This is a genomic window from Rhizobium jaguaris (genome assembly GCF_003627755.1).
GTDB lineage: Bacteria > Pseudomonadota > Alphaproteobacteria > Rhizobiales > Rhizobiaceae > Rhizobium > Rhizobium jaguaris.
The window spans coordinates 288,091-344,427 of the sequence record NZ_CP032695.1 but is presented as its reverse complement, the minus strand read 5'-3'; the positions used below and the strand labels follow the sequence as shown (position 1 = coordinate 344,427).

Sequence of the window (56,337 nt, the reverse complement as noted above, 5' to 3'; positions counted from 1 at the left end):
CATGGCTGACATTGCGATGGATGGTACGCCTGAGGTCGAGGCGATACCCCTTGCGGCGGGCCACATCCCGGCGGGTCAAACGGACGCGCATGGCGGCGGCAAGCCGGGCGGCGATCATATGTGCTTTTTCTATAGCGTCCGGATCGGACAGTTTGCGGAAATCCGTCTGTTGAAGGCTTTCGACCCGCGATGCACCCTCCATACGGCCTTCGCTCCCGCCTGCCCGATCGTCCGTCTCATCCGATTTCGGCAATTGATCGCCAAGGGCCGGCCCACTCCTGGCATCATCGGCTGCGGCTTGAGCTTGTGAACTGCCGGACGGCTTGGATGCATCCGAGACGATCGCACGGGAGCGCAGATGCTTGCCGAGCCAGAAGGCGTCGAATACCCCGTCGAATCGGTCCCAATCGGCCTTGCGGGCACAAAAGAGATGCTTGAAAGCCGAACGCAGCAAGTCGGGTCTGGTCGCCATCTCCGTCTGCATCAGCGACGCGGCGTCCTGACCTTCCTTCAATCCGACGGCGAATGCATTATCCCGAAGCGTGCGCAGGAAAGCGGCGAGCCTCTTCGCAACCAGGCGCGAAAATTCGTTCATGTCGTCCGCAGTCAGAAGCGTATCGCAGCAGCTCATGCGACCCTCCCAAGCAGGCGCTCCGTCACCTCGCGACTGATCCGCACGCGATCCTCCCGCGTCTTCAAAAGACACATCAGCGTCTCATGGACGGTCTCGGGCTCCGCATGCAGGTCGACAATATCAAGGCCGACGAGTACGGCTGCCCAATCGAGCGTTTCCGCCACGCCGGGCACCTTCCGCAGATCCTCTTTGCGGATCTTTTCGACCAAACGAGCAACCTGCAGCGCCAATGATGCACCGGCGCCGGCTACCCGAGCCATGATGATGCGCGCCTCGCGGTCGACATCCGGATAGTCGACATAGTGATACAGGCAGCGTCGGCGCAGCGCATCGGAGAGCTCGCGTGTCCCGTTCGAGGTCAGGACCACATGCGGTATGGACGTGGCTCGCACCGTCCCGAGCTCAGGAATGGATATCTGAAAATCTGACAGCAATTCCAACAGGAAAGCTTCGAACTCCTCGTCGGCGCGATCAATCTCGTCGACAAGCAGGACAGGCGGACGCGGGCGTCGGATCGCCGCCAACAGCGGTCTTTCAAGAAGATAGTCCTCGGAAAATATCCCACGCTCGATCTCGGCGGCGTCCATGCCCTGCCGCGCCTGGATGGCCAGCAATTGCCGCTGATAGTTCCATTCATAAAGCGCCGCGGACTGGTCGAGGCCTTCATAACATTGCAGCCGGATTAGTTCCGTCTCATGCGCGATCGCGAGCGCCTTGGCCACTTCCGTCTTGCCGACGCCGGCCTCTCCCTCCAGCAGTAAAGGCCGGCCGAGCATCTGCATGAGGGCGATGGCGGTCGCAAGATTACGATCAGCGATATAGCCGGCCGCAACAAGCCGCTCAGTGATCACCTGGCGTGGTAGAACCTCGCCCCGTTTCGCCCCCTCTCCGTTTCCGGAGAGGAGGCCGTTTTTATCGTGGGAATCAGATCGTGTGGAGGACATGAGACGCGGTTCCGGTCAGGCGATCGCCCCGAGACGTTTCGCCGCCTGCCAGTTGCGCCAGAAGTCATGCGGCATCTGGATGTGCGTCGAGCCGAGAAACGAGAAGGCATCGTTGACAGCATTGGAAAAGGCGGGAACACCGCCGACGTTCGGGCTTTCTCCGACACCCTTGGCGCCGATCGGGTGATGGGGCGAAGGCGTCACGGTAAAATCCGTTTCCCAATGGGGCGTTTCGACCGCCGTCGGCATGAAGAAGTCCATGAAAGAGCCGGTTACGACGTTGCCGTCATTATCGTAACGGATCTCCTGGCCCATAGCGATCGCAAAGGCTTCGGTCAGCCCGCCATGCACTTGTCCTTCAATGATCATCGGATTGATGCGGGTGCCGCAATCGTCCAGTGCATAGAAGCGGCGCACCTTGTAGACACCGGTATCGACATCAATATCCATGACGCAGAGATAGGCGCCGAAAGGATAGGTCATATTCGGCGGGTCGTAATAGCTGACCGCCTCCAGCCCAGGCTCCAATCCTGGCGGCGGCGCGTTGTAAGCGGCCCAGCAAATATCCTTCATCGACTTGAACTTCTCCGGCAGGCCCTTCACCCGGAAGCCGTCGATATCCCATTCGAGATCGTCCTCATGGATCTCGAGCATATAGGCGGCAATCATCTGCGCCTTGGCCCTGATCTTGCGCGCCGCCATGGCGATCGCCGCCCCTGCAACGGGGGTCGAGCGGGAACCATAGGTGCCGAGGCCGTAGGGCGCGGTATCGGTATTGCCTTCCTCGACCGTAATATCGTCGGCCGGGATGCCGAGTTCCGTGGCGATGATCTGCGCCCAGGTCGTCTCATGGCCCTGGCCCTGGCTCTTCGTTCCCATGCGGGCAATGCCGGAGCCGGTTGGATGCAGGCGGATTTCGCAACTGTCGAACATAGCGATGCCGAGAATATCGCAATTCTTTGACGGTCCGGCGCCAACGATTTCGGTGAAGAAGGAAACGCCGAGCCCCATGATCTCGCGAGTTTCGCCGCGCTTGAAGGCGTCGCGTTTTTCGGCCTGCTCACGACGGAGGCCGGCGTAATCGACCGTCTCCATCATTTTCTTCATAGCGGTGTGGTAATCGCCGGAGTCATATTCCCATCCGAGCGCCGAATGATACGGAAACTGTTCGGGCCGAATGAAGTTCTTCAACCTAAGTTCCACCGGATCCATGCCAAGCTTCTGGGCAAGGATGTCCATCGCCCGCTCGATGCAATAGGCCGCCTCGGTCACCCGGAAAGAGCAGCGATAAGCGACGCCACCGGGCGCCTTGTTGGTATAGACACCGTCGACCGCCAGATGCGCCGTCGGAAAGTCATAGGAGCCGGTGACGATGTTGAAGAAGCCGGCCGGCCATTTGGACGGATCGGCGCAGGCGTCGAAGGCGCCGTGATCGGCAAGCACATGCACACGCAGGCCGGTGACCTTCCCTTCCTTCGTCGCGGCGATTTCGGCGGTCATGTGATAATCGCGGGCAAAGGAGGTACTGGTCAGGTTCTCGATCCGGTCCTCGACCCATTTCACCGGCTTGCCGGTGACGATCGATGCGACGGCGGAGCAGATATAGCCCGGATACGCGCCGACCTTGTTGCCGAAGCCCCCGCCGATATCCGGGGAGATCACATGGATCTTGTGTTCCGGGATCTTGGAGATCAACGCAACAACCGTACGGATGACATGCGGCGCCTGGAATGTGCCCCAAATCGTCAGCTCACCTTTGACCTTATCGAAGGAGCAAAGGCATTGGCAGGTTTCGAGCGGCGACGGATGCGTGCGGTGATAGGAGATCAGCTCCTTGATCGTCACCTCCGCTTTGCGGAAAGCCGCGTCTGTCAGGTCCTTGTCGCCGACCGTCCATTCGAAGATGTGGTTGGGATGCTTGCGCGGCCCGTGCGCCCCGTCTTTCTTGTCCTTGATGTCTTCGCGCAGAACAGGTGCATCCGGGTCCATCGAATGGAAGGGATCGATCAGAACCGGCAATGCCTCATATTCGACTTCGACAGCATTGATGCCATCGTCTGCGGCGTAGCGGTCGGTTGCGACGACGAACGCGACTTCCTGGTTCTGAAACAGCACCTTGCCATCGGCAAGCACCATCTGGACGTCGCCGGCCAGCGTCGGCATCCAGGCGAGATTGACGCCCTTGAGGTCTTCCGCCGTCAGCACGGCGAGAACGCCCGGCACCTTCAGCGCCTTGTCCTTGTCGATCGATTTGATGCGAGCGTGCGGATACGGCGAGCGGACGAAATCCCCGTGCAGCATACCGGGCAGCTTGACGTCATCGACGTAATTGCCCTTGCCCTGGGTGAAGCGAATGTCCTCCACCCGCTTGCGTTTGCAGCCCATGCCCTCAAGCTTCGCTTCGCGCTGCTCGCGCGTGACGGTCATCTCGTTCATTCTGCCGCCTCCTTGAATTCAACGCCGTTGATTTTTGCGGCGGCATATTGGATGGCCTTGACGATGTTCTGGTAACCCGTGCAGCGACACAGATTGCCAGCGATGCCAAAGCGGATTTCTTCCTCGGTGGGGTTCGGATTTTCCTGCAGCAGCCTGTGGGCGCGCACGATCATGCCCGGCGTGCAGAAGCCGCATTGCAGGCCGTGCATCTGGCGAAAGCCTTCCTGAAGAGCCGACAACGTGCCATCGGGATTGGCGATTCCTTCGATCGTGGTGATCTGCGATCCCTGCGCCTGCACCGCAAAGACGGTGCAGCTCTTGACCGACATGCCGTCGAGATCGACGGTGCAAGCACCGCAATGGGTGGTCTCGCAGCCGATATGGGTGCCGGTCAGGGCCAAGTTTTCGCGGATGAAATGAACGAGCAGCATTCGCGGCTCGACAAGGCCCTCCACCTCGGCACCGTTCACCGTCATTGTCACATGAGTTTTCGCCATTGTTGCCTCCTCACACGGCGCGGTCCGCGGCGCGCTTCAACGCCCGCATGACCATGATGCCGCCCACATGCTTGCGGTATTCGACAGGTCCTCGCCCATCCGTTGCCGGCTGCATGATCTGCCGCGCGAGCTCGCCGGCCTTCTGCAGGGTTGCCTCGTCGAGGCTCGTCCCGATCACGGCGGCGGCGGCGTCTTCGGCAAGCAACGCCGTTTCCGACAGATTGGTCAGGCCGATGCGACAGGTTTCGACCTTGCCGCCCGAGAGGGTGAGCATCACGGCCGCAGCCGCGGTCGCATAGTCCCCGACCTTGCGCTTCAGCTTCTCGTAGGCATAGCCGTGACCTTGTACCGGTTGCGGAATGACGATCTCGGTCAGCAACTCTCCGGGCTCCAGAGCGGTGAAATAGGCGCCCTGATAGAAGTCGGTCGCGGGGACATCGCGCACGCCGCCAGGCCCTTCGAGGCGGTAGTGCGCATTGAGGGTCAGCATCAGCGCCGGCATGTCGTTGCCGGGATCGCCGTTTGCGACATTGCCGCCGATCGTGCCGCGATAGCGCACCTGCGGATCGGCGATCAGCAGCGCCGTCTCCCTAAGGATAGGCAGAAGGGTTGTGATTTCCGGCGAGACCACAAGGTCGTGCTGCGTTGTCATCGCACCGATGATGATGTCGCCGCCCTTGTGCTTGATACCTCTGAGGCTCGCAATACCGTGAAGGTCGATGAGATGCTCGGGCGAAGCAAGCCTCAGCTTCATCATCGGGATGAGGCTATGCCCTCCCGCAAGCGGCCTGGCTTCATCGCCAAGCGTGGAAAGAAGTCTGATCGCATCGGCGACTGTTTCCGGCCGATGGAAATCGAATGCGCCCGGTATCATGATCTTCCTCCCGTTCGATCGGAACACGACGCTTTAGGGGAGGATTTGCCCGGTCATCGGCGCTGGGCAAGCTGACCGGCGGAGATCAATCACCAAGGGCGGATTTTCGCACGAAAGGCGGTTTTCGGCGCACGATTTGCGTCAACCTGGCTGACTTATCTGGCTGCTCTCGCAGTCTCGCCCTTCGCAAGTCCGAGGCGGGCTTTCAGCTCTGCGATCTTCGCGCGACTCACCGGCACCAAATGAGGAGCGGGGCCATCCAACTCCACAACGGCGCCGTCGCCTTCCCTGCGCATGAAGGTTATATGCGGGACCGCCACGATATGGCTGCGGTGAACGCGCATGAAGATGTCAGGAGCAAGCTGCGATTCCGCCTCCGAAATCGGCCAGGAGCACATGCGCTCGCGCTGGCCATCGTGGACGAGCGTATAGTGAGCATCGGCACGAATACTGCGGATCTCCGCCACATCGATGAACTGCATTCCGTTTGCCGCTTCGAGCGGCACGCGTGTCGCCACCGATCGTGGTACTGGCTGACCAAGACCCGCGAGCGGAGCAGCCTTCGTCCGCGCCCGGACGGCGACCGCCGCACCCTGCCGTTCTGACCCGGTCCCGCTGTCGTGAAGATCGGCGGTTGGGTCCAAGACGGCCACATTCGGACGCTGGCGTGCTTCCGGGACGAGAAACAGCAAAAAGCCGACCGCGATCAAGAAACACAGCAAAGCGACGATCAACGCCAGCACCTGTGGCGAGGCGGCAAGCCCATCCATCGCCATGATCTGATCCATGCCTTCCACGGCCCGAAAATGCATGCCGTACATGGCCGTATAATGCATACCAGAAACCGCGATACCAAAGGCAACCGCACTGAAAGCAAGCCGAAAGCCGCCATGGCGTGCTAGATAGATCCGAAGCCCGCCATAGGCAGTAACGACAGCGATGACGACGGAGAGCAGAACCATGCCAGGATCATGCTCGATACTAAAATGACCGGCGAGGCCGTGAATGCCGACATAGTGCATCGAGGCAACGCCGAGCCCAAGCAGCAGTGCCGAAGCCAGGATGCGCAAGCTGGATCGTTCGCCGATGCTGACAAAGAACAGTGAAATACCTACCACCAGTGCACAAATCAGAAACGACACGACGGTCGGAAACATGAGGTAGACGGCGTCAGGCGGAATCGGCGCCGCAAGCACACCGATAAAATGCATGGTCCAGATGCTGATGGCGAGAAATGCCGCCGCACCGGCAAGCAGCAGCCGGGGGCTGGCCTCCGGCGAACTGCGGATGCGGGCGGCCAGACCGAAGCCGGTGTAGCCACCCATGATCGCAACCGCCACTGAGAGCGTCACGAGAAATGGATCGTGCCCAGCGAACATGAACGTCTATGGTCGCGTCCTTTCCTCCACGGGCGCGGCCTCTCCTCAAATGAAGGTTATATCCGCGATCGCTGTATTGACAAGCAAGGATCACAATAAGGTCCGAGCCGACAAATTTGCAGACCATTGCCGGCAGCAATGCCGTCAACGAGAATACAGAGAGTGCATCGGTCTACGATGCCGTAACCGTTGTCACCCCACCTGTTAAATCCCGCCAGACTTGTTACTCCCACTCCTATCTGGCCTGATCCTAGTCTTCTGGCGATCATCAGAGAACCTTCTGATGGCGTAGTCAGCCTTATAGGAGCACGTCTTGAATATCGAAAACAAAACGGTCCTGATCACCGGAGCCAACCGCGGCATCGGCCGAGCCCTCGTCGATGAGATGTTGAGGCGCGGCGCAAAACGCATCTATGCCGGAACACGTAGCGATCAGCATCATGATGACGAACGCGTCATCTTCATCAGACTGGATGTCACAAACGAAGGCGACATTCGGCAGGCGGCCGAGAAAATTGAAGGCCTCGACATCCTGATCAACAATGCGGGGATCTTCGCGCCAGATGATTTTAGCGATTTCGAGATCATCAACCGCCATCTGGCTGTCAACTGCTTCGGCATGCTGAGGGTAACTCAGGCATTTTTGCCTAAACTGGTGCGGTCGAAAGGCGTCATCGTCAACAATCTCTCTTTGTCGGCGCTCGTTTCGGTCGCCTCGACGCCGGCTTACTCGATTTCGAAAGCTGCGGCACACAATGCCGCACAGGCTCTCAGAGCCCTTCTGGCAGCTCGCGGCGTCAAAGTGCACACCTGCTTCACGGGGCCGGTCGACACCGACATGACACGCGGTTTCGACGTTCCGAAATCGGAGGTTGGCCTGGTGGCAGCGGGAATCCTCGACGGCTTGGAAAGAGGCGAGGAGGACATCTTTCCCGATCCTTTCTCCGAACAGATTGCCGATGGTTGGCGGGCCGGTGTTGTAAAGGCGCTCGAGCAGCAATTCGCCGCTTTCGTGCCACCAACCGCTATGGACGAAGGCGGGTGTTGCCACCATTGACGTCTGGCATTGCAGGCGAATGGCTAGGCAACGCCGTTCGCCGTCAGGCGACCGTCCAATTGGCGAGCTAAAGGATCGTCCCTGGCCGCCCGTCACCGATGCGAAAGCATCCTCGGGTATGATCGCATATCATTTCGAGCATTGAGCTTCCGGGCCCGTCGGCGCACCAATAGGTCTATCGACCGCATTGGGAGGAAGACATGCGAAACGTTACAGTCGACAACATCTCAGACGTGGTTATCTCCGCACTTGCGGAGGAAATCTCGCCGCGCCGCCGTGAAATCCTGACGAGCCTCATCCATCATGCCCATAACTTCTGCAAGGAAGTGAAGATCACGCATGCAGAGTGGCTGGAAGCCTGCGAGTTCCTACGCCGGGCCGGCGACATCTCCGACGACAATCGCAACGAATTCATTCTTATCAGCGATATCCTCGGGATCGAGGTCCTGGTCGACATGATCGATCATCCGGTCACCGATGGCGAAAGCCGTTCAACCGTGCTCGGGCCCTTTTATCGGGAAAATCCGCCCGTCCTGCCAAATGGCGCTTCGATCATCCAGAAGGATTTTCCGGATCAGGAGACAGTCCTCGTCCAAGGACGCATTCACGGGACTGACGGTGCCCCGCTTGCCGGAGCCGTCATCGACGTCTGGGAGGACGCACCCAACGGCCTCTACGAGCAACAAGATCCCGACCAGCCGGATTATAATCTGCGCGGTCGCTTTCACACGGACGTCAACGGCCATTATTCGTTCGTCGGCATCCGTCCGGTGCCCTATCCAATCCCCTATGACGGGGCTGCGGGTGAACTGCTGAATTACATGGGGCATCACCCATGGCGGCCCGGCCATATTCACTTCATGATCAGCAAGGAAGGCTATCGCCCTCTCATCTCACAGATATTCGATTCCGAGACCAAGTATCTCGACAATGATTCCGTCTTCGCCGTGAAGACGGATCTGATTGGCGAACTGAAAAAGGCCCCTGCCGGCTCGAAAACAGATTTCGTCATGGAGTTCGACTTTGTCCTGAAACCTGCAGCCTTAGTGATGGCCGCGGAATAAGAACTCTGCCGCGCCATGGGTGCGGCTTCCTCCCCCGATGTTGGAGTGAAATTGGGTATGTCCCTTGCAGAACCAATCGCCCTGCTTGATGAGACCGCGTCCTGGCGCGATCTCGCCATCCGCAGTGTGACCTCATCGATCATCGATGCCCCCACGCTGCGCAGGCATAAGCTCTCAAACACCGAGATCTCGTGCCAGAATTTCGTTCTGGTGCGTGTAATGCTCGAAAACGGTGTCGAGGGCTATGGCGAGGCGTCAACCTTGGGGGGCCCGCGCTGGGCCGAAGAGAGCGTCGAGTCGATCAAGTCGGTGATCGACGCCTATCTCGCCCCCGCCCTGGTCGGCCGTCCGGCATCCTGTTTCGAAGACAATGCGATCCGCCTAAGCAAGGCTGCAAGCAGAAACAATGCCGCCAAAGCGGCGATCGAGGCGGCAACCTTCGACGCGGTCGGCAAATCGCTCGGATTACCCGCCACGGCACTTCTCGGGGGCTCGGTGCGGACAAGCTTTTCAGTGATCTGGGCGCTGGCATCTGGAGACGCGGATCAGGAGATCGTGGAAGCCAAGGCTAAACTCGAGCGTGCGGAACACCGCCGCTTCAAGATCAAGATGGGCTTTGCCGACCCTAGAATGGACATAGAGCGTCTTCGGAAGATCCGAAGCGCGCTCGGGGCCGATGTCGAGATCATCGTTGACGTCAACCAAGCCTGGAGCGAGGCGACCGCCATACGTTGGTTGCCGGCATTGGAGGAGCTCGATGTCAGCCTCATCGAGCAGCCGCTTCCGGCCGCACAGATGGAGCAGTTGGCGCGCATCGCCGCCCGTACCCCGATCCCCGTCATGGTCGATGAAGCGGTGTTTACAACAGCCGATATCGCGCGAGCGGGATCTTTCGGAGCTGGAAGCGTGATTTCGCTGAAGCTCGTCAAGAGCGGCGGCCTGCTGGAACTCAAGCGCGCCGCTGCGGTCGCGAGCGCTTTTGGCATGGAGCTTTATGGCGGCTGCTTGCTCGAAAGCGGCATTGGCGCTGCCGCGCACCTCGCGGTCTTCTCGACATTGCCGAAAATGGAGTGGGGCACGGAGCATTTCGGTCCGAAAATCCTTGTCAATGACCTGGTGCTGTCAGGTCCGACATATCGCAATTTCGAAGTTCACCTGCCGGAAGGTCCCGGTCTGGGTCTCATTCTCGATGAGGACCGGATCAAACATTTGACGCGAACTGGAGCCTGAACCGTGGAAAGTGCGGCGCATTACCTTGCCAAAATGGAACACATCGCAAAGCGGCTCGAAAGCAAGCCGCACCTTCTGCGCATGGGCTGCCTATTAAGCGAAACGGTACTCATCGAAATCGGCGAGGAGTGCTTTTACCTGACCTTCCATCGGGGCCATATCGAAAAGATCGCGCAGGGCCGCAATCGCAAGATACCATGGCGCTTCGCGATCCGCATGGACGCCGATGCGCTCGAGCGCTTCTGGCAGAAACTGCCGGCGCCGGGTTTCCATGACATTTTCGGCCTGGTCAAGCTTGGGCGCGCGCGTATTGACGGGGATATTCTGAACCTTGTGAAAAACCTGCGTTTCTTCAAGGAAATCCTGGCTATTCCGCGGGAGGAGCAGACAGCATGACCGCTACCATAGATCCCATCGTCGGGCGCTATCTCAACATTGAAATCGGCGGCCGGGCTCATCGCATCTATTTCGAGGAGTGCGGGCGCGGGCAGCCCGTCGTCTGCCTGCACACAGCGGGCGCCGACACGCGTCAATGGCGACACATCCTCGCCGACCCGCAATTTGGCGAGAACTACCGCTTCATTGCCTTCGATATGCCCTGGCACGGCAAATCGCTGCCGCCCGAGGGTTTCGAGACCGAGGAATATCTCCTGACCACGGATCACTATATCGAAACCGTGCTTGGTGTGATCGAAGGGCTTGGACTTGAAGACCTGATCCTGGTCGGCTGCTCCATGGGCGGGCGCATTGCGCTGCAGCTTGCAGCACTCCATCCCTCGCACTTTAAAGGCTTCGTGGCGATCGAAGCCTCTGATTTTCAGCCGGCGTGGTACGATATCGACTGGTTCCACCGCCCTGACGCCCATGGCGGTGAAATGGGGGCAGCGCTCGTTTCCGCCAACATCGCACCACATGCTCCAAGCGCCGAACGCTGGAATACGCTCTGGATGTTCATGCAATCCGGCCCGGGCGTCTTCCGCGGTGATCTCAGCTTTTATACCAAGGACGATAGCCTTATCGCCAATATCGGCAGGATCGATACGCGCCAAACACCCGTTCACATACTGTGCGGCGAATACGACCTCACCTGCACGCCCGAGGATGCGACGCGAACGCACAAGGCGATCCCCGGCTCCACTCTTGAGATTATGAGTGAACTCGGCCATTTTCCGATGAGCGAAAATCCGGCCCGCTTTCGCCCCTATTTTGAGCGGGCGCTGGACATCGTCATGAGAGGAAAATCCGCCGTTGGAACTGAAGCGGCTTAGATATTTCATTGCAGTCGCCGAAGAACTTCATTTCGGCAGGGCGGCGGCTCGCCTCGATATGGCCCAGCCGCCGCTCAGCCGCCAAATCAGCCAGCTTGAAAAGGAAATCGGCGCCCTCCTCTTCGACCGCAGCCGCAGCCAGATTCGGTTGACACAAGCCGGCCAGCTGTTGTTGGAGCGCACTCGCGAGGTCTTCGCGAACCTGGATAGCATTTTCTCGGAGGTCCGCCGCATCGGCAGCGGCAGCGAGGGGCGCCTTCGTATCGCCTTTGTGGGATCGTCTACGCACGGAATACTGCCGAACCTGATCAAATCGTACCGCTCTCACTATGCTGACGTTGATCTGGTGTTGTCGGCCATGAACAACGCCGAACTCAAGCGTGCGCTGATTCAGCGCGAAATCGATATCGCCATCGCTCGACCGTCCATCAAGGATGATGAGGTCAAGTCGGAGTTTCTCCACCAGGAACCTCTGATATTGGCTCTGCCGGACAATTCGCCATTCAACGCTCAAGCGGTGCCGAAGCTTGCCGATCTCAGCAACGAGACGTTCATACTCTATCCACACAACCCACGGCCGAGCTTCGCCGACTATGTACTGAAGATCTGCGATGAAGCTGGTCTTGACGCCGTAAGAACGGTCATGGCCATGGATTATCAGACAGCGATAGGTCTAGTTTCCGTCGGCGTCGGCGTATCGCTGGTGCCGGAATCGGTATCGACGACGCAGCGCGCCGGCGTCAGCTATCGGAAATATTCCGGTCCCAATCCAGGCACCACGCTCTCGGTGAATTACCGGCTGGACAATCGCTCGCCGCAGCTTCGCAATTTCCTGGACATCGCGCGCCGCTATGCGCGCGCGAGCGCGATCAAGCGCAGGGAGCCATGAGGATCGTCTGACCCAAAGCGGTCAGCACTCGCGTGATAAGAAAGTAACGTCGAACTTGACGACTTGATGCCCGAGCACATGTTTCCGGTAAGTGATCCCTTCGCACTCTTTCCATTTACCTGAACCGCATCGATCAAGAGCGCCACCGGCCGCCGGAACGGCGGGCCCTACCAGAAAGCCAAGCCATGTCATCTTCGATCTTCGTTCCCGAGCCGCTGAAATCGCTCCGTGTCACGCCGCTCTTCGCCGTCGAAATGAACATCGCAGCCGCCCAAAAAGTGGGAGCTGAAGCTGGCCCCAGCGTGGTCGGTATTGTGGGCGGCGGGCGTTTTGAGGGAAAACAGCTGAAGGGCCGGGTCCTCGAAGGAGGCAGCGACTGGCAGCAGGTCCTCGCCGACGGAACCGTGCGGCTGGATTGCCGCGTCGTGTTGGAAACGGATGACGGAGCTCTCATTGGCATGACGTACCAGGGAGTCCGGGCTGGACCGGCAGAAGTGCTCGCACGTCTTGCGCAAGGCGCGCCGGTGGAGGCGGACGAATATTATTTTCGCATCAATCCGATCTTCCAGACGGGCTCAGACGAATACGGTTGGTTGAACCGCATTGTGGCTGTTGGCACTGGCTATCGACCGCCGAGCGGGCCGATCTACAATATCTTCCAAGTCCTTTGACTGGCGAGCACAAGGAAACAAAGTCGACCGAACACAGCCATGGTACCTCGCGAACAAGCGCCCCAAGTTGGCGGCAGACGACCGTCCTGAAACTGACGACCACATCGAGCGGGGGTGACAAACCCATACAACTTTCCATTGCTCTCGAAGGATTTGCCCGAGGGCTCGAACGAATAAACACACTTTCTGCAAAGTAACGTCCAAGCTCGATGTCTTCGCTGGCGGACCTCAATGAAAGCGGGACGCGATCGCCTCGGTCGGCGTAGCCACGCGAACCGAGGCCAGGCCACTCCTGCGTCGCTATCGCCGGATACGCTTCCGCTCTAGGCTTCGGGGATGCGGGCCGCATGCCGGAGCACCAGCTGCCACCGACCATCCTTACGCACCCAGCCGAGCACGACTTGCACATGCAGGGTCGTGTTCATATCGACCTCGCCGCTCATCAGGGCGAAATCGTCGAAGAGCCGGATGATGCCGCCGGGGCGCGGCACGATACTTTCATAGCGATAGCGATTGGCTGCCACGCTGGCGAGATAGGTTGGACAACCCTCCACCAGCGCCGTCGAATGGACGAAGATAAGGTCGTCATGGAGCATGGTCTCCAGGGCCGCGGTATCCTTGCGGACCATCGCGGCGTAGAGCGCTCGTTCGGCCTCGCGGAGTTCCGATTCAACTGTCATGGGATAGGGAAACCTCATTTCACGTGGATGTCTTGTTTGGCGGCGATCTGCTTCCACTGATCGACCTCGTGCTGCATCAGATCCGTCGTCTCTTTGGGCGATGTCACCCAGGGCACGAAGCCGGCGCTGTTGCTGACTTGGGCATATTCCGGCGAATTGACCACGGCCTTCGTGTCGTCGGCAATCTTCTGGATGACCTCCGGCGACGTTCCGGCGCGAACGGCAATGCCGGTAAAGGCGCGAACCACGAGGCCGGGGACGATCTCGGAGGCCGCCGCAACATTGGGATATTGCTTGGCCCGGGCGGCGCCGAGGACGGAGATCAGCTTGAGCTGGCCGTTGTCGACATATTGTGTCAACCCGGTCAGCGGCGTGATGAACAGCGGCACGCGGCCGGACAGAACGTCGGGAAGTGCCGTGGCGCTGCCGGTATAGGCGACATGCTGCAGCTTGATGCCGGTCAGCGATTGCAGAAGAGCGCCGCCCATGTGGCCGGCGCTGGCAACGCCCGGCGAGGCGAATAGGATCGGCTGATCGGGATGCTTCTTCGCCTCAGCGATCAGTTCCTCAAGCGAGCTTGCCGGAAATTTCGGATTGGCGAAGATCGCCATCGGCGCGTCCATGAACATCGCCGCATAGGAGAAGTCCTTCATCGTATCGAAGGGCATGGATGAGCGGACGCCGGGATTGATCGAATGCGTCGTCGGAAAGACATCGAGCGTATAGCCGTCGGCTGGCTGGCCCAGCACATATTGCGCGGCGATGATGGTCGAGCCGCCCGTGCGGTTCTCCACCACGACCGGCTGTTTCCAGCGTGCCGACAGGCCTTGCGCGAGTGCGCGGGCGGCGATGTCGGACGATCCGCCGGCGGCGAGCGGCACGATGAGCTTCACCGGCCCTGTCGGCCAGCCGGCCGCCTGCGCTTCGGCGGCAACGGCCGCGAAAGCCAGCGCCGCCGCGCAGATTGCGCTCCATAGACTAGGTTTTTTCATGCTCCTCCTCCTTCTTCATCTATGCTCCTGCCGACCGTCGGCAACCCCGTTCAGACAGGAAAATCGGCATCCACCGCCACCTGATGCCACGCTTCCAGCTCGCGCAGCTGTGCCTTCAGCTCGTCCCGCAGCCGCCGGCTGGCATCGGCGCCGAGCACCAGGCGGAAGGGCGGCGCCTCCGCCAGCACTGCCTGGATGATGGCCTCGGCGGCACGGACGGGATCGCCAGGCTGATTGCCATCGATTCTGCTGTTTTCCCGGCGACGCAGGCCGGAGGTGGTCGCATAGTCGGCTATGGGCTCCTTGGACTGGCGCAGCGAGCGACCGGCGAAATCGGTGCGGAAGCCACCCGGCTCCACCAACATCACACCGATGCCGAGCGGCTGCAGCTCCTTGCGCAGCGCATCGGAAATGCCCTCGACGGCGAACTTGGTTCCGGCATAGAAGCCCGAGCCCGGCTGGGCGATACGGCCGGCAATTGATGAGAGATTGACGATGTGGCCGCGGCGGCGCGCGCGCATATGGGGCAGCACCGCCTGGGTGACGAAGGTCAAGCCAAAGACATTGGTCTCGAAGACGGTGCGGATCTCCTCCTCCTCGCCCTCCTCCACGGCGGAGCGATATCCATAGCCGGCATTGTTGACCAGGACGTCGATGCTGCCGAAGCGATCGATTGCCGCTGCGACCGCGCTGTCGATCGAACGCCTGTCCTTGACGTCCAGGGGCAACGCCAGGCATCGATCCGGGCTGATGGCGGCGATATCGGCAACGTCGGCCGGATTGCGCGCGGTGACGACGGCCTGCCAGCCGCGCGAGAGAATTTTGAGAGCGATCTCGCGGCCGAAGCCGGTGGAGCAACCCGTGATGAACCAAGTCGGCATGTCACACCTTTCGTTTTGATGCGGGGCCTTGAGGCTCCGGCAAGAGGACGTTTGGCCAAACCGCTATTCGGCCTCGACGAGGGAACTGTTAGGGGTGGCAGCGGTATCGCCCGCGCGCAAGCGCCGCAGCCAGAAGACGATCTGCAGAACCACCAGCAGGACGCAGAGACCGAGAATGACGGCGCTGATCGGGCTCAGGAATATCTTCGGATCGCCGTAGGAGACCAGCATCGCCCGCCGGAAATTCTCCTCGAAGCGCGGCCCCAACACGAAACCCAGCAGGATCGGCGCCGGATGGAAGCCGAGAAACAGGAGCAGGTAACCGGCAAGCCCGATGACCAGGGTCTCTCCGACCTGGAAGAGATCGTTATTGGCGCTGTAGACGCCGATGCAGATGAAGAAGAGCGCACAGGGATAGAGCAGCCGGTAGGGAATGGAGAGCAGCTTCACCCAGACGCCGATCAGCGGCACGTTCAGGATCACCAGCAGAATATTGCCGATCCAGAAGCTGGCGATCAGGCCCCAGAAAATATCGGGATGTTCGCTGACGAGCTGCGGCCCCGGGGTGATGCCGGCCATGATGAGTGCACCAAGCAACAAGGCCATGACGCCGTCGCCGGGAATCCCGAGGCTCATGGTCGGGATGAAATCGCCTTGGACGGAGGAGTGCGTTGAAGCCTCCGGGCAGGCAACGCCCTCGATGGCGCCATGGCCGAAGCGCTCCGGCGTGCGCGAGACCTTTTTCTCCAGCGCGTAGGAGACGAAGGAGGCGATGGTCGGACCGGTTCCCGGGATCAGCGAGCAGAGGCTGCCAATCAGTGTACCGCGGACCATCGGGAAAAATGCCTTCCTGAAATCGGCGCGCGACGGCTTCATATCGCGCATCCGGACGTTCGTGTAGCGGGTGTTGACTGGCGCCATGCGGTTGACGCTCTTGATGAACTCAGCGATGCCGAACAGACCAAGCGCGAGGGCGACGAGTTCGATGCCGTTATCGAGCGGCAGCAAGCCGAAATCGAAGCGGGCAATGCCGCTGTTGACGTCGGTGCCGACCATGCCGAGCAGCAGGCCTAACGTGGTCATGGCGATGCCCTTCAGCGCCGAGCCCTTGGCGAGCGTCGAGCCGGCAATCAGTCCGAGCAGCATGAGCGAACAGATCTCCGCCGGACCGAAATTCAGCGCGGCCCGCACCAGCATCGGCGCCAGGAATATCATTTCGGTAATGCCGAAGGAGGCGCCGACGAAGGAGGCGATGATGGTGACGCCGAGCGCAACTCCGCCCTTGCCCTGCTGGGTCATCGGAAAACCGTCGAGACAGGTGACGGCGTGAGGTGGATGGCAGGGCAGGTTCAAGAGGATCGAGCAGATCGCGCCACCATATTGGGCACCATAATAGATGCCGGCCAACATCAGGATCGTCGCCACCGGACTCATGCCGAAGGTGAGCGGCAGCAGGATCGAGATCGCAGCCATGACGCCCATTCCCGGCAGGACGCCGACGATGTTGCCGAGCAGGATGCCGAGGAAGCACATCAGCAGATTGTAGGGCTGCAATGCGACCACGAATCCCTGGCCGAGATCTGTCAGCGCCGTCATCATCACCGGAAACTCCGAAGCAGAGGAAGCCGGATCTGCAGGCCATAGTAAAAAACGGCAACGCCGAAGACGGTGACCCAGGCCGAGAGCAGCAGCGCATCCCGCAGCCGGTTGTTCCTGTCGCCCAGGGCCGAGATGAAGACGACTGCGAAGGTGGCGACGATCAGCCCGCCCTTCTCGGCCAGCATGACGAAGGCGACGATCGCGAGAACGATGGCAGCCAAGCCGCGCCAGTCCGGCCAATGGATGGTCTCAAGGGGGCCGCCAGAATGGTGTAGCTCTTCACCGAGCTGCGGAACCGCTCCATCCTTTTGCTTTGCCGCAATTCCGGGGGGTATTTTCCCCGTATTCGCTCCAGCGACGATAAAACCGAGGCCGTTAACGAGGATGAGCAATCCAAGGAGGACCAGAATACCGCCGAGGGCCACGGGCATGAAACCCGGTCCCATCTGGCTAAGGGTGCCGACATCGTAGGCCCAGCCGAAATAGGAAAAGGCGGATCCGACGACCATCATCAGAAGACCGCCGGCGACGTCACGACTGAACATGCCTGCCTCCTCCGGCTATTGCAAATCCGACTCCCGATGGCAGGCAAGGCTACTGAAATCCGAAAGGCGGTCTAATACCGATTTGGAACGGCAGCGATAGCTTCACGGTATCGTCATCGAGATTTCCGATGCGGGCCGACCCGGGCTCCAGCAGCCGGCGAGGCGACGTTCTGAAGCGATAGCAGCCAAGCCGCTGAGTTTACGGAGGAATTATGCCGTTGCGGGCGCGATCCATTTATAAAAACTACTGATCGGAACAGAAATCGGTATTGGACGCTATCGAACTTAACTGGTCTTCCTTTGTGTCACTGGCGCTGTCATGCGCTTGGCATTCATGGGAGATTCTTATGGCCGCGAACGAGCGACACAAGGGTAATGCGGGTTTTCTGTCCGACGACCGCATCGGCACCACGCCGAAGAAGATCGACACGTCGATCATCGAGCGGTTCCGCAAGCTGAACGACATTACCGGCACGATTTCCGACTATCTCGACGAGAAGGGCGTCCGCGGCGTGGTCGGCGCCTCCCTGCTCAAACCAACGATCGGCGACCGGACCATCGTCGGCCGTGCCGTGACGGTGCGCAACACGCCGCAACCCTTGGACGCGTACCGCTCCGTCAGCGAAAATGACAATCTGATGAGCGAAGTCGAGGCCATGCATCAAGCTGAACCCGGCGACGTGCTGGTGATCCAGGGCCTCTCGGATGTCTCCAACATGGGCGGCATCATGGCGACCGTCGCATCGCGGCAGGGAATTGTCGGCGCTGTTGTCGACGGCGGCGTTCGCGACGTCGGGCATTCCCGCAAGCTCAATTTCCCGATTTGGTCGAAAGACCTTACACCGATCACCGGCAAATGGCGCTGCGCCACGCAGGAGATCAACGGCGTCGTCAATATTATGGGTGTATCGGTTACACCGGGCGATCTCATCGTCGCCGATGAAACCGGCGTCTGCTTCGTGCCGCAGGATCTGATCCTCCCGGTTCTGGAGCTGTGCGAAGCCGCCGACGCCAAGGAGGCGAACTGGGTGAAACACCTCGATGAGGGGATGAGCATCCCCGACCTGGTGCAGAAGCTCTACCAGAATTTCCCGCACCAGAAGAACCAGCGGCAGGGCTGAGCGCCCCGCTGTAATCCGGGCTCCGATCAAAAAAGGAGAGAGCGGGATGCCGTCGCAAAACCGCAAGCGTTTTTCGACATCCCGCTCCAGGACGGCCAAGCAAATGACTTCCCTCAGCCGGCACAATGACATAGCATCATTGCTTACGCTTGGTCCCCTGCGTACGGGTTCGCATCGAATGGCAAATGGGAAGCCGCCGCATCCGCGGGATGCGGCATCGGACGACGAAGCACTGCTGGACGCCTTGGCGCTTCTTCCCGCCGAAGCAGCGCGCGACCCGAAACGTGACCGGATTGCGGGCCAGCGGCTGAATCTGACCCGGCTGCGCTATTTCGTGGCGGTCGCCGAGGATCTGCATTTCGGCCGCGCCGCGCAACGTCTCGGCATCTCGCAGCCGCCGCTCAGCCTGCATATCAAGGCCCGGGAGGAGCAGATCGGTGTCGAGCTCTTCACCCGCGTCAACCGCAAAGTCTTCCTGACGGCGCCCGGCCGCATACTGCATCAGCAGGCCGCCCGGCTGCTCGACCACGTACAGCGGGTCGACCACATCATGCAGGGCGTGGGCGCCGGCGAATACGGTGAACTCTTCGTCGGCTGCGTTCCGTCGGCCATGTACGACATCCTGCCGAAGATCATGCGGCACTATCGCAGCCTCTATCCCAAGGTCCATCTGGTCCTGAAGGAAGGGCACACGATGGACATCACCGAGGAGGTGGTGGAAGGCAGGCTCGACATCGGCCTCGTCTGGCGCAACGTCTCCGATCCGTCGCTCGGCATCCAGCCCATTGTACGGCAGCAATTCTCGGCGCTGGTTCCCGCCGACCACCGGCTTGCCGGCAAGGCGGAGCTATCGCTTCGCGAACTCGCCGAGGAACCGCTGATCCTGCCGCCGCGCCGCGTGTCGCCCTATCACTACGACCACATCATCTCCGCCTTCGGCAAGCAGGGGCTCAGCCCGCGTATCGAATATGAAGTACCGACGATCCTGTCGCAGATCGGCTTCGTCGCCTCCAGCTTCGGGGTGGCGATCTCGCCGAGCGTCGCCCGCCGCTTCGCCACGGACGGCGTGTGCGTCATTCCGATCGCCGAGGAAATGCCGCCGGTGATCCTTTCGATCGTCTGGAACAAGGAGCGCGATTCGCGTGCCGGCGAACAGTTTCGAGAGGCCGTGATCGGGCTCTTCAGTTCCGAAAGCTAAACAAGCGAAACACTGAAAGCTGCGGTTCGGCGGGGGGAGGCGTGCCGCGTCGATGCCGATGGCTTTCATCTTAGGGAGGTAGCGATGTTCATCACAGATAGCCAGATCCACCTTTTCCTGCCGGACACACCGGACCATCCTTGGCCCGCGGAAACGCGCGGCCTGGCACACGGCCAGCTGCAATATCTGCCGGAAGACATACTGCCGCAGATGGACGGCGCCGGCGTGCAGCGCGCCGTGCTGGTGCCGCCTAGCTGGTCGGGTGACGACAACGGACCCTGCCTTTCCTGGGCGGCACAATATCCGGGCCGTTTCGCGGTGATGGGGCGGTTCGACCTGCTCAATCCCGATCGCGGCCGGATCGAGACCTGGCTACAGCAGCCGCATATGCTCGGCGTGCGCTTCGCCGGTGCCCTCCATCGCGGCGAATGGCTCGACCTCGAACAGTTCGGCTGGTTCTGGGAAGCGATCGAACGCCTGCGCATCCCCGTCATGCTGCTGGCCGCCGGCGAGCGGATCGGACTCGTCAAGAAGATGCTGGAGAGATATCCCGACGCCATCGTCATCATGGACCATTTCGGCACGACGATCGGTGACCTCAACGAGATAGATCCCTGGGCCCATCAGGATCATGTTCTTGAGCTGGCTAAATTCCCGCATGTCTACGGCAAGCTGTCCGCCCTGCCCCTGAACACGCTGGAGGCCTATCCCTTCCCGTCGCAGACGAAATTCATCCGCAAAGCCTACGACGTCTTTGGCCCGAAGCGCCTCGCCTGGGGCACCGACGCCAGTCGCTTTCGCCGCTCGACCTACAGGCAAGCTGTCGACCACATGCTGCATACGATCGATTTCCTGACCGAGGGGGACAAGGAATGGATCATGAGCAAGACGATCGCTTCCGTCCTCAACTGGCCGGCCGCCGACGGCCGCTCAAGCTAAAGACCAATCAGACCGAATCCAGGGAGGATTATCATGGTCGCACAAGCTCTATCCATTGAAGACCGTCTGGCAATCAACGACTTGTTCATCCGCTACGCGACGTCGATGGACAATGGCGACGTCGAAGGCGTGGTCGGCTGTTATACGGAGGACGCGGTGCTGCTGGGATCCGCCACCGGTGACCATCGCGGTCACCAGGCCATCCGCGCTTTCGCCACTCGTTATGCCAATTTCCATGCCAGCGGCGCGCAACTGCGTCATTTCATCACCAATATCATCGTGACGCCCGAAGAGGGCGGCGCCAAAGTCACGGCCTATCTGCTGACGGGCTATACGCAAGACGGCCAGCACGAACGGCTGCGGCCGGGCCATTACATCTGCCACGTGGTGAAGACCGAAGGCGAATGGCTGTTCAAGAGCCGCTTCGTGGCGCAGGACAGCCCGATGGGGCTGAATGTGAAATAGGCGAATTTTCAATGACCTAGTGATAATGGAGGCCCCGAACCACGAGAGTGGTTCGGGGCCTCTTTGGCTGCGCTATCGCTTCTGCTCTCCATCAGGAAAGACCGCGATCAACAATAATGGCTTGAACGGCCAACCGAGACGATCAGCCCTCACGGTGAGGTGCGCAGCCAAGGAGCGGAGGCTCGAACCAGGAGGGCGGATGCCTATCTCCGCGCGAATCTCCTCACGCCGCGATGCGCAATATGGCTTGCACCTCGGCCAAGCCGATATCCTGCGATTCCTCCAGTGTCGTCTGCTTGGCGCGTTCGAGATGAGAGACGATCTCATCCGCCTCGATGACGATCGGCGCAACATCGGAGAGCCTTACGGGGCAACCCATGCGGCGGAAGAAGTCTTCGGTACGCCGGATCGCTTCTTCTCCCGCCCGTTTCGGGTCTGCCTCGGCGATATCCCAGACGAATTTGGCGTAGCGCTGCAGCATCCCCGCCTTGGCCTCGCTGCGGAAACGCAATAGCGACGGCATGACCATCGAGAGCGTGCGGGCATGATCGATGTCGTAAAGCGCGGTGATGGCGTGGCCGATCATATGAGTCGACCAATCCTGCGGGATACCGGCGCCGATCAACCCGTTCAGCGCCTGGTTGGCCGCCCACATCACCGTCTCGCGCGCCTCCGGATCATTGCGCTCGACGAGCCGCGGTCCCCATTCGACAAGAGTGCGCATCAGCACCTCGCTGAAGCCATGCTGCACCGGCGCGTTGATTGGCAGCGTCAGATATTGCTCGATCACATGGGTGAAAGCATCGACGACCCCGTTCTGGAGCTGCCTGATATCGAGGCTCGCCATGGTGTCGGGATCGAGGACAGCGAAGCGCGGGCGGGCGCGCTGTTCGGCAAAGGGGATCTTCAGCCGGCGGCCGTGATGGGAAATGACCGACACCGGATTGCTTTCCGAGCCGGTGGCCGGCAGTGTCAGCACGGCGCCGACCGGCAGGACCGTGTCGACCTGCCCCTGCCCCGCCAGTTGATCCCAAGGATCGTCGACCTGAAGGGGCGCCACCGTCGCCAGGAATTTCGCGGCATCGACCACAGAACCACCGCCGACGCCGAGAATGAGCTCGATACCCTTCTGTCGCGTCACCGCAGCCGCCTTCATGATCGTTTCATAGACCGGATTGACTTCGATGCCGCCGAATTCGGTTACCTCGCAGGCGCTCAAAGCCGCCTTGACCTTGTCATAGATGCCATTGCGCTTGATGCTCCCGCCGCCGTAGAGCAGCAGCACCCTCGTGCCCGGACGGACCAGATCCGCAAGCGCGGAAATCTGGCCCGAGCCGAAGACGATTTCGGTCGGATTGCAAAGACGGAACTTCATCATCGCTTACTCCTCTAAGATCGTATCAAGGGCGAGACGGAACGCCGCCCGTTGTGGCGGACTATCATCAACTCTGCAGGGCGCGCATCCAGACCAGCACGGCACTGGCGCCGGCATCCGGCGCGCCGAGCGCACGGTCGCCCAAATAAGCGGCACGGCCGAGCCTCGGACGCATGTTGATGGTCGATTCCGCCCCTGCCTCGGCTGCCGCGACCGCCTTGCCCCAGGCGCTTGCCAAACCCTCTCCCTGCTCCACACCGGCGGCAAAAGTGTCCGCGGCTGGCTGAAGTGCATCGAGCATGGTCCGATCGCCGACCTTGGCGCCGCCGAGCTCGCCGATCGATGTCACGGCTTTGCTGAAGGCGCGGCTCCAAGCCGCAGCGTCGGGCACCGGCGCTATCAGTTCCCGGGCCGCGCGCAGCAACGCCACGGCGTAGAACGGGCCGGAGCTGCCGGCGATCGCGCGGCGCAAGGCGCCGCTGAGAGCGATCAGCGCGCTTTCCGGCGTCGCCCAATCTCCTTCCGGCAGAGCCCGGATCGCCGCAGCGCCGCGTACCATGCTGGCGCCGAGATCGCCGTCTCCGGCACGGCTGTCGAGATCGGCAAGATGGGCTTCATTGTGCTCCAATGCCTCGGCGACGCCGAGTGCCAGAGCGCGCAGAGCAGTCGCCAGCGGCCCCGGGGCCGGCGTCGCCGCCGTCGGCGTTGCCTGGGCAGCCGCGACGGCCTTACGTGGTGCCGCCTGGCCGCGTCCCGGCCAGGCGGGCGCGTCGGTGACAGCATCGAGATATTCCAGCCGCTTGGCATCGACCGGCAGCAGCGTCAGAGAGCAACCGGGCATGTCGAGAGCGGTCATGAAATTCCCGCTCCACACGCGGTCGATGATCAGGCCTTGGGCACGCAGAGTAGAGAGGGCATGACGGGCGACGACCGCAAGTTCCATCGGCGGCGTGGCGCCGAGCCCATTGACGAGTAGCGCCCAATGAGTGCCCGGCTCGGGCGATTTCTCGGTCAGTAGCACCTCGATGATGGCATCGACGATCGCATCGGCCGGCAACAGCGGGCCGCGGCGCACGCCCGGCTCGCCATGAATGCCGAGACCGAGTTCCATCTCGTTCTCGCCGAGCGAGAAGGTCGGCTTGCCGACGGAGGGCACAGTGCAGGCGCCAAGTGCCACGCCCATTGTGGCCAGCGCCGCCGCGGCTGCCTGTGCTTCAGCTGTCACCTCATCCAGCGTCGCGCCGGCAGCGGCGGCGGCTCCGGCGATCTTGTGAACCAGCACGGTGCCGGCGATGCCGCGCCGGAACTGCGGCGCGACCGTGTTGCGCAGCGCCACGTCGTCGGCAACGATGACCACGCGGGTCGGAATGCCCTCGGTGGTGGCAAGTTCGGCGGCGAGGCCAAAATTCAGCCGGTCGCCGGTATAATTCTTGACGATAAGAACCGCGCCGCGCGGCCCGGCGGCCGCGCGGATTGCCGAAAGCACGGCGTCGACGCTCGGCGAGGTGAAGACATCGCCGGCGATCGCAGCCGTCAGCATGCCGTCGCCGACATAGCCGGCATGGGCTGGTTCGTGTCCGCTGCCGCCGCCCGACAGGACGGCGACCGGACGGTCCGCCGGCTCCGGCAGGCCGGCGCGGACGATCACATTCTCGTCGTCGAGCAGCGCCTGCCCGACGTTCAGGTCAACCTGCCCTTCCAGCATTTCACGGACGACATTGCGGGGATCGTTGATCAGCTTCTTCATCGTGCTCTCGTTGTTTGATTAGGCATGATCCCAGAACCGCTTCACACGGTCTGGGATCATGCGCTGGCCAGAAAACCTGCGCCCGGCCGCGTCAATGCGCGGTGCTGAACGCTCCCGCTTCCTGTTCTAGATGTTCTCCGATCGCCCGGCGAGTCATGAAAAGCGTCAGCATGGTGCCGACCAGGGCGACGCAGCCGGTGAGCGCCATGGCGCTGTTGAAGGTGCCCGTGGCCTGAACGAGATAACCGGTGACGATCGGCGCCAGCATGCCGGCGCTGACGCCGCCGAGCGTGAAGATCGCATAGGCGTGGCCGACATCGCCAGAGGACTTCAGGCGATCGTTGACGAGCGCGAAATTCATCGACTGCGCAAAGGCGTTGCCGCTGTGGGCGATCGACAGCAACACCATGGCCATGGGTAGCGAGCCGGCGAAGGGCACGAAGATCACGCAGGCGGCGATGATGTTGGCGATGCCGACGGCATACCGGCGTTTGCCGGCCTGCAAGGCATCCGTCGTGAGCACGCGGTCGCAGATATAGCTGAGGATCAGGGCGGTTACGGCGCTCGCGAGATAGGCAATCGCCGTATAAGAACCGGTCTGCAGCACGGTCAGATTGTAATTATGCTGCAGCAAGCCGGGCAGCCAGGCCGAAAAGAAATAGGACACATAGTTGACGCAGGATTGCGTAAGCGCCAGCCCCCACATGGTCGGGGCCGAGAACAGCCCCTTGTAGCCGAGACTGTGCCCGGCGGCAGTTTCGCTGTCGGCCGAAGCCTCAAAATCGCGTTCGCGCATGATCATGTCGCGCTCTTCCGGCTCCAGCCAGGTCGCCTTATCTGGCGACTGATAGAAGGCCCACCAGAGCGCAACCCACACGAAGCCGAGCAGGCCGGTAGCGATGAAGGAGGCCCGCCAGCCCCAAGTGGTGACGATCCAGGCGAGGATCGGCGCGCCGAGGCCGGGCACCCCAACCGACCCGAAGAACCAGATGGCGGTTGCCATGCCACGCTCGCGGCGCGGCGTCCATTCGCGGATCGTGGCATGGGCGGCAGGATTGGCGGCGGCCTCGAAGGCACCGTTGCCCAGCCGGGTGACCAGCAGGGTAAACGCCGAAAAGGCCAAGCCGCTGAGCCCCTGGAAGAGCGACCAGAAGGCAGCGGCGACGGCCGCCGTGGCCTTCGGTCCGAACCGATCCGCCATGAAACCCGACGGCAGCAGGCAGACAGCATAAAGCCAGAGGATGGACGAGAAGAGATATCCCATCGCCACCGGCCCCAGCTCCATCTCCTTTGCAATGGAGCTGCCGGCGATGGAAATGGTCAGCCGGTCGAGATTGTAGATGCCGAGGAATACAAGCAACGATGCATAGATGACAAAGCGCCTGTGTGTACGGAAGAATTGAAGCATCTCGACCTCCCTCGAGTTTTACTCTTCGTTTCTGCTGTGGACCCGCTCGCCGCCGGTGCCTCCCCGCACCGATTGCCTTCCCTGCGACAAGCTGTACCTGCGCCGGGGACCGATCCATTTTTTCGGTTACAGAAACGCAGCTCTGTTAGATATCGTCCAATACCAATATTGGCGGCGATCGATATCTTTTCGGAATGAATTTCCGCCCTGCGGAAAAGTCCGGATCCTTTCAGTTTGGTTATCGACACCAGCTGATATTGATATTGGACGCCGCCGTCGCCGGATGGTCTTCTGACCGAGGCTGCCGGATTGCCGGCAGCGAAGATCGCGACGCCCGGGGAGACGGGTCGGTGCGCAATCCTTCAGTATCGGAAGAAAACGGGAGTGAGACAATGCCATACAGCAAGGGCCTGATCGGGACCTATCGGCGGCTTTACGAAGACCCGCCGGACGAAACTCATGGCGCCGGGCAGTTCTGGTTTCATCGCGCGCAGAACATGGTGTGCGTCTACATGGCGGGCGCCGCCGGCGCCAAGTTCGCGCGACAGGCCAATCCCGACGAATATTTCGTCTGGCCGCTGTTCCACGGCGTCCGCGTGACCGCCGGGGCCGAGACGAAAGACGTGCCGGCAGGTTCGGTCGTCATCCTGCCGCCGGGCGACAGTACAGTAGAACTGCTGGAGGGCGGCCATGTCTGGCTTGGCTTCACCAGCTTGTCGGCCGATCTCGTCGAGCGTTGCCCGAACAAAGCCGAATACGAACCACCGCTTGCCCATGTCGCACCGCTCGTCGCCTGGCCCGAGCCGGTTGGCGGCTATCGCATCCGCGTCTACAATCTGTTCGATCTGCCGGCCGGAAAGCCGCAATGCTATATGCACCGCACGGCGATGATGAATTTCGGCTACGGCTTTCCAGCCGCGTCGAAGGCGAAGCCGGACACCGATCTCAGTCCACATTTCCACGAGGATTTCGAACAGATTTCGCTTGTGCATTCCGGTACGCATATCTACCACATGCGCCGGCCGTGGGGCCGCGATGGCACGAAATGGCTGCCGGACGAGCACGTCGTCATCTCAACGCCGGGGATTGCCGTCGCCAAACCGCCGGATATCCATACCATTCAGCTCGTCTCGAACGGCATGCCCGGTGGCGTCCTTGATTTCTTCGCACCGGTTCGCTGGGATTACGCCACCCGGCCCGGAATGGTGACGAACGCCGCCGACTATCCCGTGCCGGCCGAGCCGCCGAAGGCTTGATAAATAGCCTGGACGCTGCAGCGAAATGCGAAGCCCCATTCCGCTCTCCCGAGCTTGTCGAGAGGGCGGAAGAGACGGGCTCCGCATATGCCATGCTTGCAAACCCGGATGTTGGCGATCGTGTATATAATCTATCCGGTGTGAGCCGAAGGGTCCTTATCGTAAAAGGGCGATGTCCCCAGACCGCGTGACATCCTGCCGTTACGGTTCCACGACGCGATAATCGAGCGTCCAAGCCCCGACATGGCGCTTCCAGATCGGCGGCCCCTCTGTCCAGGGACCCCAGGCGGCAACCTCCTCGTCCGTCGCATCCTGAAAGCCGACAGCCTCATAGAGCACGAAATAGCGCGGACAGCCGGGAGACGGATGCAGGTCGGCGTGGTCCAACACCCAGCGCGTCGCGCGCGTCCAGCGCCGCCGCTGCATGGCTTCATGGACATGCACATCCGTATAGAAGCGGTTCCACTCGGCGATCTCTTGGTCGCAGCGTCTACTACACCATGACCGGCACGCATGAAGGCGCCTTCATGGGCATCGCGCCGACCGGCAATCGGGTTAAGGTGCCGGGCATCGGTATCTACGAGGTCCGGGACGGCATGATCGTCGAAAGCTGGGTGGTGCGCGATTCCCTCGTGCTGCTGCGGCAGCTCGGCGCAGACGTTACCGTCAAATCGGCATGAAGACGATCCCCGAAGGTTTTCTGGCCGATCTGACGGCGCTCTTGGAAATTCCAGGGGTTTCGGCCTGGGAGCACGGCCGGTCCGATCTCGACCGGGCGGCGGAATGGCTGCGGCAAAGGTTGGAGCGGGCGGGACTGCATGCACGGCTGCTGACCGACATGCCGGGATCCGCCTATGTCTATGCCGAAACGGATATCCGCCCGGACCGCCTGACGCTTTTGCTCTACGGCCACTACGACGTGCAGCCGGCGACGATGGCCGATGGCTGGACAAGCGATCCTTTCCGTCCGGCGCTGCGGGACGGCAAAATTTTCGCCCGTGGAGCCACCGACCAGAAGATGAACCTGCTTCTACCAATCTTTGCGCTGGCGGAATATGACCTTGCCGCCCTGCCGTGGAACATCAAGGTTTTCTACGAAGGGGAGGAGGAGATCCTCAGCCCCAATCTCGACGCGGCGCTTCTCCGTTACAAGGATCTGCTTCGCTGCGACGCCGTGTTTAGTACGGATGGCTGGCAATCCACTGCCAATCAGGGCGACCTGCGCCTTGGACTGCGCGGTTTCTGTGGCCTGGAAATCACCGTGAAGGGCTCCACAAAAGATCTGCATTCCGGGACCTTCGGCGGCGCCGCACCCAATCCGGCGCAGGCGCTTGCAAAGGCGCTCTCCCTCCTCCATGACGCTAATGGGAGCATCGCCCTGCCCGGCTTCATGGATGGCGCAGCCAGCCCGAGCGAGGCGGAGCGGCAGCTTGTTCGCGAGCAGCCGTTCGAACGCGCCGACTGGCTTGCTCGAGCCGGGCTGGAAGATGATGCCGTTTCGCCATATCTCGCCGTCGGCGAACGGACCGGCCTCTATCCCACCATCGAAATCAACGCCCTGGAGGCCGGGAACTATGCGGCCGGCCTGCGCACCATCGTCCCGCGCTCGGCCAGCGCCCGCCTTTCCTGTCGGCTGGTTCCGGGGCAGGATCCCGACACGGTCGCGGTGTTGCTGAAGGATGCCGTCGACCGTGCGATTCCAGCACATTTCGATCGGCAGATTGCTATTCTTCCGGGCAAGTCGCGGCCCTATCGGATCGCGCGCGAAGATCCGTTTCAAGAACTTGCCGCAAACGTACTCACGGCGGTGGATGGACGAAAGCCCTGCTTTTCCTATTCCGGCGGCAGTATTCCAATGCCCGGCGCTATCGCTTCGACGCTCGGTGTCAACACCGTCATCTTCGGATTTGGCCTATCCGACGAGAACATGCACGGGGTCGACGAGTTCTGCCGCCTGACGGATATCGAAAGAGGCATGGCGGCCTGGAGATTGCTCCTGCAACGGGCGGCGGGCTGAGGCACTAGTCGAAATAACAGACGCCATCATATCAAGGATCATCATATGCAGAAGATCAATGTCGGTATTCTGAAGCCGGGCAGCGCCCCGGAAAAGCTGGCCGCAATCCAGGGCGACTACGATGCCCGTTTCCGTGCATTGCTTGGCGAGGATGCATTCGCGTTTGCGACTTACGACATTGAGAATGGCGTGTTTCCGGAGAGCGCGACGGCGGCCGATGCCTGGATCATCACCGGCTCACGCCACGGCGTCTATGAAGATCATCCCTGGATCGCGCCCCTGGAGCAGCTCATCCGCGACATACAGGTCACGCGCCGCCCGCTGGTAGGCATATGCTTCGGTCATCAGATCGTCGCTCAGGCGCTCGGCGGCCGTGTCGAGCGAGCCGCCGCCGGATGGATCGCCGGCCCCCGGCGCTATCGGAGTGCCGAAGGCAACAGCTTCTTCGCGAATGCCTGGCATCGGGACCAGGTGGTCGGCTTGCCGCCCGAAGCCGAGATCATTGCTACCGGCGACGGCTGTCCGGCTGCCGGGTTGCGTTATCGGAGACCGATACTGACGCTGCAAGCACACCCCGAATTCGACACGGACTATTTTCTCGGCCTGTTGGCCGAACGCGGCGGAGCATTGCCGGAAGGACAATTTGAAACCGTGCGGGATAAAGCACACCGCTGCACGCTCGATCTCGATTATCTCGCGCGTCTATTGCGGGACATGCTCAAGGCAGCGCCAGCGCACGGTGCTGGCGCTGCCAATGACGCCGAATCTCCCGATCTATGACGATTCGGTTTTGACACCGATGTTTCGATCCAGACACTTGAACGGGATCCGAACCCACGGTCACCACCTTTGATCAGCCTGAACTGCCCGTGACAAGGGCAAGGGCACCTTGCCCTTAGCATTGCGCCGACCCCATCTTCCGCATCGACGGAGTTCGCCGGCCATGGCAGTCCATTGGCGCTATTCCACCCGATATTGATACCGCGCCAGGTGGCACTGGAAATATCAAAACCGCGGTCAGGCGCGGTCTCGAACCTGATGCGCGTGGCGTTGCGAACAACAAGCAGCCTTTGGCCTCTGCCTGGACCGTCTTCTACCTGCAGAAGCCGAATGTCGGCGACACCCCTGCCGTCCACTGTCCGCTGGCGCAATTCTACCGATGACAGCTCCTGTGCTTCGCGTTGCTTCTTGATGGACGGGATGGTCATGGCTCTCCTACTCCGATGTCACGCAGCTACCGAAACTCGGTCTAGCAAGGGACCCATTCTGGTCAGAAACACATCGCTTCCGCACGCGAATCGAAGCTTTGCTTGCAGATCGATGCGACTCCAGTCGATGGTGTGCGAGACACCGAGGCTCGCGAGGATCGGCAGGCCGGCCATCACATCCCAGGTGGAATCACCAAGCGCGATGTAGCCGTCGGTCTCGCCCATCGCAATTTCCACAAGAGAGAGTGCCGACGACCCACAACAACGGAAATTGATGCGAAGTTCGTCGGAGATAAAGCGAAGGACTTCCAGTCGATCTTCGGTCGCGATCGACGGATGCAGGCCAATGCCGGTCGACGCGCGGGAAAGATCGAACAAAGGAAGCATTGGTATTGGATTGCCGTTGATCTGCGCCTCGATGGCGTTACCGCCGGTTATCATCAGGTCGCGGGCGGGCGCAAAGATCGCGCCGAAAACGGGCTGCCGGTTGTCGAAGAGCCCTATCGAGATTGCCCAGTTCTGGCTTCCGCGAACGAAATTGAACGTGCCGTCAATCGGGTCGATCACCCAGATCCGTCCCGAGACGCCGGTTATGTCGCCACCCTCTTCACCGTAAACGCCATCCTCGGGAAAGGCTTTGCGCAGGCTAGCAATCAGAAATTCCTCGACGTCCCTGTCCGCGTCGGTCACCAGATCGAGATGTCCCTTTCTCTCGACAGGCAGGGTTGCCAGCGACCGAAAATGAGCGAGTGCGATCTGGCCGGCCTCACGAGCGATTGCCTCAACGGTTGTTTCCATGGCGCGATCCGGCGACGTCGTTTCATTCTTAATTGTGACCATAAGTTTTTATTTCCTCATGCATTCAAACATCGTCATCTCGTGAAACGAGGTGACGATGGCTTAGTTTTAAACAGACCGTCTACAGGTAATTGCGCCGGGTTCTCCATTCAGCCGGCGTGGCATGCTATGCTACTTAGTGAACTTAAGCCGTGTAGGTGTCAGCCCACTGTTCTTGATGAAATCTACGATCCAGGCAACGTCGTCGCACACCAGCATATCGATCAAGCCGGCGCGCATGTGGGATTGCAGCAGATCGAGGTAATCGAAGCCATACGCGCGCCGGAGAGCAAAATGCTGCGGTGGCGGAACGTAGTGACTGACCCCGACGCCTGCGGCATGGAGACTTTCGGCGATGTCAGACGCGAACTGCGGATAGTCCGTGTTCATGACGTCCATCGTAGCAGAGCGTGCGGCAGCAGCCGGTTCGACGAGACGGTGATAGTTGATCCCCATCGTACGGATGCCCGGTGCAAGGCGCTTGATGTCGCGCAGCACCACATAGTCGAACGAGCTGATCAATACTCGCTCGAACATTCCGGCTTCCTTGAGCAGACGCACAACCTGTTCCAGATAGACAACCCCTTCGAACTTGTCCTTGATCTCGACGATCAACGCCAGGCCCAGGTCTCGGCAATAGGCAAGCACGTCTTCGAACGGCTCGATCGGCTGCCCCTCGATCGCGATGCCATTTCGGTTCTTGGTCCGGAGCTCGGCGATTTCGGCATAGTCCGTCTGAGAAATGAGGCCGGCCCCGGTCGAGGCATTGTCGAGGATATCGTCGTGAAAGACGACCAGCCGACCATCCCGCGTGATCCGCAGATCGATTTCGCAGAGCGAGGCGCCGAGCTCTGCGGCGCGTCGCAAGGAGGGGCGGGTATTCTCGTGGCCGTCGACGGAATGACCGCGATGACCGCAGGCTATCACACGCCCGGAGCGCGAAGGCAGAATGTCGAACATCGAATTCCTCTTTAAGCATATTGAAGTCAGTTTTTTGATTCTCCGCGGGATTGTGCGAACGCCGCCGCGAATGCGTCGAATCGTTGAAGGTGGTTCACCTTAGGGTGTCGCCACCAGCAGCAGCTCGCGGACGAAAGGAGGAGCTACTTCAGCCCGCTCCGCGCAAAGCTGGCGATGAACCTCTTCTGTAAAATCAGGAAGATGACGATCATCGGCAGCGCCGCGAGGACGCCGGCCGCCATGAGTACGTTCCAATCGGTCGTGTATTCCCCACGCAGAAGCGCAAGGCCCGGTCCCAGTGTCATCTTCTCGATGGATCGGTTGACGACGATCGGCCATAGCAGCTCCTTCCATTCCGCAAGCGTCGTCAGGATCGCGAGCGAAATGATACCGCTACGCGCGACCGGCACAACGATGGTCGCCAGGATCCGAAGGTGGGATGCTCCATCCATTCTCGCCGCCTCGATCAGTTCCCGCGGAACGCCCCGAAAGAATTGATAGAGCAGAAAGACTCCGAAAACGTCGAAGAGTGAAGGCAGGGCGAGCGCGACCAGCGTATCGGTCAGGCGCAGCGACGTGATGATGGAATAGCTGGGGATGATAAAGATGTCCCCCGGCACCATGATCAGTGCAAGGATGACAATGAGGATGATCTTCGCCCCTGGGACCTTGATGATGGCGAGCGCATAGGCAGCCATCGAGCAAATAACGAGGGTGCCAATCACTCGGCCGATCGAGACGATGACGGTGTTGGACAACAAGGTCGCGAACGGGAGCCGGTTGAAGACCTCGCGCACGCCATCAAGCGCCGCAGGCGACGGGATCACGTTCGGGGGAATCTGAAGGGTCTGACCGGTGGTCATCAGCGCGGTTGAGACCATCCAGGCGAACGGTGCCAAGATCAGCAGCCCGACCACACTGACAATGAGATAGGTCCACCAGCGGACACGGTATTTTACCAACATCAGCCGTCCTCCCCGTAGTGCACGAAACGACGCTGAAGCCGGAGCAGGACGATCGAGACAGCCAGGATCAGCACCAGCAGGAACAGAGAAACAGCCGCTGCGTAGCCGCGCTGGCCCGTGTCGTAAAACGCCAGGTAGTAGTAGTAATATACCAGCGTCATCCCGTAATTGGTCGAGACGGAGTGTTCGACGGGGGGCAACAGCAGGTAGACCGTGTCGAACAGCTTCAGAATGCCGATCGTCGTCGTGAGGATCACGAAGAATAGCGATGGGGTCAGAAGCGGCAGCGTGATTGAAAAGAACCGGCGCGCCGGGCCGGCGCCGTCGAGCATGGCGGCTTCATAGACGTCAGATGGAATGTCCTGCATGCCGGCGTAAAGAATGATTGCGGGGACGCTGAACGACAGATAGACGACGATCATCGAAACGACGACGGTAACACCAGCCTCGTTGCCGAACCAGCTGACGGGGGAGGCGCCCATCGCATCCATTGCCGCGTTGACGAGCCCGTATTGCGTCTGAAACATCCATCCGAACACGAGGATGATCGCCGTTGGCAAACACACGGCAGGAAGGAAAACGATCGCCCGAAACGCGGTCTCGCCCCGAAACCGGTACTGCATGAGCAAGGCGCACAGCAGTGAGACGATGACGACGCCAGGCACGGCGATCGCGGCGAACTTAATGGTGTTGTAGAGCGCGACGACGAGCTGGCTATCGTCAAGCAGTCTCCGGTAGTTGTCCAACCCGACGAAGCGAGGCGGACCGAACGCGCCAGCCTTGGTGAAGGATAGCCAAACATTGTAGCCAAACGCATAGAAGCGAAAAACGAGAAGTCCTGCGAACAATGGGAGGAGAAAGAGATAGCCGGTTGAGGCTTGCCGCCAACGCAGGCTGCCAAGCCGCAGAGTTTTGCGGCTCGGCTTCGGCTCAGCGCTATTGAGGCGCAATGTGGAGGTGGCGGTCAATGCAGGGCCTCGTTGAGGGTCTCATCGATCTTTTTCGCGGTATCGGATGCCGACACGGATCCGGCATAGAACGGTCCCATCACGGCGCTGCTGATCTTGGTGTTGGCGCCGATGACCTTCGGATACTGTGTGGTGGTCCTGAGGTAGCTCTTTTCGGTGGTCACCGAGAGTGCTTCCTGCAGCCCGGCCAGTTTCTCATTCGCCTTCACGAAAGCGGCGAGCGTGGCTTTGGACGTGTTTGCCGGAAGACCCGCTCCACCTTCGGCATGAAGCACAGCGCCCGCTTCTGAGGTGAGGAACTTGATAAGCTTCCACGCCTCGTCCTTGTGCTTCGAGTTGGCGTTCATCACGTAGACAAGACCATTGGTATCCGATGTCCACGATCCGTTGACGGAAGGCATCCGGACGACCTGGAAGGTCCCGCTCGGAAGATCGGCCTTCGAGAGAAGGCTGAGGTTCCAGGAGGGAATCTCGGCCATCGCCAGCTTGCCGGAAATCAGCGCCGATACCGGATTGAAGTCAGAGGAGTCGGCAACCTTGAGGATCAGTCCCTCGTCCTGGAGGCCCTTGACCATCTCAAGAGCCCTGGTGCCGGCCGCCGACGACATCACACCCTTGTTGTTGTCGATCACCCTACCGCCCAAGGCATGTACAAGGCTCGCGACCCCATTGTTGAATGAGAAGTTATAGGACAACGGAATGATTGAGGAGATCTGCTTCGCCTTGATCTCCTTGGCGATCCGGACCATGTCTTCCCACGTCCAGTCCGCCTTGGGAGTCTCCACGCCGAGTTTCTTGAACACGTCGGCGTTGTAGACAAACGTCCAGGCGTCCATATCCTTTGGTAGGCCGTACTGCTCGCCGCCGAACTTGTAGAGATCGACGATCTGCCTGTTGTAGCCATCAAGGGACAGGTTGTCCGCCTTGATGTATCCGGTCAACGGCTCCAGCGCACCACCATCGACATAGTAAGAAGCCCTCGAGCTTTGCCACATCACATCCGGCCCTTCGCCGGCGCCAAGCGATGCGTCGAGCTTGGTATAGTACTGGTCCTGAGGGACCTGCATGAGGGAGACCTTGACATTGGGGTTAGTGGCCTGAAACGCGTCTACCGCCTTCTGAACACCCGCTTTCTGGGCCGGATCCCAGATCATCAGGCTCAGGTTCAGGTTCACATCATCGGCGCTCCAGGCGCAGTTGATGCTCGACAGCGATGCAAGCATCATCGCGGCCGCACCAAACACCACATTTCTTCTGCTGGTGGCAAACATGGGTCTCTCCCTGCTTCCTCTGGAAGCTGTTGATGGATAGCACGGCATCGCAGCTCAGCTTGCGATGACGAATTTCCTCCGCAGCTTTTCTGGCACCGTATCGATGATGGCTCGCGCGCCCGCGTCGGTGACGATTGCGCCCACATCCTCGATCTTGGCGGTGACTGAAAAACTTGATTTCGTGAACTTCGAATGATCGGCCACGACGATCGTCCGATTGGAGACCTCGATCATCGCCTTCTGCACGCTCGCGTTCACCGGCGATCCTGTGAAGATAAGCCCACGTCCGAGATCGATCGAAGCAGCATTGAGAATGAGCTTGTCGACGTTGAACTGACGGATAAAATGCTCAGCGAGAGGCCCCCGGAAGGACCGATTAATCTCGGCGAACTCACCACCGACCGCATAGACACTGGACGCGTCGTGCCGGATCAATTCGGCGATAATATCGGCGCCGTTCGTTATGAACGTAAGGCCCTTGCGTCCCACCAGCAGTTTGGCGACTTCCAGCGCCGTCGTGCCGGCATCCAGCAGGACGACATCTCCATCAGCAATCATCGCCGCCGCCACCTCGGCGATGGCCTTTTTTTCCGCCTTTTGAGAAACCGCACGCGCTGCATTGGTCGGGTCGTATGACACCTGAGATATGCTGACCGCTCCACCATGCGTCCGGCGAAGAAGACCGGCTTCCTCAAGCTCGACAAGGTCGCGGCGGGCCGTCGCCACGGAAATCTGGAAGCGCTTCGTCAGGGTACGAAGATCAAGGAACAGCTCCTCGCGCAGCAGGTCGACAATCTTCTCCTGACGGTCTTCGGCGGTGTTGAGCACGGTTTTTCCAGTTCCTATATGTGACGTATGTCGCTCATAACGAGCGAAATAAGTCGTTGTCAAGCCATCCATCATGAAGTCTTCGTGACGTTTTCAGCACGGACAGCCTCCGCATTGGACCTTCGACAGAAGGATTTCGCGACCTTTCCATTCACGTGCGAGCAAGTGAGCGAAAGCGATCACATTATCGCCGTTGAAGCGCTACGGGGTGATCGACCTCGAAGCCAGCGACGGCAGCATTCATGTCGCTGATGGCGGCCAATTCCATAAGCCGGCCCTCGTTTTGCGCGGCGCTGATACTCCCGGTCGCAAATTTCCGATTTTTTCCGAGCGACTTTTGCGACAGAATTCCGCTTTGAAGGACGTCCGATTTTCGTGAGCCCTGGGCTGCAGTGAATGCAGCCTTCTCTGCCTATCGTTTTCACGAAACACTGCTTCGTGGAAAAAGGGGAGCCACGGGAGACTTCCCCTCTCCCCGCAAGCATCTCTCCACCATCAAAGGCGGGCGGCTCGCGGCTGCGACCAGAGCCCGCGTCGTCAGCCCGATCGTTTCCGACATTCCCGGCGACAATCCCGCCCATGTCGCCTCCGGCCCGACGGTTCCGGACGGCTCGACGCGGCAGGATACGATGGAGATCGTCCGGCAATATGGGCTGAAGCTGCCGCAGGCGGCTCTGGATCATCTGAATTCGCCGGCGGCCGGTGCGCCGACGCCCGAAGATCCGGCCTTTGCCCGCAACGAGCACCACATCATCGCCTCGGCCGGCGTCTCGCTGGAAGCGGCCGAGGTGGCACGTGCCCAGGGCATCACGCCGGCGATCCTCTCCGATTCCGTCGAGGGAGAGGCTCGCGACTTGGCACTGGTGCATGCGGCGATCGCCCGCGAGGTGCTCGGCAACGACCGGCCTTCTGCCAGGCCGTCCGTCCTCCTGTCGGGTGGCGAGACGACCGTTACTCCGCATTCCAAGGACGGCAAGCTGGCGGCCGACACCGATGGCATCGACGGTTCGGAAAACAATGCCGGCGCCTTTGCCGATGGCCGCACCGTGCGGCGTCTTCGGGCGGAAGGGCTCGATCCGCGCAAGATCCTCAACGGCAACGACAGCTATTCCGGCTTCGCTGCGAACGGCGACCTGTTCGAGACTGGGCCGACCGGCACGAATGTGAATGATTTCAGGGCCATCCTGACGTTTGAACCGTTGGTTTGCTCTTGAAAGGAATCAAACCCATCGCCCAAACGCGACCCTAAAGTGCGACCGCACCGATCTCACCGCGTCAGGGCATTGGCAAGCCAGTTTGCGGCATGTTCCGCGGCGAAGGAACGGCGCGTTCTCGCTGGTAGCAGGACATTATACGCATCGGCGGCTGGCATTTTCGCTTCATCGAGCGCAACGAGCGTGCCATCCTCCAGGAAGGTCCGGACAAGCAGCCACCAACCGAGCGCGATGCCCTGCCCGGCACGGGCGGCTGCGATTGTTTCCGTATAATGATTGAACCGAAGGTGCGGCTTGATCCGCAATTGGCGGCCCGCCTCCTCGGCCCACTGCGACCAGGACAGCCATGATCGGTCGTGAGCGTCAGTCTCGATGAACTCATCGCGGTCCGACAGTTCCGCAGTCTGGCGGCGCCTAAGATAATCCGGAGAACATACGGGAACGATGAAGTCTTCCTGGGAGGCAACCACCTTTGCATCGGCGAACGGCGGCCGTCCGTATCGAATGGCGATATCGATCCCTCCTGTGTCCAGGTCGATCTTCGTATCTTGCGAGATGACCCTAATCTGCATGCCCGCGTTTTCCCGCCGAAACTCTCCCAACCGCGGGAGAAGCCAGAAGGAGGAGAACGCAACTGTTGCGCCGATCGTTACAAAATCCTGCAAAGAAGATCTGATCGCATCGACCGTGTCCGCGATATTGGCGAAGCTGTGGGCGAGCGTGGTCCCCAACGTGAGACATGCTGCAGTCGGTTCGATGGCGCGATGCTTGCGTACGAACATCACTAGCCCGAGTTCCTCTTCCAATAGCGCGATCTGGCGACTGACGGCAGCCTGGGTGACGCCCAGTTCGGCGGCAGCGGCAGTAAAGCTGCGATGTCTCAAGACTGCCTCAAGCGTCATCAACGCCGTCAGGGATGGAATTCGACGGCGAAAGTTCATCAGACCTCTCTCACATTACAAAATGTTATGTATCTGTGAAAATTAATGCCGTTGAAGCCCAACGGATGCAAGCGCAAAGTGCCATCTATCCAACCATAAGAGGATATCATGCTAAACAGGCTCCCTTCCTCCATCTCAGCTCTCCTTGAAGCTCGCGCAGATGGTCACTCTCTGCCAGCCGGCCTCTATACTCGAGAGGATGTCTTCGAGGCTGACATCGACGTTTTCTTCCACAAGCACTGGATCTGCGTGGGACTTGACTGCGACGTTCCGGAGCCGGGCGATGCGACGGTCGTCGATATCGGCAAAACAAGCCTGATCCTTCTGCGCGACGACGACGGCGGGATCCGCGTTCTTCACAACGTCTGTCGCCATCGAGGCTCGCGCCTGCTCGATTCGGGGAAGACGATCGTCTCGAAGCTGGTCTGTCCTTATCACACGTGGACCTACGAACTGACCGGCGAATTGAGCTACGCCCCCCACATGGGCAAAGACTTCGACAAGCAGTGCCACAGCCTGAAGCCAGTAAACTTCAAATCTATCGGCGGCCTCATCTATGTCTGCCTCTCTGATAATCCGCCGCAGGATATTGCAAAGCTCGAGCAAACCATGATCGAACGCCTTGCCCCTTACGATATCCGCTATGCGAAGATTGCCCATCAGACGGATGTCATCGAGAACGGCAACTGGAAGCTTACCGTAGAGAACAATCGCGAGTGCTACCATTGCTCCGCGAACCATCCCGAACTCTGTGTATCTTTCGTCGACCTCGACTTCGGCTTCGACCCGGAGACGCTGAGCCTCGAGGATCGTGATCAGGCCGAAGAGCATTTCCGGCTCTACGACGAAAAGACGAAAGCCTGGGAGGCCGAAGGCTTTCCCTCCGCCGCGGTCGAACAGCTTGTCGACTGCGCCACAAACTTCCGCACCCAACGTCTCATCATCGCCGGCGCAGGAGAATCCCAGACGCATGACGCGACAGCGGCGTCGTCCAAGCTTCTTGGCGAGATGACCCGCAAGGATCTCGGTGACATGCATCTGTGGGGTCACAATAGCTGGAATCATTTCATGGGCGATCACGCAGTGGTCGCAATCGTCATTCCGCTCTCCGCCGGCAAGACGCTCGTCAGAACCAAGTGGCTCGTTCACAAGGACGCCGCCGAAGGCAAAGACTACGATCTGGAGAAGCTGACCGACGTCTGGATCGCGACGACGGACCAGGATGCGGATCTCGTCGCCCGCTCGCATGCCGGCGCGCTCGATCCCGCCTACCGGCCCGGTCCCTACTCCCGGTTCTCGGAATCAAATCTGGACAGGTTCGCGGCCTGGTACATCGATCGGATGCGCGTCCATGGGTATTGAGTTCGCACAAATGCAGCGCGGTCAGGCCGCCGTCTGGGATCCGGAGCACGACGAAACGCTCGTATGCATCGACGTGCATCAGGAGACGCATGACGTGAAGAGCTTCACGTTCGCTTCCCCCGACGGCAAGCGGTTCAGCTTCGACGCCGGGCAATATTTCCTGTTCGAATTCCCGACGGGCATAGACGGCGAGGCTCGCTGCTACAGCATCTCGTCGTCGCCCCATCGCAACAGCGCGTTCACCGTCACAGTCAAGCGCGTGCCAGGCGGCAGGGTGTCGAACTGGCTGCACGACAACATGGCTCCGGGCATGACGGTCAAGGGTCAGGGTCCACTCGGGCACTTCATCCGCCCGCAAGCTGATAGAGCCAAGCTGCTGTTGCTTTCCGGCGGGTCGGGCATCACGCCGGTGATGTCGATAACCCGACACCTTGCCGACAGTTGCGAGCCGGCGGACGTCGTGTTCCTCCATGCCGCCCGTACACCTCTCGATCTCATCTTTCGCGGCGAATTGTCTTGTCTCGCAGCGCGTATGAAGGGACTGCGCCTGCAATTTCTGCCGGAGACGGTGCTTGGCGAGCCGGCCTGGCCGGGATTGACCGGCCGGATTTCGGCAGAATTCCTCAAGCTTGCCGTTCCGGACATCGCGGAGCGTGTCGTCATGTGCTGCGGCCCAGCGCCCTTCATGGCGGCCGCTCGTTCAATTACGGCCGCGCTCGGCGTCCCGGTTTCGAACCACATTGAAGAGAGCTTTGATGCGGCGGTGATCGACGCGCCCAATCTCGACCTCGAGGAACAGCCCGCCGGCAAGATCTACCAGGTGGAGTTCTCGAAACAAAAACGGACGCTCGAAATTTCATCCGATCAGACGGTGCTTTCCATGGCGAAGAAGGCCGGCGTCAGGCTTCCGTCCTCGTGCTCGAATGGCGTGTGCGGAACCTGCAAATCCAAGCTCGCGTCGGGCTCGGTCGAGATGAACCACAATGGCGGCATCAGGCAGCGGGAGATCGACGCCGGGATGTTCCTGCCCTGCTGCTCGAAACCTCTGAGCGATCTGGTCATCGACCGCTGATCAGCGAGTACCAAACCAACCAAAGACCCCTAGGATCAATAGAATGCTGCGTAGCGAAGAGAATTCGTCGACGTGTGCTGGCTCGACCGTCTTTAAGGATGATCGCAAACAAGCATATCTCAACCCGGAAGGCGCGGATCGTCCCTTATTCAGTCCGATCCCCGCAGCGACGCTCGACAACGCACGTCGCTACCGACTTGGGCGTCTGCGAGCGACGATGAAGGAATGGGACTGTTCGGCGCTCCTTCTCTACGATCCGGTCAACATCCGCTACGCGTTCGATTGCTCGAACATGAGCATCTGGACGATGCACAATCCGTCGCGATGCGCACTGATCCTCGCCGATGGGCCGGCGATCATGTTCGAATTCGAAGGATCGGAGCATGTCAATAACGGCCTACCTAGCATCGACGAGATCAGGACATCGAAGTCCTTCCTGTTCTTCACGGCTGGGAACCTGGTCGAGGAGAGGATGAAGGCATGGGCGGATGAGATTGCCGACATTGTTAAGCCCCACTGTCGCAGCGGCAGAATTGCCGTTGACCGGCTTGAACCTGCGCCGGCCGCAGAACTAAAAAGCCGCGGCTTTACATTGCTTGACGGTCAGGAATTAGCAGAACGCGCACGCACGATTAAAAGCCCTGAAGAAATTGAGCTCATGCGTTGGACAATACGTGTCTGCGAAGCCGGAATGGCACGGATGTACGAGGTTTCCGAACCAGGGCGAACCGAGAGGGAAATCTGGGCGGAACTCCACTTCGAAAACGCGCGCAGCGGCGGCGAATGGCTAGAAACAAAGCTTCTAACCGCAGGCCGGCGCACCAATCCTTGGTATCAGGAGTGCTCCGACTACGTCATCCAGCGCGGCGAGATGATCTCCTTCGATACCGATATGATAGGGCCGTACGGATATTGTGCCGACCTTTCGCGGTCGTGGACCTGCGGACACGTGGCTATGAACGCCAAGCAGAAGGAGCTCTACGCCGCAGCAAGGGATCAGATCGAGCACAACCTTTCAATCATACGCCCCGGCATGACCTTCCGTGAGTTCAACGAGAAGAGCTGGCGAATTCCCGATAAATACGTTCCCTACCGTTACACCCTGGCGGCACACGGGACTGGCATGGCCGACGAGTGGCCCGGAATCCCGCTGCATCCCGATTTCGATGAGGACTTCAGTGGCACTATCGAAGAGAGCATGGTGCTAAATATCGAAAGCCTGATCGCGGAGGATGGGTCCGAGAGTATTAAGCTCGAAACACAAGCAATGGTCACGGCCCGCGGTGTGGAGCGCCTGGACACCTTTCCCTGGGAAATTCTCTGAAAGCCGCATCTCATCAGGAGGCTGCGTGATCTTCACCCATGCCAAGTGCGTATGAGCATGATAGTGCCGGCCTATGCGAGACAGAGGCCGACTGCGAAAGCGTACGGCCTCCGACTACGCGTCGATTTAAAGCGTGGCTATTCAGCCCCGGCTTTCCACTCCCGGAACGTAAGGACAGCCTTGGCTCCGATCGTGATGAACGGTTGAGGCGGCAATGATTTCGGAACGTCATAGCGACTGAAAATCTCTGTGAGCTCTGAAGTGTGGCCCAACACGGTCTCAGCAGCAGCGATCCCCGCCGCGGTGGCGTTCGACGCGCCAACCCCATTACACCCGCATGCAGAGAACACATTTCGTTCGACTTCACCGAAAGCCGGCACAGAGTTAAGCGTAACCGCCATCGGGCCTCCCCAACGATATTCCATCTTGATATCCTTGAGCCCGGGAAACCGCGCGAGGAACTTCTTGTCGTGTTGCGCGCCAGCGCGCACAAGTGTTCCTTCGCCCGCCACCTGCCCCGGGTGATATGTGTAACGTGAACGGATCAATATTCGGTCGCCGGCCGCACCCGGCACTCGCCGCACGGTGGTTCCCATCGGGAGAGCCGGCGTCGCGGCCCATTTCCTGTCGCCCGGGAGGCGCCCCGGGTTAAACTCCTCCGTGATTGATGCGAAGGTGAACACGTGAAGCAACTTACCTCTGAAGAAGCCGAAACTCTCCGCGTGACCATTGTTGGCCAGAATAATCTTGGCGGTGCCGACCGATCCTTTGGGTGTCCGAACCAGCCAACCTTGGCCGGCAGTCTCGAATGAGAGAACCGGACTTCGCTCGAAAATTTCAACAGGCTCGTGGAGGCTGTCGGCCAAACCGCGGATGTAGGCGGCCGGCTGAACCATAACTGTTCCGGGAGTAAAAAGTGCCGACGCATAGGCTTTCGTACCCGTGATATCAGCGATTTGAGAGCCGTTAAGAAGACGATAGGGCTCATCTATTTTCTTAAGTTGTTCGGCGTAGGAGACGAGGTGACGATCGCCCTCTTCACTTATCGCAACACTGTACCGGCCACACGGATCAAAGATTTCACGCCCCCAACCCCGCTCCATAGCGACTTCTGTCGCCAATGCTATCGCGCGCCGGCTCCGAATGATGTCCTCTTTGGCCTTGCGACTGGAATCGCCACCATAGTCCTCGGATGAGACCTCGTGCGGGAGATCGATGATGAAACCCGAATTCCTTCCGGCAGCGCCCTCACCGATCACCCCGGCCTCAAGGATGATGACCCGCAGCTTCGGATCGAGTTCCGATATTCGCCTTGCAGCGGACAGGCCCGCAAAACCGGCGCCGATGATTACGACGTCGGCCTTCTCTGCATTGGCGAGCGCAGGCCTTTCAACACGCTTGGGCAGCATGGCGACCCAAGCGGATATTCCAATCTGCTTCGGAAGCCTGGAGGCCTTAAACACCTTGGAGCTTTCGGTCACGACGCTTTCGCTTCCATGCTAATCAATTCCCCGAGCAATCCGCGAAGGATTTCAACCCGATCGGCAGCCAACGACCGTAGCGGTTTACGCGGTCCACCAGCGCCATATCCGGTGAGCTCGGCGGCTGCATAAACCGACTGGACGTAATCGCCTTCCCATAGGAGAGACATGATGGGTTCGAGGATTGACCAAATTTTTCGCGCTTCATCCCAACACCGTTCGGACGCCGCGGATACGAGTGCCTGGCATGTACGCGGCGCAAAGTTTGCACCGCCCCAGATCAGACCGCTGCTGCCAGCGTAGAGAGAATACGGAACGAGCTGGTCTGCGCCGTTCATGACAGGCAACCCTGTACGAATAAGCGACGCCTGTTTTCCGAGATCACCACTGCTATCCTTCACTGCGATGAATTCTGGGATCTCACAAAGCTCCCTCAAAAGAGACGGAGTAATCGCCACACCGACGACCTGCGGTACATTGTAGCCGATGATAGGGAGGCCAGCCGTGGCGACGTCGGCGTAGAAATTCACGATACCCTGATCGTCGGTCGGGCCTTCGAAGAACGGCGGAAGCACCATCACACCGTCGGCTCCGCAATCGGCTGCGTGCTTGGTCCGATCGATAACGTCTTCCGTCAAGAGGGCGGAGGTCTGGGCAATGATCTTGGCTCTTCCATCAATGGCCTTTGCACCGACGCGAATAAGTTCGTTGGATTCCTCCTTCGTGAGATAGACGTGCATGCCCGTGCCTGAGCTCAGGACGAAGCCAGAGACACCGGCGGCCAGATAACTTTCTATGTTGCGCTCAAGGCGCGAAAAATCGATCCGGCCCGACTCATCGAATGGCGTTGCAATTGCAAGGTTCAGTCCGGAGAATTGGAAGGTGCTCATTTTAGAGATCCGCGGTTTTCGACGTCACAGAGATCAGGCCGGGTTGTCTTGGAATTGGGTGCATTCGCCGTGCGCGTGAGCCGGGCTCTCGTTGCGCGCGGCGGCTTTCCTCGCGTTCAGACGGCTCGCTGGCGTCGGTCATTCCGATATCACAGCGCCTTTTCGAGTTCCGGCAGGGCCTCGAAGAGATCGGCGACCAGGCCGTAGTCGGCGATCTGGAAGATCGGGGCCTCTTCATCCTTGTTGATGGCGACGATGACTTTCGAATCCTTCATGCCGGCCAGATGCTGGATGGCGCCGGAAATGCCGCAGGCGATATAGAGCTGCGGTGCGACGACCTTGCCGGTCTGGCCCACCTGCCAGTCGTTCGGCGCGTAGCCGGCATCGACGGCGGCGCGCGAGGCGCCGACGGCGGCACCGAGCTTGTCGGCCACCGGCAGGATAACCTCGCGGAACTTTTCCGCCGAACCGAGTGCGCGACCGCCGGAGATGATGATCTTCGCCGAGGTCAGTTCCGGACGATCGGACGTCGACAGCGCGTCCCTGACGAAGGTCGAAAGACCGGGATTGGCCACCGCCGGGATCGCCTCGACAGCGGCCGAACCGCCTTCCGGAGCCGAGGCGAAAGAGGCCGTGCGCACGGTGATGACCTTCTTGGCGTCGGTCGCCTGCACCGTCTGGATGGCGTTGCCGGCATAGATCGGACGCTTGAAGGTATCGGCAGAGATCACCTCGATGATTTCCGAGACCTGGGCGACATCGAGCAGGGCTGCCACGCGCGGCATGACGTTTTTGCCGACCGAGGTGGCCGCCGTGATGATGGTGTCGTAGCCTGCCGCCAGCGACACGATGAGATCGGCGAGCGGCTCGGCGAGATTGTTGGCAAGCTCGTCGCTTTCGGCCAGCAGCACCTTGGAAACGCCGGAAAGTTTCGCGGCGGCATCGGCGGCGGCCTTGGCGTCCTTGCCGGCGACGAGCACATGGATATCGCTGCCGATCTTGGAAGCTGCCGTCAGCGCCTTGGCGGTCTGGTCGGAAAGGCTTGAATTGTCGTGGTCAGCCAGAAGAAGAATGGTCATGGTAATATCTCCCTTTCTGGATTCTCAGAGCACGCCGGCTTCGACTTTAAGCTTTTCGACAAGCTCGGCGACCGACTTGACCTTGACGCCCGCCTTGCGGCCGCCCGGCTCTTCCGTCTTCAATACTTTCAAGCGCGGTGTCGTCGAGACGCCGAAGTCGGCAGGCGCCTTCTTGTCGAGCGGCTTCTTCTTCGCCTTCATGATGTTCGGCAGCGAGGCATAGCGCGGCTCGTTGAGACGAAGATCGGTGGTGACCACGGCCGGAAGCTTGATCTCGATCGTCTGCAGGCCGCCGTCGACTTCGCGGGTCACCTGTGCGCTTCCCTCGCCGATCTCGATCTTCGAGGCAAAGGTTGCCTGCGCCGAGCCGAGCAGGGCTGCCAGCATCTGGCCGGTCTGGTTCGAATCGTCGTCGATCGCCTGCTTGCCGACGATGATCAGGCCCGGCTGTTCGGCATCCGCAACGCCCTTGAGGATCTTCGCCACGGCCAGCGGTTCGACGGCATCGTCGGTCTCGACCAGGATCGCCCGGTCGGCGCCCATGGCGAGCGCGGTGCGCAGCGTTTCTTCCGCCTTGGCCGGGCCGATCGAGACGACCACCACTTCCTCCGCCTTGCCGGCTTCCTTCAGCCGCAGCGCTTCCTCAACCGAAATCTCGTCGAACGGGTTCATCGACATCTTCACATTCGCAAGCTCGACGCCGGTGCCATCCGGCTTCACGCGTATCTTGACGTTGTAATCAACAACCCGCTTCACGGGGACGAGAATCTTCATGGCCTTCACCTGTCTGTTGAACCGCGAGCGGCAGAAATAGGTTCATGCGTCTGATCTGGCAGAAGCGCCCAGAACGCAAAGAGTGGTGTTTCTGCGGATCGCATGGCGTGTTTGATACCGGGCGGATTATAGAAGGATCCGCCAATGCCGGGACTGAACCATTCGGAGGTTCCGTGTTGGAATTCGCCTTGCGACAACACCAAATAGACTTCTTCCGGAGCATGGCCATGATCGGGGTAGCGTACCCCTGGTGCCATAAGGGTGACGCCGATCCAGGCATCTGACCGCTCCTCCAGCCCGCCGGGGCCGACGATCATTGCGTTTGCGTGGCCTTCCTCGAAGTTCTCGCTTGACGTGCCGGATGAATCTTCGCGGCGTCGCCATATCAATAGCGGTTCGATGGCCTGAAATCGGGCGATCATTCGCTGCAAATGATCGGAGCCGGTTTCGATCGCAAGTGCCGTCGACAGGTGCGAGCAGACGGGGAGCTGGCTTCCCTCGCCTCGCCTCCGTTCCCCAGGCGTCTCAAGCCGCGAAAATATCTGCAGAACCGACCGGCGAGCCTGTATTTCGCGCGAATGACGGTCGAAGGCTGCGAATGCCGCGTCGACAAATCGCTGTAGCTGATCGCTGCGTTCTGCCATTTGCTGGTTCCTCATCATATCGGCTGGGTGCAATCGGTCCCCAGATCTCAGATATCCTTCGCGATCCGAAGGCCGTCATAGATCGCCGCATGGGTATTGCGGGCTGCGACGGCATCGCCAATCCGGAATAGCTGGAATTTGCCTTCGGCGTTGCGCGTGACCGATTGAGGCTTGCCCGCCAAAAGCTGATCGTAAGAGGTCTCGCCGAGATTTCTCGATAACGGCTTCAGTTCGAAATAGAGTTCATCGAGCGGAATGGTACCGTGGTTCACGACGATCTGGTCCACAACACGCTGCTTGGAAACCCCGCCGTAGTCGCTGCCGACATTGGCGATGATCTGATTGCCTTGCTTTTCGGCCGATTCCAGCCGGAACGTCACCGTGAAGGTCGCATCGAGCTTCTGCAGCGAGCGCATATAGGGCACGAGATTCATTGCCATGACCTCAGGCGCGAATGACCGGTCAGGCGTCATGATTTCGACTTTTGCGCCAGCCTTCGCAATGAACTCGGCTGCCTGCAGTCCCGCATGATCGCCCGCATCGTCAAAGACAAGGACATTTGTGCCGGGTTTCACATCGCCGGAGATGATGTCCCAGGAGGAAACGACCAGCTCGTTGCCCTTCGTCAGTATGTCGGTGTGCGGTAGGCCGCCGGTCGCGATGATAACGACATCGGGTTCCTTTGCGATGACCGTCTCTGCGTCAGCCCAAGTGTTGAAGTGAAAGGTCACGCCGTGCTTTTCGCATTGGCACATGCGCCAGTCGATGATGCTGATCATCTCTCGTCGACGTTCGCTCTGCGCCGTCAGGCGGATCTGGCCGCCGGCGTCGTTCGCGGCTTCAAAGACGACCACGTCATGACCGCGTTCGGCCGACACACGGGCCGCCTCAAGGCCAGCCGGACCGGCGCCGACGATGACGACCTTCTTGCGGACTTCGGCTTTCTCCACGATGTGCGGCATCGTCTGCTCGCGTCCGGTTGCCGCGTTATGAATGCAGAACGCCATGCCGCCTTGATAGATGCGGTCAAGACAGTAATTTGCGCCGACACATGGCCGAATGTCTTCCTCGCGTTTCTCCATGATCTTCCGTACGATATGCGGATCCGTCATATGCGCGCGGGTCATTCCGATCATGTCGACCTTTCCGGCCGCGATGGCATGGCGGGCGGTCGCGACGTCCGGGATCTTGCCCGCATGGAACGTCGGGAAGTTCGTCGCCGCGCGGATTTCGCCTGCGAAGTCGAGATGTGGCGAGTTTGCCATGCCCTGGATCGGAATGACGTCGGTGAGACCCGGATCGGTGTCGATATGGCCTCGAATGACGTTGAGATAGTCAATGAGGCCGCTCTCCTTGAGCAATTTGGAAATCGCCAGGCCGTCGGCCTTGTCGGTTCCGCCGGGAAGACGCTCGTCCGCGGTATAGCGAACGCCTAGGATGAACTCGTCGCCTACTCTTTTTCGGATTGCCCTAAACACATCCAGGCAGAAGCGGAGGCGATTTTCTAGCGGACCGCCGTAGGGACCGTCGAGTTCATTGGTCAGCGGCGACGCGAACTGATCGATCAGATGACCATAGGCCTCCAGTTCCACACCATCCATGCCGCCGGCCTTCATGCGCTCGGCAGCGTCGGCGAAATCCTTGATGATGCGTTCGATGTCCCAGTCCTCGATCTTTTTAGGGAACGCCCGGTGCGAAGCTTCGCGGTGATGGGACGGGGCGACGACCGGGAGCCAGTCGCCTTTGTCCCAACGCGTGCGGCGCCCAAGATGGGTAAGCTGGATCATGATTGCCGCCCCGTGCTCGTGAACGGCGTCGGTCATGTCTCTGATCCAGGGAACGATTTCGTCCTTATAGGCAAGCAGATTGTTGAACACGGGCGGGCTATCGCGAGAGACGGCCGCCGAACCCGCAGTCATCGTCAGAGCGACACCGCCCTTCGCCCTCTCCACCGTATAGGCACGATACCGCTCCTTCGGCATACCATCCTCCGGATAGGCTGGCTCATGCGAGGTCACGATGATGCGGTTGCGCAGAGTAAGATGCTTAAGCTGATAGGGCTGAAGCAGAGGATCGTTCGACATGTGCCGGGCTCCGGTTTATGGCTTGCTCTCGACGCTAAGCTAAAATGTACATTTGTGTCAACGATGAAAACAATGAAGTCTACATTATGGACATAGATGTACATTTTTATTGAATCGAGTTTGGATTTTTGTTAGGAAATGACTCATGGAACAAATTTTGAACGACAGCGGCTGGCGCGGCTCCCAGGAGGGTTGGTTAGAAGCCGCTTACGATTCTCTGCTGGAATCGGGCGTGGATTCAGTGAAGATCCTGCCGCTTGCAAAAAGGCTGAACCTTTCCCGCACCAGCTTCTACTGGTTCTTCAAGGACCGCGAGGAGTTGTTGGCAGGACTGCTCGCCCGCTGGCGGGAAGGGAACACCGGAGGCATCATCAGGCAATCCGAAGCTTACGCAGAATCGCTTGCCGAGGCGATGCTCAACGTTTTTGATTGCTGGCTCGACAGAAACCTATTCGACTCGAAATTCGAGTTCGCGGTGCGGAGTTGGGCACTTCAGTCAGAGGATATTCTCTCCGAAGTCCAGAAAGCCGATCAAGTGCGGCTCGATGCCCTGAAGCGGATGTTTCTCCGGTTCGGTTACGACGAGAACCCGGCTGATGTCCGCGCCCGTACGACCTATCTCGTCCAGATCGGTTACATTTCGATGCAATCGAAGGAAGACATCACGATGCGCATGAAGCGCATCCCCGAATATATCGCCATCTACACCGGCGAGGTGCCTCAGCAAAGAGAGCTCGACCGCTTTTTTGCGCGTCATGGCTACAAGCCCGATTGAAAGGAAAGGCGGAGATGGACGGTTCATTGCATATTGGCATCATCGGCGGCGCCGGCTGGCTCGGTGGGGCGATTGCCGGTTCGCTTCTTGATGCCGGCCTGATCGCACCTGAACACCTCTCCCTCTCACATCGGCGGGAGCAGCCGGCCCGCTTTTCCGGTTCTTTCTGGACCGCAAACAATCAGGCGCTCGTCGATCGATCGGATGTGATCGTTCTCTCTGTCCGGCCGGCCGACTGGCCTGCCCTCACCGTCAATGCGCACGACAAGCTCATCATCTCCGTCATGGCGGGAATTCGCCTGGAGCAATTGGCGGTACGCCATGAGACCAAGCGCGTGGTGCGGGCCTTGCCGAATGCTGCCGCGGAAGTCGCAAGATCCTATACGCCCTGGATTGCGTCGAAACATGCCAGCGAAGCGGATCGCAAGATTGTGCGGGCCATATTCGATGCCTGTGGGACGCAAGACGAAGTCGCAAGCGAGACTGACATTGACTATCTGACCGGCCTTACAGGTTCGGGGCCGGCATTTCCGGCTCTGTTGGCCGCAGCGATGATGAGCGATGCAATCGCTCGAGGCTTGCAGAAAGATGTTGCGCAGCGAGCAGTCAACACGGTGCTGATAGGTGCCGGCCGTATGCTGGAGCGACGCGAAGAAAGTCCCGACGACATTGTGGAGGCATTTCTGGACTATCGCGGCACTACGGCCGCGGCCATCGAGTCCATGCGGACTGCGGGCTTTGACACAGCCGTCGCCGAAGGCCTTTCGGCAGCATTCAAAAAATCGGTGAGTATGGGAGGAGCCTCCTGACGACCGCTGGGGTGGGCTAACGCGGCGCCCCTCCCCCAAGCAGCATGCCGCACAAGAGGGAACAACAATGAAAAAACTACTTGCGTCTACCTGCCTGATGTTCGGCCTTTTCGGCGGAGCGTCGATTGCAAGCGCCGCCGAATGCGGCAGCGTTACCATCGCCAGCATGAACTGGCAGAGTGCCGAGGTTCTATCGAACCTCGACAAGATCATTCTCAACGCGGGTTATGGCTGCAGTGCGGAGATCACCGTCGGTGACACGGTTCCGACGATCACGTCCATGGCAGAAAAGGGCCAGCCGGATATCGCACCCGAAGCCTGGATCGACCTGCTCCCCGATGTCGTCAAGAAAGGAACGGATGAAGGTCGCATTGTCAAAGTCGGCTCTCCGCTTCCCGACGGCGGTGTTCAGGGCTGGTGGATCCCCAAGTATCTTGCTGAAGCACATCCAGACATCAAGACCATTCCGGATGTTTTGAAGCATCCGGAGCTCTTCCCCGATCCGGAAGATTCCAAGAAGGGTGCCGTTTTCAACGGTCCGCAGGGTTGGGGTGGCACGGTCGTCACCTCCCAGCTCTATAAAGCATTTGGTGCCGAGAAGGCGGGCTTTACGCTGGTCGACACCGGCTCCGCCGCCGGTCTGGACGGCTCGATCGCCAAGGCATACGAGCGCAAGGAAGGCTGGGTCGGATACTATTGGGCTCCGACCGCCTTGCTCGGCAAATACGCAATGGTGAAGCTCCAACCTGGTGTTCCAGAAGATGCGGCCGAATGGAAGCGCTGCAATACCGTCGCGGACTGCCCTGATCCGAAGCCGAATGCATGGCCGGTCGATCACGTCGTGACGCTCGTAGCCAAATCCTTTTCGGAAAAAGCGGGCTCCGACGTCATGGGCTACCTTTCGAAACGCTCCTGGAGCAACGACACCGTCAACAAGCTGATGGCCTGGATGACCGACAATCAGGCCTCCGGCGAAGATGGTGCCAAGCACTTCCTGAAGGATAACAAGGACGTCTGGACGAAGTGGGTTTCGCCGGAAGCGGCAAAGAAGATCGAAGCTTCATTATAGTCGCCAAATCATGCGGTGCGCCGAAGGCGCACCGCTTCCCAACTGCCGATAAGATCAAAAAGACGAGCTACGGCCTCGAAAGATAAAGGGGAACCACATGGATTGGTTTTATAAATTCCCGCACATGGACGACGACGCGCTGCGCAATCTGAAGAAGGCGATCGACGACGGCTTTCGCGCCTTTACGCGCGCTTACGGCGACCCGATCGAGAGCTTTTTCTCCCCTCTGCAGCATTTCCTGGTTGCCTCGGAGCGCTTTATGACGCAGACGCCGTGGCCAATCATCACCTTGATCATCCTTGCCATCGCGTGGGCGGCAAGCCGCAGCCTGAAAGTCGTCCTCGGCTGTCTCCTGACGCTGCTGCTGATCGGCTATTTCGACATGTGGGACGACACCATGCGCACGATCTCGATGATCTTTGTCTGCACCGTTCTGTCGATCGCCATCGGCATCCCGATCGGCATCGTCATGTCTCGCTCCGACCGCATGCAGCGGTTCGTCAATCCCGTTCTCGATGTCATGCAGACCATGCCGAGCTTCGTCTATCTCATTCCGGTCGTCATGCTGCTCGGGATCGGCAAGGTGCCGGGGCTGATCGCCGTCGTCATCTACGCCATCCCTCCGATGATCCGGCTGACCGATCTTGGCATTCGTCTCGTCGACAAGGACGTTCTCGAGGCAGCCGATGCTTTCGGATCGTCGAACTGGCAGAAACTTTTCAAGGTGCAATTGCCGCTCGCCCTTCCGACCATCATGGCCGGCATCAACCAAACGATCATGATGGCGTTGGCGATGGTCGTCATTGCCTCCATGATCGGCGTGCAGGGGCTTGGCCAGCCGGTTCTGAAGGCAATTGCCAATCAGTATTTCACGCTGGGTATTTTCAACGGTCTTGCCATCGTCGGCATCGCCATCATCTTCGACCGTGTCAGCCAGGCCTATGGCAAGAGGCTCCAGAAACACCGGGAGACCGTCCATGGCTGATAATCATCAATTCGGCGGAATCAAAGTCCGCAACCTCTATAAGATCTTCGGCCCGAACGCCAAAGCCTATGTGGATGCTGTCAAGAAAGGCCTGAGCAAGGCCGAGCTCAACGAAAAGCACGGTCACGTGCTGGGTTTGCGGGATATCAATATCGAGGTCCCGTCCGGCTGCATCCAGGTGATCATGGGGCTTTCGGGCTCCGGCAAGTCTACGTTGATCCGGCATATCAACCGTCTGATCGATCCGACGGTCGGTGAGGTCCTCGTCAACGGCGTCGATGTCGTCAAAATGAACCAGGCCGAACTGCGGGAGTTTCGCCGGCATCAGACAGCGATGGTGTTCCAGAAGTTCGCCCTCCTTCCTCACCGCAACGTGCTCGACAACACCGTTTACGGGCTCGAAGTGCAGAGTATGGCGCGAGCAAAGAGCGTCGACATCGCCATGAAATGGCTGGAGCGCGTCGGCCTGAAGGGCTTCGAGCAGAAATATCCCAATCAGCTCTCGGGAGGTATGCAGCAGCGTGTCGGCCTCGCCCGCGCGCTTGCCAATGACGCGCCGGTGCTGCTGATGGACGAGGCCTATTCGGCGCTCGATCCGCTGATCCGCACCGACATGCAATCGGTACTTCTCGGCATCCAGAAGGAAATCAAGAAAACCATCGTCTTCATCACCCATGATCTGGACGAGGCGCTTCGCCTTGGCGACCAGATCGCCATCCTGCGTGACGGCGAAATCATTCAGCAGGGCACCAGCCAGGACATCGTCCTCAGGCCAGCCGACGACTATGTCGCCAACTTCGTCAAGGAGGTCAACCGGGGACGTGTCGTTCAAGTGGAGGCTGTAATGACACCGCTGCGCGCTGGCGTCGGGCCGGGTGGACAGACAATCGCGGCCGGCACAACGGTCGAAGATGCCGTGCGCGCCCTTGCCTCCGCGCCGGACGGAGAGGTCACGGTGGTTTCATCGTCGGGGGAAGCGGTGGGGATTGTCACCTTCCGCCAGCTCGCCGAAGCAATGGTCAATTCCAAAGACACATCGAACCGACACGCCGCCTCCCTAGCCACCGCACTTTGATACTCCGCGAAAGAGGAGCTCCGTCGCATGCCCCTCGATCCTGAGCATTCCTTGCGAAAGGAGCTCCACAATGAGTGCATGCAAGGCCGTCCCTCTGCTTTGATGGCGACACCGACGTCTGGCACGTTGCTATCGTCGGTGTAAGCGGTTCGGTTCGCGGTCTGGGCAGGAATTCGCCGAGTCCGAAAAAGCATCGCAGCGCATACAAGCGTCTCCTAACGATCGATCACTCCGGCAGCAGGTATCATGTCAAAGAAGTTTTCTCGATTATTCACTCCGCTGAAGATCCGTTCCCAGACTCTTCGAAACCGGATCGTCTTCGGCGCGCATACCGCCAACATGGCCGTTGAGGGCCTCCCGACCGACCGCCATGTTGCCTACTATGCCGAACGGGCGATCGGCGGCGCCGCAATGATCGTAGTCGAGCCGATGCCCGTGCATGCCTCGGCGGTCCTGACGCAGCGCAATTTCCGGCATTCCGACGACTCAGTTGTGCCCCACTTCAGAAAGCTGGTTCGAGCCATCAAAGACAATGGCGCCGTAGCTATCCAGCAGCTCTACCATGTCGGGGCGCATGGCGATTCCGACAATTCCTTCCATCCCCATTGGTCCCCCTCCGGCCTGCCGAGCTACCACGACAGTGACGGATCGCACCCCATGACCGAGGAGGAGATATGGGAAACGATCGATGGATTCGTCCAGGCCGCACGGCGATGTCGCGAGGCGGGCTTCGATGGCGTGGAAGTCTGGGCGGCCTACCTCGGGATGGTCGATCAGTTCTGGACTCCCTGGAGCAACCGCCGCGAAGACCAGTGGGGAGGCTCGCTGGAAAACCGCACGCGGATGTCTCGGGAGATACTTTCCAGGATTCGTCAGGTCTGCGGGCCGGATTTCATCGTCGGCATCGCCGTCAGCGACGAGCCGGACGTAAAGGTCGCCCTCCAACGAGAGGAGCTCGCAGAGATAATCCAGCTTCACGACGAGCTGGGCCTTATCGATTACGTGACGTGCGGATCGGGCGGCTATCTCGATTTCTACAAACTGATGCCGACATTCATCTATCCCGAGAAGCTGGGTGCGGACCTCGCTTCCACCTTGAAGAAGGTCGTCAAGAACGCGCTCGTGATCGCCGAAAGCCATATCCGGACGCCGGAGAACGCGGAAACTGTGCTCGGAGAAGGCGCGTCCGATCTAGTATCCATCGTTCGGGGCCAGATCGCGGATCCCCATCTGGCCAGGAAGGCTGGCGAGGACCGTCCTGAGGACATCCGTGGCTGCATATCCTGCAATCAGATGTGCTGGGGACGTCGTTCCAGGGACTATTGGATAAGCTGCCTGATCAACCCATCCGCGGGGCGAGAATTCGAGTGGAATGGCGACCGGTTCACGCGCACCAGCGATCCGAAACGCGTTCTTGTGATCGGCGGCGGGCCGGCTGGCCTTGAGGCCGCCAGGGTGGCCGCGGAGCGAGGTCATCGTGTCGTGCTATCGGAAGCCTCGAACCGCCTGGGTGGCAACTTCCTCCTGGCCGGGCTGCAGCCTCGCCGGGCACAAATTCTTGATCTCCTGGCGTGGTACGAGCGTCAGCTCGAAAAGCTCGGCGTCGAAGTTCGTCTGAATACCTATGTCGAAGCTGAGGAGATCGATGCATCGCAGCTGGACGTGGTGATCGTGGCCACCGGGTCCTACTCTTCGGAAACAGGCTTTCAGAAGGCCTTACCCACCGTCGAGACTATGCCCGGCATTGAAAAAGGCGGCGTCTTCACCGTCGAGGCCGTCATGGCAAAGCAGGTCAGGCCCGGCAGACGCGTCATCCTTCTGGACGAGGGCGGCGGCTGGAGAGGGTGCGGTACCGCATGGAAGTTGGCGGAAGACGGCCATCTCGTCACCATCGTCACCCCGGACCCTTTCATCGGCAAGGAACTGCAGCGGACGGCAGCCGACGTCCCTATGAGACAGACGTTGAGCAGGCTTGGCGTCCAGTGGATTCCGGAAACGAGTGTCGCCGAGTGGCATGGGAATGGGGCGACGCTCGTCGACCACAACACCGGCGAGCGCCGCTTCCTCGAGGCGGACACCCTCGTTATGGCGACGACCAACCTTCCCGCGGACTGGCTGATGCCGGGACTGTCGGCCCTCGGCGTCGCGCTCCGCCAGATCGGCGATTGTGCGGCCCCGCGACAGGCGCCTTACGCATTCTACGAAGGCAGAAAAGCGGGATTGGAAATTTGACATGTCAGAAGACGTCGTACTTAGCCAATTCGAAGCCCGAGAACTGGCCGTTCGAGCGTGCCTGGTCACCGGCGCCAGCCAGGCGAGCGCCCGTTCCCTTGTCGACGCCACATTGTCGGCGGCGATCTTCGGCCCGCCGACCCTTGGCTTCCCCCATTTCGTGGACTATCTGAACGCCTTTGCAGAAGGTCGTATCAAGTGTGATCCGACACCGACTTTCGAGCATGCTTTCCCGGCATATTTGGTCGCCGACGCCGATGGTGGGATAGCTCAGCTCGGTTTTGACCTTGCCTTTACGGAGCTGGTCGAAGCCACGCGCAGATT

Annotated in this window: 54 protein-coding genes and 2 pseudogenes (2 of these 56 cut by a window edge); 27 read left to right on the top strand and 29 right to left on the bottom strand. The window is 60.1% G+C overall.

Features of this window, described 5'->3' with window-relative positions; genetic code table 11:
* The 6 genes from CCGE525_RS23715 to CCGE525_RS23690 form a co-directional block, all read right to left on the bottom strand.
* Positions 1 to 631: the 5' portion of a vWA domain-containing protein gene (locus CCGE525_RS23715; protein WP_120706812.1), read on the bottom strand. 572 nt of this gene lie to the left of the window's left edge; 631 of the gene's 1,203 nt are visible here — the first part of the coding sequence; its start codon is at positions 629 to 631; its stop codon lies beyond the left edge, outside the window.
* Entirely contained in the window at positions 628 to 1,578 is a 951-nt protein-coding gene (locus tag CCGE525_RS23710; protein WP_120706811.1) for an AAA family ATPase, read from the bottom strand. Before CCGE525_RS23710 ends, CCGE525_RS23715 begins: the two co-directional genes overlap by 4 nt.
* A 15-nt stretch (positions 1,579 to 1,593) precedes the next feature.
* A complete protein-coding gene (locus CCGE525_RS23705; protein ID WP_120706810.1) occupies positions 1,594 to 4,014 on the bottom strand; it encodes an aerobic carbon-monoxide dehydrogenase large subunit in 2,421 nt (806 codons plus the stop codon).
* Positions 4,011 to 4,511 (bottom strand): (2Fe-2S)-binding protein, encoded by a 501-nt coding sequence (locus CCGE525_RS23700; protein WP_120706809.1) that lies wholly within the window; start codon positions 4,509 to 4,511, stop codon positions 4,011 to 4,013. The genes CCGE525_RS23705 and CCGE525_RS23700 overlap by 4 nt, the downstream gene beginning before the upstream one ends.
* Before the next feature lie 10 nt (positions 4,512 to 4,521).
* A complete protein-coding gene (locus CCGE525_RS23695) occupies positions 4,522 to 5,385 on the bottom strand; it encodes an FAD binding domain-containing protein (protein WP_120706808.1) in 864 nt (287 codons plus the stop codon).
* A gap of 155 nt (positions 5,386 to 5,540) precedes the next feature.
* Positions 5,541 to 6,764, bottom strand: coding sequence for an MHYT domain-containing protein (locus tag CCGE525_RS23690; RefSeq protein WP_120706807.1), 1,224 nt, complete (start codon positions 6,762 to 6,764; stop codon positions 5,541 to 5,543).
* A gap of 313 nt (positions 6,765 to 7,077) precedes the next feature.
* Between CCGE525_RS23690 and CCGE525_RS23685 the strand changes: the two genes are divergently transcribed.
* The 7 genes from CCGE525_RS23685 to CCGE525_RS23655 all read left to right on the top strand — a co-directional run bounded on the left by CCGE525_RS23685 (position 7,078) and on the right by CCGE525_RS23655 (position 12,943).
* Positions 7,078 to 7,821, top strand: coding sequence for an SDR family NAD(P)-dependent oxidoreductase (locus CCGE525_RS23685; RefSeq protein ID WP_120706806.1), 744 nt, complete (start codon positions 7,078 to 7,080; stop codon positions 7,819 to 7,821).
* A gap of 200 nt (positions 7,822 to 8,021) precedes the next feature.
* Positions 8,022 to 8,885 (top strand): intradiol ring-cleavage dioxygenase, encoded by an 864-nt coding sequence (locus CCGE525_RS23680; protein WP_120706805.1) that lies wholly within the window; start codon positions 8,022 to 8,024, stop codon positions 8,883 to 8,885.
* A 57-nt stretch (positions 8,886 to 8,942) separates the two neighbouring features.
* Complete coding sequence (locus CCGE525_RS23675; protein ID WP_120706804.1) at positions 8,943 to 10,115, top strand: muconate/chloromuconate family cycloisomerase; 1,173 nt, start codon at positions 8,943 to 8,945, stop codon at positions 10,113 to 10,115.
* A gap of 33 nt (positions 10,116 to 10,148) precedes the next feature.
* The gene (locus CCGE525_RS23670; RefSeq protein ID WP_120706803.1) at positions 10,149 to 10,511 is read left to right on the top strand and encodes a hypothetical protein; all 363 of its coding nucleotides are present in this window, start codon (positions 10,149 to 10,151) and stop codon (positions 10,509 to 10,511) included.
* Positions 10,508 to 11,383 (top strand): alpha/beta fold hydrolase, encoded by an 876-nt coding sequence (locus CCGE525_RS23665; RefSeq protein ID WP_120706802.1) that lies wholly within the window; start codon positions 10,508 to 10,510, stop codon positions 11,381 to 11,383. Before CCGE525_RS23670 ends, CCGE525_RS23665 begins: the two co-directional genes overlap by 4 nt.
* Positions 11,364 to 12,272 carry a LysR substrate-binding domain-containing protein gene (locus tag CCGE525_RS23660; RefSeq protein WP_120706801.1) on the top strand — a complete coding sequence of 303 codons (909 nt, stop codon included), beginning with the start codon at positions 11,364 to 11,366 and terminating at the stop codon, positions 12,270 to 12,272. The genes CCGE525_RS23665 and CCGE525_RS23660 overlap by 20 nt, the downstream gene beginning before the upstream one ends.
* Before the next feature lie 185 nt (positions 12,273 to 12,457).
* Positions 12,458 to 12,943, top strand: coding sequence for a DUF3237 domain-containing protein (locus CCGE525_RS23655; RefSeq protein ID WP_120706800.1), 486 nt, complete (start codon positions 12,458 to 12,460; stop codon positions 12,941 to 12,943).
* 323 nt (positions 12,944 to 13,266) lie between these two features.
* On the opposite strand, the gene CCGE525_RS23650 is transcribed toward CCGE525_RS23655, so the two are convergent.
* The 5 genes from CCGE525_RS23650 to CCGE525_RS23630 form a co-directional block, all read right to left on the bottom strand.
* Positions 13,267 to 13,623: a nuclear transport factor 2 family protein gene (locus CCGE525_RS23650; protein WP_162950283.1), complete on the bottom strand. Its 357-nt coding sequence runs from the start codon at positions 13,621 to 13,623 to the stop codon at positions 13,267 to 13,269.
* 14 nt (positions 13,624 to 13,637) lie between these two features.
* Positions 13,638 to 14,615 carry a Bug family tripartite tricarboxylate transporter substrate binding protein gene (locus CCGE525_RS23645; protein WP_120706798.1) on the bottom strand — a complete coding sequence of 326 codons (978 nt, stop codon included), beginning with the start codon at positions 14,613 to 14,615 and terminating at the stop codon, positions 13,638 to 13,640.
* A gap of 50 nt (positions 14,616 to 14,665) precedes the next feature.
* Entirely contained in the window at positions 14,666 to 15,496 is an 831-nt protein-coding gene (locus tag CCGE525_RS23640; RefSeq protein ID WP_120706797.1) for an oxidoreductase, read from the bottom strand.
* 63 nt (positions 15,497 to 15,559) lie between these two features.
* Entirely contained in the window at positions 15,560 to 17,098 is a 1,539-nt protein-coding gene (locus CCGE525_RS23635) for a tripartite tricarboxylate transporter permease (protein ID WP_120706796.1), read from the bottom strand.
* On the bottom strand, positions 17,095 to 17,640 hold the full coding sequence (locus CCGE525_RS23630; protein ID WP_120706795.1) for a tripartite tricarboxylate transporter TctB family protein: 546 nt from the start codon (positions 17,638 to 17,640) through the stop codon (positions 17,095 to 17,097). Before CCGE525_RS23630 ends, CCGE525_RS23635 begins: the two co-directional genes overlap by 4 nt.
* Positions 17,641 to 17,987: 347 nt before the next feature.
* Here CCGE525_RS23630 and CCGE525_RS23625 point away from each other — a divergent pair, with 347 nt between their 5' ends.
* The 4 genes from CCGE525_RS23625 (at position 17,988) to CCGE525_RS23610 (ending at position 21,363) form a co-directional block, all read left to right on the top strand.
* Positions 17,988 to 18,761, top strand: coding sequence for an RraA family protein (locus CCGE525_RS23625; RefSeq protein ID WP_120706794.1), 774 nt, complete (start codon positions 17,988 to 17,990; stop codon positions 18,759 to 18,761).
* Between the two features lie 178 nt (positions 18,762 to 18,939).
* Positions 18,940 to 19,959, top strand: a complete 1,020-nt coding sequence (locus CCGE525_RS23620; protein ID WP_162950282.1) for a LysR family transcriptional regulator — start codon at positions 18,940 to 18,942, stop codon at positions 19,957 to 19,959.
* An 84-nt stretch (positions 19,960 to 20,043) separates the two neighbouring features.
* The gene (locus tag CCGE525_RS23615; RefSeq protein ID WP_120706792.1) at positions 20,044 to 20,898 is read left to right on the top strand and encodes an amidohydrolase family protein; all 855 of its coding nucleotides are present in this window, start codon (positions 20,044 to 20,046) and stop codon (positions 20,896 to 20,898) included.
* Positions 20,899 to 20,931: 33 nt separating this feature from the next.
* Positions 20,932 to 21,363, top strand: a complete 432-nt coding sequence (locus tag CCGE525_RS23610; protein WP_120706791.1) for a nuclear transport factor 2 family protein — start codon at positions 20,932 to 20,934, stop codon at positions 21,361 to 21,363.
* 223 nt (positions 21,364 to 21,586) lie between these two features.
* Here the strand turns inward: CCGE525_RS23610 and CCGE525_RS23605 are convergent, their stop codons facing one another.
* From CCGE525_RS23605 to CCGE525_RS23595, 3 genes are all read right to left on the bottom strand, one after another.
* A complete protein-coding gene (locus CCGE525_RS23605) occupies positions 21,587 to 22,741 on the bottom strand; it encodes an iron-containing alcohol dehydrogenase (RefSeq protein WP_120706790.1) in 1,155 nt (384 codons plus the stop codon).
* Between the two features lie 64 nt (positions 22,742 to 22,805).
* Positions 22,806 to 24,485 (bottom strand): dihydroxyacetone kinase family protein, encoded by a 1,680-nt coding sequence (locus CCGE525_RS23600; protein ID WP_120706789.1) that lies wholly within the window; start codon positions 24,483 to 24,485, stop codon positions 22,806 to 22,808.
* 91 nt (positions 24,486 to 24,576) lie between these two features.
* Positions 24,577 to 25,893, bottom strand: a complete 1,317-nt coding sequence (locus CCGE525_RS23595) for an MFS transporter (RefSeq protein WP_120706788.1) — start codon at positions 25,891 to 25,893, stop codon at positions 24,577 to 24,579.
* A gap of 392 nt (positions 25,894 to 26,285) precedes the next feature.
* On the opposite strand from CCGE525_RS23595, the gene CCGE525_RS23590 reads away from it, so the two are divergent.
* The gene (locus tag CCGE525_RS23590) at positions 26,286 to 27,149 is read left to right on the top strand and encodes a cupin domain-containing protein (RefSeq protein WP_120706787.1); all 864 of its coding nucleotides are present in this window, start codon (positions 26,286 to 26,288) and stop codon (positions 27,147 to 27,149) included.
* A 201-nt stretch (positions 27,150 to 27,350) separates the two neighbouring features.
* On the opposite strand, the gene CCGE525_RS23585 is transcribed toward CCGE525_RS23590, so the two are convergent.
* Positions 27,351 to 27,593, bottom strand: a complete 243-nt coding sequence (locus CCGE525_RS23585; RefSeq protein ID WP_162950281.1) for a hypothetical protein — start codon at positions 27,591 to 27,593, stop codon at positions 27,351 to 27,353.
* 56 nt (positions 27,594 to 27,649) lie between these two features.
* Between CCGE525_RS23585 and CCGE525_RS23580 the strand changes: the two genes are divergently transcribed.
* The 3 genes from CCGE525_RS23580 to CCGE525_RS23570 are packed head-to-tail and all read left to right on the top strand — an operon-like array spanning position 27,650 to position 29,946.
* A complete protein-coding gene (locus CCGE525_RS23580; protein WP_120706785.1) occupies positions 27,650 to 27,829 on the top strand; it encodes an ester cyclase in 180 nt (59 codons plus the stop codon).
* Positions 27,826 to 29,166 carry a M20/M25/M40 family metallo-hydrolase gene (locus CCGE525_RS23575; RefSeq protein WP_120706784.1) on the top strand — a complete coding sequence of 447 codons (1,341 nt, stop codon included), beginning with the start codon at positions 27,826 to 27,828 and terminating at the stop codon, positions 29,164 to 29,166. Before CCGE525_RS23580 ends, CCGE525_RS23575 begins: the two co-directional genes overlap by 4 nt.
* Positions 29,167 to 29,211: 45 nt before the next feature.
* Complete coding sequence (locus tag CCGE525_RS23570; protein ID WP_120706783.1) at positions 29,212 to 29,946, top strand: type 1 glutamine amidotransferase; 735 nt, start codon at positions 29,212 to 29,214, stop codon at positions 29,944 to 29,946.
* Here CCGE525_RS23570 and CCGE525_RS23565 read toward each other — a convergent pair.
* From CCGE525_RS23565 to CCGE525_RS23535, 7 genes are all read right to left on the bottom strand, one after another.
* The gene (locus CCGE525_RS23565) at positions 29,856 to 30,374 is read right to left on the bottom strand and encodes a DUF4432 family protein (RefSeq protein ID WP_120706782.1); all 519 of its coding nucleotides are present in this window, start codon (positions 30,372 to 30,374) and stop codon (positions 29,856 to 29,858) included. The two genes, CCGE525_RS23570 and CCGE525_RS23565, sit on opposite strands and share 91 nt — an antisense overlap.
* Before the next feature lie 18 nt (positions 30,375 to 30,392).
* The gene (locus CCGE525_RS23560) at positions 30,393 to 31,172 is read right to left on the bottom strand and encodes an inositol monophosphatase family protein (protein WP_245472273.1); all 780 of its coding nucleotides are present in this window, start codon (positions 31,170 to 31,172) and stop codon (positions 30,393 to 30,395) included.
* A 171-nt stretch (positions 31,173 to 31,343) separates the two neighbouring features.
* Positions 31,344 to 32,171, bottom strand: a complete 828-nt coding sequence (locus tag CCGE525_RS23555) for a glycerophosphodiester phosphodiesterase (RefSeq protein ID WP_120706780.1) — start codon at positions 32,169 to 32,171, stop codon at positions 31,344 to 31,346.
* A 143-nt stretch (positions 32,172 to 32,314) separates the two neighbouring features.
* Positions 32,315 to 33,136 carry a carbohydrate ABC transporter permease gene (locus tag CCGE525_RS23550; protein WP_120706779.1) on the bottom strand — a complete coding sequence of 274 codons (822 nt, stop codon included), beginning with the start codon at positions 33,134 to 33,136 and terminating at the stop codon, positions 32,315 to 32,317.
* A complete protein-coding gene (locus CCGE525_RS23545; protein ID WP_120706778.1) occupies positions 33,136 to 34,104 on the bottom strand; it encodes a carbohydrate ABC transporter permease in 969 nt (322 codons plus the stop codon). The genes CCGE525_RS23550 and CCGE525_RS23545 overlap by 1 nt, the downstream gene beginning before the upstream one ends.
* Positions 34,101 to 35,375, bottom strand: coding sequence for an ABC transporter substrate-binding protein (locus tag CCGE525_RS23540; protein ID WP_162950280.1), 1,275 nt, complete (start codon positions 35,373 to 35,375; stop codon positions 34,101 to 34,103). The genes CCGE525_RS23545 and CCGE525_RS23540 overlap by 4 nt, the downstream gene beginning before the upstream one ends.
* A gap of 54 nt (positions 35,376 to 35,429) precedes the next feature.
* Positions 35,430 to 36,203, bottom strand: coding sequence for a DeoR/GlpR family DNA-binding transcription regulator (locus CCGE525_RS23535; RefSeq protein WP_245472272.1), 774 nt, complete (start codon positions 36,201 to 36,203; stop codon positions 35,430 to 35,432).
* Positions 36,204 to 36,679: 476 nt separating this feature from the next.
* On the opposite strand from CCGE525_RS23535, the pseudogene CCGE525_RS23525 reads away from it, so the two are divergent.
* Positions 36,680 to 37,417: pseudogene (locus CCGE525_RS23525) on the top strand (glycerate kinase type-2 family protein); the annotation flags it as partial.
* A 53-nt stretch (positions 37,418 to 37,470) separates the two neighbouring features.
* Here the strand turns inward: CCGE525_RS23525 and CCGE525_RS23520 are convergent.
* Positions 37,471 to 38,358 (bottom strand): LysR substrate-binding domain-containing protein, encoded by an 888-nt coding sequence (locus CCGE525_RS23520; RefSeq protein WP_120706775.1) that lies wholly within the window; start codon positions 38,356 to 38,358, stop codon positions 37,471 to 37,473.
* Between the two features lie 108 nt (positions 38,359 to 38,466).
* On the opposite strand from CCGE525_RS23520, the gene CCGE525_RS23515 reads away from it, so the two are divergent.
* From CCGE525_RS23515 to CCGE525_RS23505, 3 genes are read left to right on the top strand one after another with little or no spacing between them, the layout of a single operon-like run.
* Complete coding sequence (locus tag CCGE525_RS23515) at positions 38,467 to 39,720, top strand: aromatic ring-hydroxylating oxygenase subunit alpha (RefSeq protein ID WP_120706774.1); 1,254 nt, start codon at positions 38,467 to 38,469, stop codon at positions 39,718 to 39,720.
* Positions 39,710 to 40,792 (top strand): FAD-binding oxidoreductase, encoded by a 1,083-nt coding sequence (locus CCGE525_RS23510; RefSeq protein WP_120706773.1) that lies wholly within the window; start codon positions 39,710 to 39,712, stop codon positions 40,790 to 40,792. The genes CCGE525_RS23515 and CCGE525_RS23510 overlap by 11 nt, the downstream gene beginning before the upstream one ends.
* A 43-nt stretch (positions 40,793 to 40,835) precedes the next feature.
* Positions 40,836 to 42,116 carry a M24 family metallopeptidase gene (locus CCGE525_RS23505; protein WP_120706772.1) on the top strand — a complete coding sequence of 427 codons (1,281 nt, stop codon included), beginning with the start codon at positions 40,836 to 40,838 and terminating at the stop codon, positions 42,114 to 42,116.
* A gap of 137 nt (positions 42,117 to 42,253) precedes the next feature.
* Here CCGE525_RS23505 and CCGE525_RS23500 read toward each other — a convergent pair whose 3' ends face one another.
* The 6 genes from CCGE525_RS23500 to CCGE525_RS23475 form a co-directional block, all read right to left on the bottom strand.
* Complete coding sequence (locus CCGE525_RS23500; protein WP_162950279.1) at positions 42,254 to 43,597, bottom strand: NAD(P)/FAD-dependent oxidoreductase; 1,344 nt, start codon at positions 43,595 to 43,597, stop codon at positions 42,254 to 42,256.
* A complete protein-coding gene (locus CCGE525_RS23495) occupies positions 43,594 to 44,487 on the bottom strand; it encodes a dihydrodipicolinate synthase family protein (RefSeq protein WP_120706771.1) in 894 nt (297 codons plus the stop codon). Before CCGE525_RS23495 ends, CCGE525_RS23500 begins: the two co-directional genes overlap by 4 nt.
* 149 nt (positions 44,488 to 44,636) lie before the next feature.
* Entirely contained in the window at positions 44,637 to 45,566 is a 930-nt protein-coding gene (locus tag CCGE525_RS23490; RefSeq protein ID WP_120706770.1) for an electron transfer flavoprotein subunit alpha/FixB family protein, read from the bottom strand.
* 24 nt (positions 45,567 to 45,590) lie between these two features.
* Positions 45,591 to 46,340, bottom strand: a complete 750-nt coding sequence (locus CCGE525_RS23485; RefSeq protein WP_120706769.1) for an electron transfer flavoprotein subunit beta/FixA family protein — start codon at positions 46,338 to 46,340, stop codon at positions 45,591 to 45,593.
* A 5-nt stretch (positions 46,341 to 46,345) separates the two neighbouring features.
* Positions 46,346 to 46,984 carry a dimethylsulfoniopropionate lyase gene (locus CCGE525_RS23480; protein ID WP_120706768.1) on the bottom strand — a complete coding sequence of 213 codons (639 nt, stop codon included), beginning with the start codon at positions 46,982 to 46,984 and terminating at the stop codon, positions 46,346 to 46,348.
* Positions 46,985 to 47,031: 47 nt separating this feature from the next.
* A complete protein-coding gene (locus tag CCGE525_RS23475) occupies positions 47,032 to 49,068 on the bottom strand; it encodes an NADH:flavin oxidoreductase (RefSeq protein ID WP_120706767.1) in 2,037 nt (678 codons plus the stop codon).
* Positions 49,069 to 49,213: 145 nt separating this feature from the next.
* On the opposite strand from CCGE525_RS23475, the gene CCGE525_RS23470 reads away from it, so the two are divergent.
* From CCGE525_RS23470 to CCGE525_RS23435, 8 genes and pseudogenes are all read left to right on the top strand, one after another.
* Positions 49,214 to 49,843 carry a TetR/AcrR family transcriptional regulator gene (locus tag CCGE525_RS23470; protein WP_120706766.1) on the top strand — a complete coding sequence of 210 codons (630 nt, stop codon included), beginning with the start codon at positions 49,214 to 49,216 and terminating at the stop codon, positions 49,841 to 49,843.
* 14 nt (positions 49,844 to 49,857) lie between these two features.
* Positions 49,858 to 50,652 carry a pyrroline-5-carboxylate reductase family protein gene (locus tag CCGE525_RS23465; protein ID WP_120706765.1) on the top strand — a complete coding sequence of 265 codons (795 nt, stop codon included), beginning with the start codon at positions 49,858 to 49,860 and terminating at the stop codon, positions 50,650 to 50,652.
* Positions 50,653 to 50,719: 67 nt separating this feature from the next.
* The gene (locus tag CCGE525_RS23460; RefSeq protein WP_120706764.1) at positions 50,720 to 51,721 is read left to right on the top strand and encodes an ABC transporter substrate-binding protein; all 1,002 of its coding nucleotides are present in this window, start codon (positions 50,720 to 50,722) and stop codon (positions 51,719 to 51,721) included.
* Between the two features lie 97 nt (positions 51,722 to 51,818).
* On the top strand, positions 51,819 to 52,706 hold the full coding sequence (locus tag CCGE525_RS23455; RefSeq protein WP_120706763.1) for an ABC transporter permease: 888 nt from the start codon (positions 51,819 to 51,821) through the stop codon (positions 52,704 to 52,706).
* Entirely contained in the window at positions 52,699 to 53,781 is a 1,083-nt protein-coding gene (locus CCGE525_RS23450) for a quaternary amine ABC transporter ATP-binding protein (RefSeq protein ID WP_120706762.1), read from the top strand. Before CCGE525_RS23455 ends, CCGE525_RS23450 begins: the two co-directional genes overlap by 8 nt.
* A gap of 27 nt (positions 53,782 to 53,808) precedes the next feature.
* Positions 53,809 to 53,921 (top strand): annotated as a pseudogene (locus CCGE525_RS39880) (DUF3422 family protein); the annotation flags it as partial.
* Positions 53,922 to 54,027: 106 nt separating this feature from the next.
* Positions 54,028 to 56,013 (top strand): oxidoreductase, encoded by a 1,986-nt coding sequence (locus CCGE525_RS23440; protein ID WP_120706761.1) that lies wholly within the window; start codon positions 54,028 to 54,030, stop codon positions 56,011 to 56,013.
* Position 56,014: 1 nt separating this feature from the next.
* A protein-coding gene (locus CCGE525_RS23435; protein ID WP_120706760.1) for an Ldh family oxidoreductase crosses the window boundary here: on the top strand, positions 56,015 to 56,337 show its start. Its footprint extends 694 nt past the window's final position; only the first 323 of its 1,017 coding nucleotides appear in the window; its start codon is at positions 56,015 to 56,017; its stop codon lies beyond the right edge, outside the window.

What these genes read in the sequence shown, in the direction of transcription:
- CCGE525_RS23710 (WP_120706811.1), bottom strand. Translation starts at nt 1,578, where the DNA reads ATGTCCTCCACACGATCTGATTCCCACGATAAAAACGGCCTCCTCTCC.
- CCGE525_RS23705 (WP_120706810.1), bottom strand. Translation starts at nt 4,014, where the DNA reads ATGAACGAGATGACCGTCACGCGCGAGCAGCGCGAAGCGAAGCTTGAG.
- CCGE525_RS23700 (WP_120706809.1), bottom strand. Translation starts at nt 4,511, where the DNA reads ATGGCGAAAACTCATGTGACAATGACGGTGAACGGTGCCGAGGTGGAG.
- CCGE525_RS23695 (WP_120706808.1), bottom strand. Translation starts at nt 5,385, where the DNA reads ATGATACCGGGCGCATTCGATTTCCATCGGCCGGAAACAGTCGCCGAT.
- CCGE525_RS23690 (WP_120706807.1), bottom strand. Translation starts at nt 6,764, where the DNA reads ATGTTCGCTGGGCACGATCCATTTCTCGTGACGCTCTCAGTGGCGGTT.
- CCGE525_RS23680 (WP_120706805.1), top strand. Translation starts at nt 8,022, where the DNA reads ATGCGAAACGTTACAGTCGACAACATCTCAGACGTGGTTATCTCCGCA.
- CCGE525_RS23675 (WP_120706804.1), top strand. Translation starts at nt 8,943, where the DNA reads ATGTCCCTTGCAGAACCAATCGCCCTGCTTGATGAGACCGCGTCCTGG.
- CCGE525_RS23670 (WP_120706803.1), top strand. Translation starts at nt 10,149, where the DNA reads ATGGAACACATCGCAAAGCGGCTCGAAAGCAAGCCGCACCTTCTGCGC.
- CCGE525_RS23665 (WP_120706802.1), top strand. Translation starts at nt 10,508, where the DNA reads ATGACCGCTACCATAGATCCCATCGTCGGGCGCTATCTCAACATTGAA.
- CCGE525_RS23655 (WP_120706800.1), top strand. Translation starts at nt 12,458, where the DNA reads ATGTCATCTTCGATCTTCGTTCCCGAGCCGCTGAAATCGCTCCGTGTC.
- CCGE525_RS23650 (WP_162950283.1), bottom strand. Translation starts at nt 13,623, where the DNA reads ATGACAGTTGAATCGGAACTCCGCGAGGCCGAACGAGCGCTCTACGCC.
- CCGE525_RS23645 (WP_120706798.1), bottom strand. Translation starts at nt 14,615, where the DNA reads ATGAAAAAACCTAGTCTATGGAGCGCAATCTGCGCGGCGGCGCTGGCT.
- CCGE525_RS23640 (WP_120706797.1), bottom strand. Translation starts at nt 15,496, where the DNA reads ATGCCGACTTGGTTCATCACGGGTTGCTCCACCGGCTTCGGCCGCGAG.
- CCGE525_RS23630 (WP_120706795.1), bottom strand. Translation starts at nt 17,640, where the DNA reads ATGTTCAGTCGTGACGTCGCCGGCGGTCTTCTGATGATGGTCGTCGGA.
- CCGE525_RS23625 (WP_120706794.1), top strand. Translation starts at nt 17,988, where the DNA reads ATGGCCGCGAACGAGCGACACAAGGGTAATGCGGGTTTTCTGTCCGAC.
- CCGE525_RS23620 (WP_162950282.1), top strand. Translation starts at nt 18,940, where the DNA reads ATGGCAAATGGGAAGCCGCCGCATCCGCGGGATGCGGCATCGGACGAC.
- CCGE525_RS23615 (WP_120706792.1), top strand. Translation starts at nt 20,044, where the DNA reads ATGTTCATCACAGATAGCCAGATCCACCTTTTCCTGCCGGACACACCG.
- CCGE525_RS23610 (WP_120706791.1), top strand. Translation starts at nt 20,932, where the DNA reads ATGGTCGCACAAGCTCTATCCATTGAAGACCGTCTGGCAATCAACGAC.
- CCGE525_RS23605 (WP_120706790.1), bottom strand. Translation starts at nt 22,741, where the DNA reads ATGATGAAGTTCCGTCTTTGCAATCCGACCGAAATCGTCTTCGGCTCG.
- CCGE525_RS23600 (WP_120706789.1), bottom strand. Translation starts at nt 24,485, where the DNA reads ATGAAGAAGCTGATCAACGATCCCCGCAATGTCGTCCGTGAAATGCTG.
- CCGE525_RS23595 (WP_120706788.1), bottom strand. Translation starts at nt 25,893, where the DNA reads ATGCTTCAATTCTTCCGTACACACAGGCGCTTTGTCATCTATGCATCG.
- CCGE525_RS23590 (WP_120706787.1), top strand. Translation starts at nt 26,286, where the DNA reads ATGCCATACAGCAAGGGCCTGATCGGGACCTATCGGCGGCTTTACGAA.
- CCGE525_RS23580 (WP_120706785.1), top strand. Translation starts at nt 27,650, where the DNA reads ATGACCGGCACGCATGAAGGCGCCTTCATGGGCATCGCGCCGACCGGC.
- CCGE525_RS23575 (WP_120706784.1), top strand. Translation starts at nt 27,826, where the DNA reads ATGAAGACGATCCCCGAAGGTTTTCTGGCCGATCTGACGGCGCTCTTG.
- CCGE525_RS23570 (WP_120706783.1), top strand. Translation starts at nt 29,212, where the DNA reads ATGCAGAAGATCAATGTCGGTATTCTGAAGCCGGGCAGCGCCCCGGAA.
- CCGE525_RS23565 (WP_120706782.1), bottom strand. Translation starts at nt 30,374, where the DNA reads ATGACCATCCCGTCCATCAAGAAGCAACGCGAAGCACAGGAGCTGTCA.
- CCGE525_RS23560 (WP_245472273.1), bottom strand. Translation starts at nt 31,172, where the DNA reads ATGGAAACAACCGTTGAGGCAATCGCTCGTGAGGCCGGCCAGATCGCA.
- CCGE525_RS23555 (WP_120706780.1), bottom strand. Translation starts at nt 32,171, where the DNA reads ATGTTCGACATTCTGCCTTCGCGCTCCGGGCGTGTGATAGCCTGCGGT.
- CCGE525_RS23550 (WP_120706779.1), bottom strand. Translation starts at nt 33,136, where the DNA reads ATGTTGGTAAAATACCGTGTCCGCTGGTGGACCTATCTCATTGTCAGT.
- CCGE525_RS23540 (WP_162950280.1), bottom strand. Translation starts at nt 35,375, where the DNA reads ATGTTTGCCACCAGCAGAAGAAATGTGGTGTTTGGTGCGGCCGCGATG.
- CCGE525_RS23520 (WP_120706775.1), bottom strand. Translation starts at nt 38,358, where the DNA reads ATGAACTTTCGCCGTCGAATTCCATCCCTGACGGCGTTGATGACGCTT.
- CCGE525_RS23515 (WP_120706774.1), top strand. Translation starts at nt 38,467, where the DNA reads ATGCTAAACAGGCTCCCTTCCTCCATCTCAGCTCTCCTTGAAGCTCGC.
- CCGE525_RS23510 (WP_120706773.1), top strand. Translation starts at nt 39,710, where the DNA reads ATGGGTATTGAGTTCGCACAAATGCAGCGCGGTCAGGCCGCCGTCTGG.
- CCGE525_RS23505 (WP_120706772.1), top strand. Translation starts at nt 40,836, where the DNA reads ATGCTGCGTAGCGAAGAGAATTCGTCGACGTGTGCTGGCTCGACCGTC.
- CCGE525_RS23495 (WP_120706771.1), bottom strand. Translation starts at nt 44,487, where the DNA reads ATGAGCACCTTCCAATTCTCCGGACTGAACCTTGCAATTGCAACGCCA.
- CCGE525_RS23490 (WP_120706770.1), bottom strand. Translation starts at nt 45,566, where the DNA reads ATGACCATTCTTCTTCTGGCTGACCACGACAATTCAAGCCTTTCCGAC.
- CCGE525_RS23485 (WP_120706769.1), bottom strand. Translation starts at nt 46,340, where the DNA reads ATGAAGATTCTCGTCCCCGTGAAGCGGGTTGTTGATTACAACGTCAAG.
- CCGE525_RS23480 (WP_120706768.1), bottom strand. Translation starts at nt 46,984, where the DNA reads ATGGCAGAACGCAGCGATCAGCTACAGCGATTTGTCGACGCGGCATTC.
- CCGE525_RS23475 (WP_120706767.1), bottom strand. Translation starts at nt 49,068, where the DNA reads ATGTCGAACGATCCTCTGCTTCAGCCCTATCAGCTTAAGCATCTTACT.
- CCGE525_RS23470 (WP_120706766.1), top strand. Translation starts at nt 49,214, where the DNA reads ATGGAACAAATTTTGAACGACAGCGGCTGGCGCGGCTCCCAGGAGGGT.
- CCGE525_RS23465 (WP_120706765.1), top strand. Translation starts at nt 49,858, where the DNA reads ATGGACGGTTCATTGCATATTGGCATCATCGGCGGCGCCGGCTGGCTC.
- CCGE525_RS23460 (WP_120706764.1), top strand. Translation starts at nt 50,720, where the DNA reads ATGAAAAAACTACTTGCGTCTACCTGCCTGATGTTCGGCCTTTTCGGC.
- CCGE525_RS23455 (WP_120706763.1), top strand. Translation starts at nt 51,819, where the DNA reads ATGGATTGGTTTTATAAATTCCCGCACATGGACGACGACGCGCTGCGC.
- CCGE525_RS23450 (WP_120706762.1), top strand. Translation starts at nt 52,699, where the DNA reads ATGGCTGATAATCATCAATTCGGCGGAATCAAAGTCCGCAACCTCTAT.
- CCGE525_RS23440 (WP_120706761.1), top strand. Translation starts at nt 54,028, where the DNA reads ATGTCAAAGAAGTTTTCTCGATTATTCACTCCGCTGAAGATCCGTTCC.